At 71.8% G+C, this 57,671-nt stretch carries 45 protein-coding genes (2 of these 45 running past the window's edge); 27 read left to right on the top strand and 18 right to left on the bottom strand.

The features are described from left to right. Both def and NYF13_RS25695 read right to left on the bottom strand, forming a co-directional pair. Positions 1 to 293, bottom strand: partial view of a peptide deformylase gene (gene def / locus NYF13_RS25700; RefSeq protein ID WP_315660202.1) — the 5' portion only. It extends 208 nt beyond the left edge of the window; only the first 293 of its 501 coding nucleotides appear in the window; the start codon lies at positions 291 to 293; the stop codon falls past the left edge of the window. A gap of 56 nt (positions 294 to 349) precedes the next feature. Further along, on the bottom strand, positions 350 to 5,005 hold the full coding sequence (locus tag NYF13_RS25695) for an ATP-dependent helicase (protein ID WP_315660434.1): 4,656 nt from the start codon (positions 5,003 to 5,005) through the stop codon (positions 350 to 352). A gap of 316 nt (positions 5,006 to 5,321) precedes the next feature. Between NYF13_RS25695 and NYF13_RS25690 the strand changes: the two genes are divergently transcribed. The 4 genes from NYF13_RS25690 to NYF13_RS25675 all read left to right on the top strand — a co-directional run bounded on the left by NYF13_RS25690 (position 5,322) and on the right by NYF13_RS25675 (position 9,686). Further along, the gene (locus tag NYF13_RS25690; protein WP_315660201.1) at positions 5,322 to 7,154 is read left to right on the top strand and encodes an Hsp70 family protein; all 1,833 of its coding nucleotides are present in this window, start codon (positions 5,322 to 5,324) and stop codon (positions 7,152 to 7,154) included. A gap of 74 nt (positions 7,155 to 7,228) precedes the next feature. Beyond that, positions 7,229 to 7,423, top strand: coding sequence for a DUF3046 domain-containing protein (locus NYF13_RS25685; protein ID WP_315660200.1), 195 nt, complete (start codon positions 7,229 to 7,231; stop codon positions 7,421 to 7,423). Between the two features lie 246 nt (positions 7,424 to 7,669). After that, on the top strand, positions 7,670 to 8,725 hold the full coding sequence (recA, locus tag NYF13_RS25680; protein WP_315660199.1) for a recombinase RecA: 1,056 nt from the start codon (positions 7,670 to 7,672) through the stop codon (positions 8,723 to 8,725). Between the two features lie 433 nt (positions 8,726 to 9,158). Next, the gene (locus NYF13_RS25675) at positions 9,159 to 9,686 is read left to right on the top strand and encodes a regulatory protein RecX (protein WP_315660433.1); all 528 of its coding nucleotides are present in this window, start codon (positions 9,159 to 9,161) and stop codon (positions 9,684 to 9,686) included. A 110-nt stretch (positions 9,687 to 9,796) separates the two neighbouring features. Here the strand turns inward: NYF13_RS25675 and eda are convergent, their stop codons facing one another. Both eda and edd read right to left on the bottom strand, forming a co-directional pair. Next, positions 9,797 to 10,423, bottom strand: coding sequence for a bifunctional 4-hydroxy-2-oxoglutarate aldolase/2-dehydro-3-deoxy-phosphogluconate aldolase (eda, locus tag NYF13_RS25670; protein WP_315660198.1), 627 nt, complete (start codon positions 10,421 to 10,423; stop codon positions 9,797 to 9,799). Next, on the bottom strand, positions 10,420 to 12,348 hold the full coding sequence (gene edd / locus NYF13_RS25665) for a phosphogluconate dehydratase (RefSeq protein ID WP_315660197.1): 1,929 nt from the start codon (positions 12,346 to 12,348) through the stop codon (positions 10,420 to 10,422). The genes eda and edd overlap by 4 nt, the downstream gene beginning before the upstream one ends. A 292-nt stretch (positions 12,349 to 12,640) precedes the next feature. Here edd and NYF13_RS25660 point away from each other — a divergent pair, with 292 nt between their 5' ends. From NYF13_RS25660 to NYF13_RS25645, 4 genes are all read left to right on the top strand, one after another. Beyond that, positions 12,641 to 12,931 (top strand): hypothetical protein, encoded by a 291-nt coding sequence (locus NYF13_RS25660; RefSeq protein ID WP_315660196.1) that lies wholly within the window; start codon positions 12,641 to 12,643, stop codon positions 12,929 to 12,931. Then, the gene (locus tag NYF13_RS25655; RefSeq protein WP_315660195.1) at positions 12,928 to 13,758 is read left to right on the top strand and encodes a hypothetical protein; all 831 of its coding nucleotides are present in this window, start codon (positions 12,928 to 12,930) and stop codon (positions 13,756 to 13,758) included. The genes NYF13_RS25660 and NYF13_RS25655 overlap by 4 nt, the downstream gene beginning before the upstream one ends. 81 nt (positions 13,759 to 13,839) lie before the next feature. After that, entirely contained in the window at positions 13,840 to 15,759 is a 1,920-nt protein-coding gene (locus tag NYF13_RS25650) for a fumarate reductase/succinate dehydrogenase flavoprotein subunit (RefSeq protein ID WP_315660194.1), read from the top strand. Continuing rightward, positions 15,756 to 16,508 (top strand): succinate dehydrogenase/fumarate reductase iron-sulfur subunit, encoded by a 753-nt coding sequence (locus NYF13_RS25645; RefSeq protein WP_315660193.1) that lies wholly within the window; start codon positions 15,756 to 15,758, stop codon positions 16,506 to 16,508. Before NYF13_RS25650 ends, NYF13_RS25645 begins: the two co-directional genes overlap by 4 nt. A 177-nt stretch (positions 16,509 to 16,685) precedes the next feature. On the opposite strand, the gene NYF13_RS25640 is transcribed toward NYF13_RS25645, so the two are convergent. The 4 genes from NYF13_RS25640 to NYF13_RS25625 form a co-directional block, all read right to left on the bottom strand. Then, positions 16,686 to 17,591 carry an amino acid ABC transporter permease gene (locus NYF13_RS25640; RefSeq protein WP_315660192.1) on the bottom strand — a complete coding sequence of 302 codons (906 nt, stop codon included), beginning with the start codon at positions 17,589 to 17,591 and terminating at the stop codon, positions 16,686 to 16,688. Next, a complete protein-coding gene (locus NYF13_RS25635; RefSeq protein WP_315660191.1) occupies positions 17,588 to 18,235 on the bottom strand; it encodes an amino acid ABC transporter permease in 648 nt (215 codons plus the stop codon). The genes NYF13_RS25640 and NYF13_RS25635 overlap by 4 nt, the downstream gene beginning before the upstream one ends. Positions 18,236 to 18,318: 83 nt before the next feature. After that, the gene (locus NYF13_RS25630; RefSeq protein ID WP_315660190.1) at positions 18,319 to 19,230 is read right to left on the bottom strand and encodes a glutamate ABC transporter substrate-binding protein; all 912 of its coding nucleotides are present in this window, start codon (positions 19,228 to 19,230) and stop codon (positions 18,319 to 18,321) included. A gap of 198 nt (positions 19,231 to 19,428) precedes the next feature. Further along, positions 19,429 to 20,157, bottom strand: a complete 729-nt coding sequence (locus tag NYF13_RS25625; RefSeq protein WP_315660432.1) for an amino acid ABC transporter ATP-binding protein — start codon at positions 20,155 to 20,157, stop codon at positions 19,429 to 19,431. A 343-nt stretch (positions 20,158 to 20,500) separates the two neighbouring features. On the opposite strand from NYF13_RS25625, the gene NYF13_RS25620 reads away from it, so the two are divergent. Then, positions 20,501 to 21,169 carry a response regulator transcription factor gene (locus tag NYF13_RS25620; RefSeq protein WP_315660189.1) on the top strand — a complete coding sequence of 223 codons (669 nt, stop codon included), beginning with the start codon at positions 20,501 to 20,503 and terminating at the stop codon, positions 21,167 to 21,169. 3 nt (positions 21,170 to 21,172) lie between these two features. Then, on the top strand, positions 21,173 to 22,576 hold the full coding sequence (locus NYF13_RS25615; RefSeq protein ID WP_315660188.1) for a HAMP domain-containing sensor histidine kinase: 1,404 nt from the start codon (positions 21,173 to 21,175) through the stop codon (positions 22,574 to 22,576). 240 nt (positions 22,577 to 22,816) lie between these two features. Here NYF13_RS25615 and NYF13_RS25610 read toward each other — a convergent pair whose 3' ends face one another. Further along, positions 22,817 to 23,743, bottom strand: coding sequence for a TAXI family TRAP transporter solute-binding subunit (locus NYF13_RS25610; RefSeq protein WP_315660187.1), 927 nt, complete (start codon positions 23,741 to 23,743; stop codon positions 22,817 to 22,819). Positions 23,744 to 23,997: 254 nt separating this feature from the next. Between NYF13_RS25610 and NYF13_RS25605 the strand changes: the two genes are divergently transcribed. The 3 genes from NYF13_RS25605 (at position 23,998) to NYF13_RS25595 (ending at position 28,307) form a co-directional block, all read left to right on the top strand. Beyond that, entirely contained in the window at positions 23,998 to 25,260 is a 1,263-nt protein-coding gene (locus NYF13_RS25605; RefSeq protein ID WP_315660186.1) for a hypothetical protein, read from the top strand. A gap of 1,080 nt (positions 25,261 to 26,340) precedes the next feature. Continuing rightward, complete coding sequence (gene miaB, locus NYF13_RS25600; RefSeq protein WP_315660185.1) at positions 26,341 to 27,834, top strand: tRNA (N6-isopentenyl adenosine(37)-C2)-methylthiotransferase MiaB; 1,494 nt, start codon at positions 26,341 to 26,343, stop codon at positions 27,832 to 27,834. Beyond that, positions 27,831 to 28,307 (top strand): hypothetical protein, encoded by a 477-nt coding sequence (locus NYF13_RS25595; protein WP_315660184.1) that lies wholly within the window; start codon positions 27,831 to 27,833, stop codon positions 28,305 to 28,307. The genes miaB and NYF13_RS25595 overlap by 4 nt, the downstream gene beginning before the upstream one ends. A gap of 88 nt (positions 28,308 to 28,395) precedes the next feature. On the opposite strand, the gene NYF13_RS25590 is transcribed toward NYF13_RS25595, so the two are convergent. Continuing rightward, positions 28,396 to 29,709, bottom strand: coding sequence for a DUF349 domain-containing protein (locus NYF13_RS25590; RefSeq protein ID WP_315660183.1), 1,314 nt, complete (start codon positions 29,707 to 29,709; stop codon positions 28,396 to 28,398). A gap of 222 nt (positions 29,710 to 29,931) precedes the next feature. Here NYF13_RS25590 and miaA point away from each other — a divergent pair, with 222 nt between their 5' ends. Both miaA and dapF read left to right on the top strand, forming a co-directional pair. Then, entirely contained in the window at positions 29,932 to 30,852 is a 921-nt protein-coding gene (gene miaA / locus NYF13_RS25585; RefSeq protein WP_315660182.1) for a tRNA (adenosine(37)-N6)-dimethylallyltransferase MiaA, read from the top strand. 9 nt (positions 30,853 to 30,861) lie between these two features. Further along, positions 30,862 to 31,689: a diaminopimelate epimerase gene (gene dapF / locus NYF13_RS25580; protein WP_315660181.1), complete on the top strand. Its 828-nt coding sequence runs from the start codon at positions 30,862 to 30,864 to the stop codon at positions 31,687 to 31,689. A 19-nt stretch (positions 31,690 to 31,708) separates the two neighbouring features. Here the strand turns inward: dapF and valS are convergent, their stop codons facing one another. Together valS and NYF13_RS25570 are read right to left on the bottom strand one after the other, a co-directional pair. Further along, the gene (gene valS, locus NYF13_RS25575; protein ID WP_315660180.1) at positions 31,709 to 34,243 is read right to left on the bottom strand and encodes a valine--tRNA ligase; all 2,535 of its coding nucleotides are present in this window, start codon (positions 34,241 to 34,243) and stop codon (positions 31,709 to 31,711) included. A 10-nt stretch (positions 34,244 to 34,253) separates the two neighbouring features. Further along, positions 34,254 to 35,516 carry an MFS transporter gene (locus NYF13_RS25570; protein ID WP_315660179.1) on the bottom strand — a complete coding sequence of 421 codons (1,263 nt, stop codon included), beginning with the start codon at positions 35,514 to 35,516 and terminating at the stop codon, positions 34,254 to 34,256. A 61-nt stretch (positions 35,517 to 35,577) separates the two neighbouring features. On the opposite strand from NYF13_RS25570, the gene NYF13_RS25565 reads away from it, so the two are divergent. Genes NYF13_RS25565 through NYF13_RS25555 form a run of 3 tightly spaced genes read left to right on the top strand, consistent with a single transcriptional unit; the run spans position 35,578 to position 38,635 of the window. After that, the gene (locus NYF13_RS25565; protein WP_315660178.1) at positions 35,578 to 36,081 is read left to right on the top strand and encodes a helix-turn-helix domain-containing protein; all 504 of its coding nucleotides are present in this window, start codon (positions 35,578 to 35,580) and stop codon (positions 36,079 to 36,081) included. 43 nt (positions 36,082 to 36,124) lie between these two features. Then, positions 36,125 to 37,558, top strand: a complete 1,434-nt coding sequence (gene hflX, locus NYF13_RS25560) for a GTPase HflX (RefSeq protein WP_315660177.1) — start codon at positions 36,125 to 36,127, stop codon at positions 37,556 to 37,558. A gap of 54 nt (positions 37,559 to 37,612) precedes the next feature. Next, a complete protein-coding gene (locus NYF13_RS25555) occupies positions 37,613 to 38,635 on the top strand; it encodes a hypothetical protein (protein ID WP_396287667.1) in 1,023 nt (340 codons plus the stop codon). 333 nt (positions 38,636 to 38,968) lie between these two features. Here NYF13_RS25555 and lexA read toward each other — a convergent pair whose 3' ends face one another. Continuing rightward, entirely contained in the window at positions 38,969 to 39,685 is a 717-nt protein-coding gene (lexA, locus tag NYF13_RS25550; protein ID WP_396287666.1) for a transcriptional repressor LexA, read from the bottom strand. 328 nt (positions 39,686 to 40,013) lie between these two features. On the opposite strand from lexA, the gene NYF13_RS25545 reads away from it, so the two are divergent. From NYF13_RS25545 to NYF13_RS25530, 4 genes are all read left to right on the top strand, one after another. Then, positions 40,014 to 40,760 (top strand): LysM peptidoglycan-binding domain-containing protein, encoded by a 747-nt coding sequence (locus NYF13_RS25545; protein WP_315660176.1) that lies wholly within the window; start codon positions 40,014 to 40,016, stop codon positions 40,758 to 40,760. 928 nt (positions 40,761 to 41,688) lie between these two features. Beyond that, the gene (gene nrdR, locus NYF13_RS25540; RefSeq protein ID WP_315660175.1) at positions 41,689 to 42,180 is read left to right on the top strand and encodes a transcriptional regulator NrdR; all 492 of its coding nucleotides are present in this window, start codon (positions 41,689 to 41,691) and stop codon (positions 42,178 to 42,180) included. A gap of 43 nt (positions 42,181 to 42,223) precedes the next feature. Next, entirely contained in the window at positions 42,224 to 45,046 is a 2,823-nt protein-coding gene (locus NYF13_RS25535; protein WP_315660174.1) for a vitamin B12-dependent ribonucleotide reductase, read from the top strand. Positions 45,047 to 45,317: 271 nt separating this feature from the next. Further along, complete coding sequence (locus NYF13_RS25530) at positions 45,318 to 46,043, top strand: ferritin-like domain-containing protein (protein ID WP_315660173.1); 726 nt, start codon at positions 45,318 to 45,320, stop codon at positions 46,041 to 46,043. Positions 46,044 to 46,174: 131 nt separating this feature from the next. On the opposite strand, the gene NYF13_RS25525 is transcribed toward NYF13_RS25530, so the two are convergent. Continuing rightward, a complete protein-coding gene (locus NYF13_RS25525; RefSeq protein ID WP_315660172.1) occupies positions 46,175 to 46,996 on the bottom strand; it encodes a phosphoribosyltransferase in 822 nt (273 codons plus the stop codon). Positions 46,997 to 47,162: 166 nt separating this feature from the next. On the opposite strand from NYF13_RS25525, the gene NYF13_RS25520 reads away from it, so the two are divergent. Further along, positions 47,163 to 48,050 carry a DNA-processing protein DprA gene (locus NYF13_RS25520; RefSeq protein WP_315660171.1) on the top strand — a complete coding sequence of 296 codons (888 nt, stop codon included), beginning with the start codon at positions 47,163 to 47,165 and terminating at the stop codon, positions 48,048 to 48,050. A gap of 53 nt (positions 48,051 to 48,103) precedes the next feature. Here NYF13_RS25520 and NYF13_RS25515 read toward each other — a convergent pair whose 3' ends face one another. Then, positions 48,104 to 50,116, bottom strand: a complete 2,013-nt coding sequence (locus tag NYF13_RS25515; protein WP_315660170.1) for a prolyl oligopeptidase family serine peptidase — start codon at positions 50,114 to 50,116, stop codon at positions 48,104 to 48,106. A gap of 118 nt (positions 50,117 to 50,234) precedes the next feature. On the opposite strand from NYF13_RS25515, the gene NYF13_RS25510 reads away from it, so the two are divergent. The 3 genes from NYF13_RS25510 to NYF13_RS25500 all read left to right on the top strand — a co-directional run bounded on the left by NYF13_RS25510 (position 50,235) and on the right by NYF13_RS25500 (position 52,400). Further along, entirely contained in the window at positions 50,235 to 51,206 is a 972-nt protein-coding gene (locus NYF13_RS25510) for a neutral zinc metallopeptidase (protein WP_315660169.1), read from the top strand. 214 nt (positions 51,207 to 51,420) lie between these two features. Beyond that, positions 51,421 to 51,867 (top strand): hypothetical protein, encoded by a 447-nt coding sequence (locus tag NYF13_RS25505; RefSeq protein ID WP_315660168.1) that lies wholly within the window; start codon positions 51,421 to 51,423, stop codon positions 51,865 to 51,867. A gap of 101 nt (positions 51,868 to 51,968) precedes the next feature. After that, a complete protein-coding gene (locus NYF13_RS25500) occupies positions 51,969 to 52,400 on the top strand; it encodes a CBS domain-containing protein (RefSeq protein ID WP_315660167.1) in 432 nt (143 codons plus the stop codon). A gap of 133 nt (positions 52,401 to 52,533) precedes the next feature. Here the strand turns inward: NYF13_RS25500 and NYF13_RS25495 are convergent, their stop codons facing one another. Further along, complete coding sequence (locus NYF13_RS25495) at positions 52,534 to 54,090, bottom strand: DUF4139 domain-containing protein (RefSeq protein WP_315660166.1); 1,557 nt, start codon at positions 54,088 to 54,090, stop codon at positions 52,534 to 52,536. Positions 54,091 to 54,177: 87 nt separating this feature from the next. Between NYF13_RS25495 and NYF13_RS25490 the strand changes: the two genes are divergently transcribed. Then, complete coding sequence (locus tag NYF13_RS25490; protein ID WP_315660165.1) at positions 54,178 to 55,974, top strand: Xaa-Pro dipeptidyl-peptidase; 1,797 nt, start codon at positions 54,178 to 54,180, stop codon at positions 55,972 to 55,974. Positions 55,975 to 55,987: 13 nt separating this feature from the next. On the opposite strand, the gene NYF13_RS25485 is transcribed toward NYF13_RS25490, so the two are convergent. Both NYF13_RS25485 and NYF13_RS25480 read right to left on the bottom strand, forming a co-directional pair. Beyond that, positions 55,988 to 56,629: a response regulator transcription factor gene (locus tag NYF13_RS25485; RefSeq protein ID WP_315660429.1), complete on the bottom strand. Its 642-nt coding sequence runs from the start codon at positions 56,627 to 56,629 to the stop codon at positions 55,988 to 55,990. Continuing rightward, a protein-coding gene (locus tag NYF13_RS25480) for a sensor histidine kinase (protein WP_315660164.1) crosses the window boundary here: on the bottom strand, positions 56,626 to 57,671 show its 3' portion. It continues 85 nt past the right edge of the window; only the last 1,046 of its 1,131 coding nucleotides appear in the window; its start codon lies beyond the right edge, outside the window; the stop codon is at positions 56,626 to 56,628. The genes NYF13_RS25485 and NYF13_RS25480 overlap by 4 nt, the downstream gene beginning before the upstream one ends.

The following is a 57,671-nucleotide window of genomic DNA, read 5'->3' as shown; positions in this document are numbered from 1 at the left end:
GGGAACCACAGCTCGGGCACGGACAGGCAGCCCTCGCCGATCTCGTGCGTCTCCTCCGACAGCGAGACGATCTCGGGGTTGATCACGTACCCCGTGAGCCCGCCGACGTCGTAGCTGAACACCCGCAGGCTCACGCCGATCTGCGGTGCCGCGAGCCCGGCCCGGCCTTCCGGCTCGACCGAGTCCAGCAGGTCCTTGACCAGCGCTTCGATCTTCTTGTCGAAGGTGGTTACGGGATCGCAGACCGTCTTCAGCACCGGGTCACCGAAGTAGCGCAGTTCGCGCATCGCCATGATCACAACGTCCTTATGTCACCGAGTGTCCGCGGAAAGTCTAGTGACCGCTGTGCTCACGCCCGTAGCCGCAGGCCCTTCGGCGTCGCGCGGAACCCGGCCTCCTGCAGGATCTCCGCCAGTTCGGAGGTCAGCGCGTGCTCGCCGTCGGCCCGCTGCACGGCGAGCTGCCCGAGCCAGCCCTCCCGCACGGCCGTGGACAACGCCGCCGCGGCCTGCTGCAGAGCCGGACGCTCCTCGGTGAAGCTCAGCAGCGACTTCCCGCCCCGCTCGACGTACAGCGCCGGCACCCCGTCGACCAGCACCGCCAACGCCCCGGACTTCCGCGCGGGCCGGTGCTTCGGGTCACCGGTCGCGGCCGGCCAGGACAGCGCCGCCCCGTACGGCTGCGCCGGGTCCGCCGCGGCCAGCACCACCGCGGTGCCGGACCGGCCCCCGGAGAGGCCGGCCTGGGGACCGGACACCGCGCGAAGCCGGTCTACCGCACCCTTCGCCGCGAACTGGGCCGCCCCGAGCCCCTCGACCACGTAACCCCGCACAACCTGGCCGGCGTCCTCCATCCCGCGCAGTACCTTGTAGATCCCGGAAAACCCACCGGTGACGCGTTCGGTGTCGAGGGCGCCACGGGTGAGCACGCCGTGGCGCTCCAGGAACGCTTCGGTGCGCGCGTGCGCCCGCCGCGTCGGGTCCGTCTCACGCGGCGGGGTGAGGGCCCAGCGCCCGGCGACAGTCGGCGGCCCGCTCCGGGACGGCATCTGCGGACGGCCCGCCCGCATCCGCGCGTACCGCCCGCGGGGCGCCTGCCGGCGGGGCTTGTGCGCGCCGTGCCCCGCGACCTGCGCGCGCAGCGGGACCAAGGTGTCACCGGTGACCAGCCCGGCCCAGACCAGATCCCACAACGCGGCGACCACCGCGCCGTCGTCCGGTGGCGCCTCCAATTGCGGTGTGGCCCGGTCCACCAGCTGGCGGAAGAACAGCGCCCCACCGTCCAAAGCGGACACGATCGCCTCGTGCAGCGGGCTCGACGGCGGATCCTCCTCCACCTCCGGCAGCAGCAGGTCCGCCACGTCGGACGGGGCCAGCGCCAGCCAGCCGTCCCCGCCCGCCAGCGCCCCGCAGCCGGCCCAGGTGACCTCGCCCGCGGTGGTCAGCTCGTCGAGCAACGCGGGGGAGTACCCCGGCAGCCGGCTCGGCAGGATCAGCGACTCGACCGCGCTGGCCGGCAACGGCGCCCCCGCCAGTTGCTCCACCACCGACAGCACGTCGTCGGCCGTGGGCGCCGACCGCAGCCGCCCGCCGATCCCGTGCCAGGACGGCAGGAACCGGCCCAGCGCGGCCGGCTCCACCGGCTCGACCTCGGCCCGCAGCCGGGCCAGCGACGCCCGCCGCAACCTCCGCAGCACCGCCGAATCGCAGTACTCGACGCCGGCCCCCTGCGTCTCCGGGTGCCCGACCGGGCTCAGCTCCCCGCGCACCATCCGGCCTTGACCGGTCAGCCGGTCGAGCACCCCGATGACCACCGCCGAGCCCAGCCCGAACCGCGCCGCCGCCGCCGAAGCCGGGAACGGCCCGCGCACCCGTGCGTACCGCGACAGCAGGTCGCCCAGCGGGTCTTCGACCGGCTCCGTGAACGCTTCCGGCACGCCCACCGGCAGCGCCGCGCCCAGCGCGTCACGCACCCGGCCCGCATCCTCGATCGCGAGGTACCGCTCCTCGCCGGCGATCCGCACCCGGATGGCCCGCCGCGCGGATTCCAGCTCCACCAGCCACTCCGGCCGGATCCCCCGCTCACCCGCCTCCTCTGTGGACAGATCGCCGAGGAACCGCAGCAGGTCGGCCGCGTCCTCGGCCGACCGCGCCTGCCGCTCGGGATCCAGCCGCTGCAGCGTCTGCTCCACCTCCCGCACCGCGTCCGGGTCGAGCAGCTCACGGATCGCCTCTGTGCCCAGGAGCTCGGCGAGCAGGGTGGAATCCAGCGACAGCGCCGCCGCCCGCCGCTCGGCCAGCGGCGCGTCGGTCTCGTACAGGAACATCCCGACGTAACCGAACAGCAGACTCCGCGCGAACGGTGAGGCCGAAGGCGTCTCGACCTCCACCAAGCGCACCCGGCGCGCCCGGACGTCCGCCATCAGCTCCCGCAGCCCGCCCACGTCGTAGACGTCCTGCAAGACCTCCCGCATCGCCTCCAGCACCACGGGGAACCGCTCGTACTTCGCCGCCACCGACAGCAACTGCGACGCCCGCTGCCGCTGCTGCCACAGCGGCGTCCGGCGCTTCGGATCTCGCCGCGGCAGCAACAGCGACCGCGCCGCGCACTCCCGGAAGCGGGCTGCGAACACCGCCGAGCCCCCGACCTCCGCGACGATCAGCTGCTCGACCTCCTCCGGGTCCAGCAGCACGTCGTCGGCCGCGATGGTCACCTCGGCGCCGTCGGAGTCGAGCGCGTCGGGCAGCCGCAGCACGATGCCGTCGTCGGAGTGCGCCACCTGTGCGTCGACCCCGCGGTTCTCCCTCAGCCGGGCCGCGATGGCCAGCGCCCACGGCGCGTTCACCTGCGCCCCGAACGGCGAGTGCACCACGATCCGCCAGTCGCCCAGCTCGTCGCGGTAGCGCTCGAGCAGGATCGTCCGGTCGTTCGGCACGTGCCGGGTCGCCGACTTCTGCTCCTCCAGGTACGCCAGCAGGTTGTCGCACGCCCGCTGGTCGAGACCGGCCGCCGCGGCCCGCGCCCCGGCCGTCTCGGAGTCCGATGTGGACAGCTCGCGGACGAACGCGCCCAGCGCCCGGCCCAGCTCCAGCGGCCGGCCGGCCGCGTCGCCCTTCCAAAACGGCATCCGCGCGGGCTGCCCCGGCGCGGGCACCACGATCACGCGGTCGTGGGTGATCTCGGTGATCTGCCACGAGGACGTGCCCAGCAGGATGGTGTCGCCGACCCGCGACTCGTACACCATCTCTTCGTCGAACTCGCCCACGCGGGAGCCGGGCTTGTCGTCCGCGCCCGGGGTCATCACGGTGAACATCCCGCGATCGGGGATCGTGCCACCCGAGGTGACCGCCAGCCGCTGCGAGCCCGGCCGGCCGCGCAGCTCGCCGGCCACCCGGTCCCAGGTGATCCGGGCGCGCAGCTCGCCGAACTCTTCGCTCGGGTACCGGCCGGCGAGCATGTCGAGCACCGCGTGCAGCGCGTCGTCGGGCAGCGCGGCGAACGGCGCTGCCCGCCGCACCAGCGCCGCGACCCCGGGCACCGTCCACGGTTCCAGCGCCACCATCGCGACCACGTGCTGGGCCAGCACGTCGAGCGGGTTGCGCGGGTACCGCACGGCCTCGATCGCCCCGGCGGCCATCCGCTCCGCGACCACCGCGCACGAGACCAGGTCGCCCCGGAACTTCGGGAACATCACCCCGGACGACACCGCACCCACCTGGTGCCCGGCCCGGCCGACCCGCTGCAGGCCGGACGCGACCGTCGGCGGGGCTTCGATCTGCACGACCAGGTCGACCGCGCCCATGTCGATGCCCAGCTCCAGCGACGAGGTCGCCACCACGCAGGGCAGCTGACCGGACTTCAGCGCCTCCTCGACGTGGGTGCGCTGCTCCCGGGACATCGACCCGTGGTGGGCCCGCGCGACCACCGGCTCCGCGCCCGTGGTGAGCCCGGACTGTCCGATCGCTTCGGCCGGGAACGCGGCTTCCTCGCGCAGCTCGGTCTGCTCGGCCGCCAGTTCGTTGAGCCGGGCGGTGAGCCGCTCGGTCAGCCGCCGGGAGTTGGCGAACACGATGGTCGAGCGGTGCGCCTGGACCAGCTCCAGCACCCGCTCCTCCACCGCGGGCCAGATCGACGGCCGCTTCACCGCCGCGCCGCCGCCGTCTCCCTGGGTGCCGCTGCCGTCCTCGGACGGCAACTGGGACAGCGAGGTCAGGTCGTCCAGCCGCTCCATCGGCGACCGGGCCGGACCGTCGAGGTTCGACATGTCCTCGACCGGCACCTCCACCCGCACCTCGATCGTCTTGGCCAGCTTCGGCTGCACCACCGTGACCGGTCGGCCGCCCGCGAGGAACGCGCTCACCTCGTCGACCGGGCGGACGGTGGCGGACAGCCCGATCCGCTGCGCCGGGGTGGGCAGCAGCGCGTCGAGCCGCTCCAGCGACAGCGCCAGGTGCGCGCCGCGTTTGCTGCCCGCGACCGCGTGCACCTCGTCGACGATCACCGTCTCGACCCCGGCCAGCGACTCGCGCGCCGCGGAGGTGAGGATCAGGAACAGCGACTCCGGCGTGGTGACCAGCACGTCCGGCGGGGTCTTCCCGAACGACCGCCGCTCGGCCGCGGTGGTGTCGCCGGTGCGCATGCCGACCTCGATCCCCGGCACCGGCAGCCCCAGCCGCCGCGACGCCTGCGAGATCCCGGCGAGCGGAGCGCGCAGGTTTCGCTGGACGTCGACCGCCAGCGCCTTGAGCGGCGAGACGTACAGGACCCGGCAGCGCTTGCGCGGCTCGGCCGGCGGCGGCTCCACCGACAGCCGGTCGAGGGCCCAGAGGAACGCGGACAGCGTCTTTCCGGACCCGGTGGGGGCGACGACCAGGGCGTGCTCCCCGGCGTGCGCGGCCCGCCAGGCCCCCTCCTGCGCCGCGGTGGGCGCAGCGAAGGCCCCGGCGAACCAGGTCCGGGTCGCGGGGGAGAAGAGGTCCAACACGTCTGCTGCCACGTTCACCATGATGCGCGGCACCCCCGACAGTTTCGGCCGCGGCCGGTCCGCTCGGCGGGAGTGGTCGGGGAGAACGCCTGGTCAGCGACGGTTCACCGGGTCTGTCCTCACCCGTGTGAGCGATCCTCGTGCTCGGCGGGCGACGGAGACCCGGATCCACGAGCCCTGTTCCACTGTGGACGCCGAGCCCTCGGCGGAGCCGCCGGGACGGTGGGTCCCGTCACGTTCGCACGGCAGGCGGGAGCGAGTTTCCCGGGTCCGCCCGCGCGGTGGTGCCCCTCGTGGGAGCATCACCGCCAGCACCGCTACGTCAAGGGGGAGTGCTGTGCGGATCCTGTCGGTGGACCTCGGGACGTCCAACACCGTCGCCGTCCTTTCGGCCCACGGCATGCCGCCCCGGGTCGTCGAGGTGGACGGCTCGGCCACCATGCCCTCCGCGGTCTTCGCCGGCGAGGACGGCACGATCATGGTCGGCCGGGACGCCGAGCGCCGCGCCCGCCTGGACCCGACCCGCTTCGAGCCCAACCCCAAGCGCCGCATCGACGAGCAGACCCTGCTGCTGGGCACCGACGTCGTGCCCGTGAACGAGGCGCTGGCCGCCATCCTGCGCCGCGTGCTCGAGGAGACGAACCGCCAGCTCGGCGGCGAGCCGCCCGACGAGGTCCGGCTGACGCACCCCGCCCAGTGGGGGCCGGTGCGCCGCAACGTCCTGCTCTCCGCGGCCCGGCTGGCCGGCATCGGCTCGCCCGTGCTGCTGGTGCCCGAGCCCGTGGCGGCGGCCGCGCACTTCGCGTCGTTCCCGGGCAAGGCGCTGGGGCCCGGGCAGGCGCTCGCGGTCTACGACCTCGGCGCGGGCACCTTCGACGTCGCCGTCGTCGGCGCCACCCAGAACGGCTTCGTGGTGCTGGCCGAGGACGGGCTGCCCGACCTCGGCGGACTCGACGTCGACCAGGCGCTGATGGTGCACGTCGGCCGCGAGGTCTCGCATTCGGACCCGCAGCGCTGGCAACGGCTCCTGCGCCCGGAGTCCACCGCGGACCGCCGCACGCGGCGCGCGCTGCAGGAGGACGTGAAGGCGGCCAAGGAGGCGCTGTCCCGGCACCCGCAGACCGAGGTACCGATGCCGGAGCCGTTCCGGGACGTGCTGGTCACCCGCGGCGAGCTGGAGGGCCTGGTGCGGCCGTCGATGCTGCGCAGCGTCGAACTGCTCTCGCGCACGCTCCGCTCGTCCGGGCTGACGCCGGACCGGCTCGCGGGCATCTACCTGGTCGGCGGTTCGAGCCGGCTGCCGCTGGTCGGCTCGATGATCGCGGAGAAGCTCGGCGTGGTGCCGGGCAGCCTCGACCAGCCGGAGACGGCCGTGGCGCTCGGCGCGCAGCACGTGGCGCGTGACGGGCTCTCGATGCGGACGCAGAACGTCGAGGGGCCGGTCGCGGCCGGCGCGCCCGCCGCGCCGTCCGGGTACCCGGCGCAGCCCGTCCACCAGCGACAACCGCCGTCGTTCCCGCTTCCGCAGCAGGCCCCGGCACCGTCGAACTTCCCGGTGTATCCACCGGCCGGCCCGGCCGTGACGCCGAAGAAGGGCGGCCGGGCGAAGGTGTGGATCGGGATCGCCGCGGCGGTGGTGGTGCTCGCCGCCGGGCTGATCTTCTTCCTGACCTCGAACTCCTCGTCGAAGACCTACACCGCCGACGAGTGCCGGACCCCCGGCCCGGCCGACGCCCGGGGGCTCACCGGCTGCCTGCGCCAGCTCGCCGGTTCGATCGCCGACACCGGCGACTGCAAGCCCGGCATGGGCAACGGCCCCGCCGCGCCCGCGCAGAGCCTCGGCGCGACGTCGACCTGCTCGGCGCCCGGCCGCGCGGGCACCCAGGTGACCTACGTCCAGGGCGCTTCGGCGGACGCGCTGAAGCAGTACACCGACGGGCTGCTCGGCTCCGCGGGCGGCGACCGCACCGAGGCCGACTGGGCGGGCAACGGGCTCAAGGGCCGGTACTCGTCCGCGGCCGGGCAGGCTTCGGCGGTGCTGGTGTTCACCGTGTCCGACCGGCCGCTCGTCGGCTTCATCTACCAGCTGAACTCGAGCGACCAGGCGGCCGCGACCACTCCCGGCACGCTGGCCGACTACTTCGAGAAGAGCGTGCAGCCGGGGGAGTGAGCGGAACCGGTCCCGGCCCCGCCGCGAACGGGCCGTTCGCGGCGCCGGGGCGGGTGCGGGCTAGCATTCGCTCGATGCGTATCACGGTTTTCCGACGGCTGATGGCCGATGAGTTCGGGGCCGGCCGGGCCGAGGTGCTGGCCAGCGACCACGTGTTCAGCGGGCTCGGCGGCCGGACCGTCGAACAGGCCCTGGGCTCCGGGATCTCGCCCAAACAGATCTGGCGCGAGGTCTGCGAGGCCTTCGACATCCCGCCGGAGCGACGCTGACCTGCGGGTACCGCGCCGAAGCCGACCCGGTCGGGCGAAAAATCCTAGCGCAAGGGCGTGTCGGCTCCAGTCTCGAACAGGTGTTCGTCTAGGGTGTTGTGCACACCGGGGCCAGCGATCCACAGATCGGTCGCCGCGCCGGGAATTGTCGGTCCCTCCCCGTAGCGTCGGACCGGACAGAGCTTCAGAGCTTGATCTGGACAACCGAACAAGGCCTGCAGGCCCGATCAGCGAGGTGGACTTCCCATGGCACCAGCAGCACCCGACAAGGACAAGGCGCTCGAGCTCGCCCTGGCCCAGATCGACAAGCAGTACGGCAAGGGCTCCGTGATGCGCCTCGGCGAAGAGGGCCGCGCCCCCATCGCCGTGATCCCGACCGGGGCGATCGCGCTCGACGTCGCGCTCGGCATCGGCGGGCTGCCGCGGGGCCGGGTCGTCGAGATCTACGGCCCGGAGTCCTCCGGCAAGACGACCGTCGCGCTGCACGCGGTGGCCAACGCGCAGAAGAACGGCGGCATCGCGGCGTTCATCGACGCGGAGCACGCGCTGGACCCGGAGTACGCGAAGAAGCTCGGCGTGGACACCGACGCGCTGCTGGTCTCCCAGCCGGACACCGGTGAGCAGGCGCTGGAGATCGCGGACATGCTGATCCGCTCGGGCGCGCTCGACATCCTGGTCATCGACTCGGTCGCCGCGCTCGTGCCGCGCGCCGAGATCGAGGGCGAGATGGGTGACAACCACGTCGGCCTGCAGGCCCGGCTGATGAGCCAGGCCCTGCGGAAGATGACCGGTGCGATGAACAACTCGGGCACCACCGCGATCTTCATCAACCAGCTGCGCGAGAAGATCGGCGTCATGTTCGGCTCCCCGGAGACGACGACCGGTGGCAAGGCGCTCAAGTTCTACGCCTCGGTCCGCCTCGACGTGCGCCGCATCGAGACCCTGAAGGACGGGGGCGAGCCGGTCGGCAACCGCACCCGCGTGAAGGTGGTCAAGAACAAGGTCGCGCCGCCCTTCAAGCAGGCCGAGTTCGACATCCTGTACGGCCAGGGGGTCTCCCGCGAGGGCTCGCTCATCGACATGGGTGTCGACCAGGGCATCCTGCGCAAGTCCGGGGCCTGGTACACCTACGAGGGCGACCAGCTCGGCCAGGGCAAGGAGAACGCGCGCAAGTTCCTGCGCGACAACCCGGACATCGCCAACGAGGTCGAGAAGCGGATCAAGGAGAAGCTGGGCATCGGCGCACAGCTCGACGCCGAGGCCGCGGCCGTCGACGCGGTGCCCGCCCCCGTCGACTTCTGAGCGGGAAGAGGTGGTCGGGTAGCGGGCAGGGTGTGTTCGCGGAACACGTTCGCCTGGGCTGCCCGGCCGGTGTCTTTCGCCAGGGTCGGGCCCTGAACCCCCGTTGAGGGGCGAACTTCCTGGACTCCGGTGGTGGTTGCAGGGAGCGGTGTGGATGGGGGCGTGACTGCTCTCCGGAGCGTGCGGAGGGGGCTTGCCCGCGGGTTCACCTGCGGCATGTGGTGACGCCGCGAAGTGCGGGTGGTCGGTCGCGGTCCGGGCGGTGCGGCGGATGCGGGTGGCTTTGCGAGTGCGGTGGATCGTGATTCGTCGTGCGGTCTCACCGGGCGGTCTCGTGGTGCTGCCTGGTCTGCCTGGTCACAGGGGAGGGGCGCGGGGAAGTGACGTCACCTGAGTTCTAGTGAGGGGAGCGGTTGTGGCGAGGGCGCCGAAGCTGGACCCGGCGGAGCTGCCGCCGGAAGAACGGGCCAAGAAGGCCAAGGAGATCTGCTTCGATCTGCTGGCCATGCGGCCCCGGACGGCCGGCGAACTCCGTCAGGCCTTGCAGCGCAAGGGCTTCGACGAGGAGACGAGCGAGACGCTGCTCGGCAAGCTGGACCGGGCGGGGCTGGTCAACGACGCGGAGTTCGCCGAGGTCTGGGTTCGCTCCCGGCACGCCAACCAAGGGCTCTCGCGGACCGCGCTCGTCGCCGAACTGCGGCGTAAGGGCGTCGACGACGAGATAGCCGTTCAGGCGGCCGGCGAGGTCGACCGTGAGGCTGAGGAACAGCGGGCCCGTGAGCTGGTCCGCAAGCGCCTGGGCTCGCTGGGGAACGTCGACGAGCAGACGGCGATCCGGCGGCTGCTCGGGTTCCTCGGCCGCAAGGGTTACCCGCAGGGGCTGGCCTACACCGTGATCCGCGACGAACTGCGGGAGTACGGTGCGGAATCCACCATTCTGGACGACGCGGTCATCGAATGACCGGGGCCGAGTGATCGGCATCGTCTGAGTCCCGGCTTCCCGTTGCGCTCCAGGGAAAACCGCCGCCCCCCGGAACTGGTGGCGGGGAGCGGCGGCGTGGGAGCCCGGAGTCAGTCCCCGAGCTTCGCGGCTTCCGCGGCGAGGGACTCGATCGCGGCGAAGTCCTTGGCGGACAGGGCCTTCTTCGGGGTCAGCCAGGAGCCGCCGATGCAGCCGACGTTCGGCAGGGCCAGGTAGGACGGGGCGGTGGCCGGGGTGATCCCGCCGGTCGGGCAGAAGCGCAGGTCCGGCAGGGGACCGGCGATGGACTTCAGGTAGTCCACGCCGCCGCTGGCCGCCGCGGGGAAGAACTTCAGCGCCGTCAGGCCGCGTTCGGACAGGCGCATCGCTTCCGAGACCGTGCCGGCGCCCGGCAGGAACGGCAGGCCGGTGGCGAAGGCGGCGTCGAGCACGGCGTCGGTGCAGCCCGGGGTCACGAGGAACTTCGCGCCCGCGTCGGCGGCCTGCTTGGCCTGGCCGGGGCTGGTCACCGTGCCGGCGCCGATGACGATGTCCGGCACCTGCGTGGCCACGCGCTCGATCGCGGCCAGCGCCGCGGGGGTGCGCAGGGTCAGCTCGATCACCCCGATGCCGCCGGCGAGCAGGGCGCGCGCGGCGGGCACCGCGTCGGCGACGTCGTCGATCACCACGACGGGCATCACGGGGGACAGTTCGAGCAGATCCGTGCCGGTGGTCACTGACCGACCTCCTGGGTCTCCAAGACGGTTTCCGAAGTGGCTTCCGCAGCAGTCTCCAAGACGGGCCGGCCGAGCGGCCCCCGGACCCCGCGGAGCAGGTCCAGTTCCGGCGTGAGCGCCCCGAAGACGCTCGCGCCCTGGTCGGCCGGACCGACCGCACGGCGCAGCGCCCCGAACAGCTCCCGCCCGGTGCCGGTCCAGGATGCCTCGGACGGGGGTGCGTCCACCAGGTCGCGGCGGGCGAGTTCTTCGTCACCGACCAGCACGTCCAAGGTGCCGGCGCGGGCGTCGAGGCGGATCACGTCCCCGTCGGCGACGCGGCCGATCGGGCCGCCCACGGCGGCTTCCGGGGTCAGCTGGATCGCCGCCGGGACCTTGCCCGAGGCACCCGACATGCGGCCGTCGGTGAGCAACGCCACCTGGTGGCCGCGGTCCATCAGCACGCCGAGGGCGGGGGTGAGGCCGTGCAGCTCCGGCATCCCGTTGGCCTGCGGGCCCTGCCGGCGCACCACGACCACCACGTCGCGGTCCAGCTCGCCGGCCTCGAACGCCGCCGTGAACCCCTCCTGCGACGTGAACACCCGAGCCGGCGCCTGCACCACGCGGTGCTCCGGCGCCACGGCCGACACCTTGGTCACCGCCCGGCCGAGGTTGCCCGAGACCATCCGCAGACCGCCGTCCGGGGCGAACGGCCGCTCCGCCGGGCGCAGCACGTCCTCGTCGAGACTGTGCGCCGGCCCGTCGCGCCATTCCAGTTCGCCCTCGGTCAGGATCGGCTCCCGGGTGTAGCGGCGCAGCCCGAACCCGGCGACGGTGTGCACGTCCTCGTGCAGCAGCCCCGCGTCGAGCAGGGTGCCCACCAGGAACTGGATGCCGCCGGCGGCGTGGAAGTGGTTGATGTCCGCGCTGCCGTTCGGGTACACCCGCGCCAGCAGGGGCACCACCGCGGACAGGTCCGAGAAGTCGTCCCAGCTCATCTGGATGCCCGCCGCGGCGGCGATCGAGACCAGGTGCATCGTGTGGTTGGTCGAGCCGCCCGTGGCCAGCAGCGCGATCACGCCGTTGATCAGCGCCTTTTCGTCCAAAACCCGGGAGATCGGCGTGTAGGACCCGCCGCGCGACAGCGAGACCACGCGCCGCCCGGCTTCCTCGGTCAGTGCCCGGCGCAGCGGCGAGTTCGGCTGGACGAAGCTGGCGCCCGGCAGGTGCAGGCCCATCACCTCGACCACCATCTGGTTCGAGTTGGCTGTGCCGTAGAACGTGCAGGTCCCCGCTGAATGGTACGAAGCCGCTTCGGCGTCGAGGAGGTCTTCGCGCGTTGCGAGACCTTCGGCGTACAGCTGCCGTACGCGAGCCTTCTCCTTGTTCGGCAGGCCGGAATTCATCGGTCCCGCAGGAACCAGGATCGCCGGCAGGTGCCCGAAGGACAGCGCCCCGGCCAGCAAGCCCGGCACGATCTTGTCGCACACGCCCAGCAGCAGCGCGGCGTCGAACAGGTCGTGGGACAACGCGATCGCCGTCGCCATCGCGATCACCTCGCGGCTGAACAGCGACAGCTCCATGCCCGGCCGCCCCTGCGTGATCCCGTCGCACATGGCGGGCACGCCGCCGGCGAACTGGGCGACACCGCCGGCTTCGCGCACCGACTTCTTCAGCCACGCCGGGTACTCCTGCATCGGCTGGTGGGCGGAAAGCAGGTCGTTGTAAGAGGAAACGATGGCGACGCCCGGCGCGCGGGCCTCGCGCAGCGCGGCTCGGTCGACGCCGTCCATCGCGGCGAAACCGTGCGCGAGGTTGCTGCAGGCCAGGCCCCGGCGGACCGGGCCTTCCCGGTGGGCCGCCTCGGTGCGTTCGAGGTAGGCCCCGCGGGTCGCCGCACTGCGCTCGACGACCCGGGCGGTGACCTCGGCGACGACGGGGTGCATTCGGGTGTTCTCGGCGGGCTGGTTCGGGCGGCAACGCATGTCCGGCTCCCGGCTCACTGGTGGTGGGGGTCCGCAGGACGGCAGCTCTGGCGTCGCAGGAACGTGACGTCAGCCACGGTAGCCGGTCGAGGGCGCCGAATCAAAATCGATTCAGACAACCCTTAGAGGTGAGCTCGGTCACTCCGATTCGGGTGGGTGTGCTACTTGTCACAGTGCACAGAGCGCGGCAGAGTCGTAGGCGGCGGCGTGATCGTCACCCCGGTCCTGCCGGAGCAGGAGAAGGAGGTTCCCGATGTCCACCACCACCGAACTCGCCGAACTGCGGCGCACCATCGGCCAGCTGCGGCAGTGCGTGGGCACGCTGCGCTCGCGGTACGGCGACGCGGCGGCCGTGCGCCGGCTGGCCAACGACGTCGAACGGCTCGACATCGACATCGCCGACCTCGACGGGCACCCGCCCGCCGTGCCGGCCCAGGCGAAACCGCTCGACCGCGTCCCCGTCCCCGACACCCCGTACGACCCGGCGCTGTGGCACGGCGCCGATGACGAGGGTGTCGGCGGCTACCAGCGCGACCAGCGGTGAGCGCTCCCGCTGACAACGACGTCAGCCGGGAGGGCACCGGTGTCCGCGCACCGGGCCGGGCCCGGATCACCGACCGGACCCTGCGGACCGACCGATGGTGGCTGCAGCCCCTGCTCACCGTGCTGGGGCTGGCCACCTTCATCGGCTACGCGACGGTCCGGGCGTTCGTCCGCACGGCGTACTGGGTGCCCGACTACCACTACCTGACGCCGTTCTACTCGCCCTGCGTCTCCACGTCCTGCGTCGCCGGTTCGAGCCACTTCGGGCACTGGTTCGGCGCCTTCCCGGGCTGGCTCCCACTCGGGGCGCTGGTGCTGCCGTTCCTGCTCGGCTTCCGGCTGACCTGCTACTACTACCGCAAGGCCTACTACCGCTCGGTCTGGTTCTCCCCGCCGGCGTGCGCGGTGGCGGAGCCGCACGCGCGCTATTCGGGTGAGACGCGGCTGCCGCTGATCATCCAGAACGTGCACCGCTACTTCTTCTACGTGGCGACGATCGTCTCGCTGGTCAACACCTACGACGCGGTGATGGCCTTCCGCAGCCCGAGCGGTTTCGGCTTCGGGCTCGGCAACGTCATCATCGTCGCGAACGTGGTGCTGCTGTGGGCGTACACCCTGTCCTGCCATTCGTGCCGGCACGTGACCGGTGGCCGGCTCAAGCACTTCTCGAAGCACCCGGTGCGGTACTGGGTGTGGACCAAGGTCTCGAAGCTCAACTCCCGGCACATGACCCTGGCGTGGACGACGCTCGGCACCCTGGTGCTGACCGACCTCTACGTGCTGCTCGTGTCCAGCGGGGCCATCGCGGACCTGCGGTTCGTGGGTTAGCCGGGCGCCCGCACCGGCGGCCGGGGAAGAACCGGTAATGACGAACAACAACGGCGTCCAGCTCTCGAGGTGGCTCTCTTCATGACCGAGGTCGAACGGCACAGCTACGACGTGGTGGTGATCGGGGCCGGCGGCGCCGGTCTGCGCGCGGTGATCGAAGCGCGAGAACAGGGTTACAGCGTCGCGGTGGTGTGCAAGTCCCTGTTCGGCAAGGCCCACACCGTGATGGCCGAAGGCGGCTGCGCGGCGTCGATGGGCAACGCGAACTCCAACGACAACTGGCAGGTGCACTTCCGCGACACCATGCGCGGCGGGAAGTTCCTGAACAACTGGCGGATGGCCGAGCTGCACGCCAAGGAGGCCCCGGACCGCGTCTGGGAGCTGGAGACCTACGGCGCGCTGTTCGACCGCACCGCGGACGGGCGGATCAGCCAGCGCAACTTCGGCGGGCACACCTACCCGCGGCTGGCGCACGTCGGCGACCGGACCGGGCTCGAGCTGATCCGCACGATGCAGCAGAAGATCGTTTCGCTGCAACAGGAGGACTTCGCGGAGTTCGGGGACTACGAGGCGCGGATCAAGGTCTTCGCCGAGTGCACGGTGACCGAACTGCTGCTCGACGGCGGCGCGGTGGCCGGGGCGTTCGGTTACTGGCGGGAGAGCGGCCGGTTCGTGCGGTTCGACGCGCCCGCCGTGGTGCTCGCGACCGGCGGCATCGGCAAGTCGTTCAAGGTCACGTCGAACTCGTGGGAGTACACCGGGGACGGCCACGCGCTGGCCCTGCGCGCGGGCGCGAAGCTGATCAACATGGAGTTCGTCCAGTTCCACCCCACCGGCATGGTCTGGCCGCCGAGCGTGAAGGGCATCCTCGTGACCGAGGGCGTCCGCGGGGACGGCGGCGTGCTGAAGAACTCCGAAGACGAGCGGTTCATGTTCGGCTACGTGCCGGACGTGTTCAAGGGCCAGTACGCGGACAGCGTCGAGGAGGCCGACCGCTGGTACGCCGACGCGGACAACAACCGCCGCACGCCGGACCTGCTGCCCCGGGACGAGGTGGCGCGCGCGATCAACTCGGAGGTCAAGGAGGGCCGCGGCTCGCCGCACGGCGGGGTGTTCCTCGACATCGCGAGCCGGCTCCCGGCCGAGGAGATCCAGCGCCGGCTGCCCTCGATGTACCACCAGTTCAAGGAGCTGGCCGACGTCGACATCACCAAGGAGGCCATGGAGGTCGGCCCCACCTGCCACTACGTGATGGGCGGGGTCGAGGTCGACCCGGACACCGGCGCGGCCAGCGTGCCCGGGCTGTTCGCGGCGGGCGAGTGCTCCGGCGGCATGCACGGCTCCAACCGGCTCGGCGGCAACTCGCTGTCCGACCTGCTGGTGTTCGGCCGCCGGGCCGGGCTCGGCGCGGCGGCCTACGTGGGCGGCCTCGGCGAGGGCCGGCCGAAGGTGGCGGAGTCCGATGTGGACGCCGCGGCGAGGATGGCGCTGGCGCCGTTCGACCCGCCGGCCGACGGCGAGGCCGAGAACCCCTACACCCTGCACACCGAGCTGCAGCAGTCGATGAACGACCTGGTCGGCATCATCCGCAAGGCCGGGGAGATCCAGCAGGCGCTGGCCAAGCTCGGCGAGATCCGGCAGCGGATCCGGCGCGTGACGGTGGAGGGGCACCGGCAGTTCAACCCGGGCTGGCACCTCGCCGTCGACCTGCGCAACATGCTGCTGGTCAGCGAGTGCGTGGCCCGGGCGGCGCTCACCCGCACCGAGAGCCGGGGCGGCCACACGCGCGACGACCACCCCGGCATGGACGCCCAGTGGCGGCACAAGCTGCTGGTCTGCTCGGCCGTGGCCGGGGACAACCCGGTGGTACCGGACGTCGAGGTGGTGGTGGCCGAACAGCTCCCGCTGCGCCAGGACCTGCTGGAGCTGTTCAAACTCGACGAGCTGGGCAAGTACTACACCGACGGCGAGCTCGAGAGCCACCCCGGGAGGGACTCATGAGTTACCAGGCCAGCTTCCGGGTGTGGCGCGGCGACGACGCCGCCGGCGGACTGCAGGACTTCGCGGTCGAGGTGAACGAGGGCGAGGTGGTGCTCGACATCATCCACCGCCTGCAGGCCACCCAGGCCTCGGACCTGGCCGTGCGCTGGAACTGCAAGGCGGGCAAGTGCGGCTCGTGCTCGGCCGAGATCAACGGCCGGCCGCGGCTGCTGTGCATGACGCGGATGTCCACCTTCACCGAGGACGAGGTCGTCACCGTCACGCCGCTGCGCACCTTCCCGGTGATCCGCGACCTGGTCACCGACGTCTCCTTCAACTACACCAAGGCGCGGGAGATCCCGTCGTTCACCCCGCCGAAGGACCTGCGGCCGGGGGAGTACCGGATGCAGCAGGTGGACGTCGAGCGCTCGCAGGAGTTCCGCAAGTGCATCGAGTGCTTCCTGTGCCAGAACACCTGTCACGTGGTGCGCGACCACGAAGAGAACAAGGAGACCTTCGCCGGGCCGCGGTACCTGATGCGGATCGCCGAGCTGGAGATGCACCCGCTCGACGTGGCCGACCGGCGGGACGCCGCGCAGGAGGAGCACGGTCTCGGGCTGTGCAACATCACCAAGTGCTGCAGCGAGGTCTGCCCGGAGGGCATCCACATCACCGACAACGCGCTGATCCCGATGAAGGAGCGGGTCGCCGACCGCAGGTACGACCCGATCGTCTGGCTGGGCAACAAGCTGTTCCGCCGCGATCGGTGACGCCCCGGCTCGCGTGAGCTGCTGATCGTCGGGCCGGAGGACGGTTCGGCCCCGCGAAAGGCCGGGTTCCCCCGCGGCGGCCGGAACTCCTCGTCGCCGGCGCCACCCCGGGCCGAAACGGAAGAAGCCCCCGGTGGGCGAACCACCGGGGGCTTTCTCGGGAACGGGAAGCGGACTCTAGTTCGCGCCGCCGCCGAGACCGCCGAAGGTCTGGCCGCCCGCGGCGTGGCCGAGCATGACCTGCTCGGCCTTCCGGTCGGTGGGCTCGATGTGCTTCTTGCTCCGCCGGTTGCGCCGCTCCAGGTACGTCGCGAGCGCGGTCAGCAGCAGGCACATGGCGATGTAGAGGGCGGCCGCCACGATGGTCGAGGGCACGATCGGCCGGCTGAACACCCCCTGCGAGCCGATGTAACGCGCGTAGTACAGCAGCTCCGGGTAGGTCACCAGGAAGCCGAGCGCGGTGTCCTTGAGCAGCACCACGAGCTGGCTGATGATCGTCGGCAGCATGGCGCGGATCGCCTGCGGGAGCAGGACCGTGAACATCACCTGGGTCTTGCGCATGCCCAGCGCGTACGCGGCTTCGGCCTGCCCCTTCGGCAGCGAGTTGATGCCCGCGCGGAAGATCTCCGCGAGCACCGAACCGTTGTACAGCGTCAGGCCGAGCACCACGGCGAACAGCGGCGAGGTGTCGAAGCCCAGCGTCGGCAGGCCGTAGTAGAACACGAACATCAGGATCAGCAGCGGGATCGCGCGGAAGAACTCGACGATCGCCGTGGAGACGCCGCGCAGCCAGGCGTGCTCCGAGAGCCGCCCGGCCGCGAAGATCGCGCCGAAGATCAGCGCGAACACCGCGCCCAGCGCGAACGCCTTGAGGGTGGCCACCACCGCGCTCGCGAGGTCCGACTGGACCTGCGCGTACTCGAGCCACTCCCACTTCTGCGAATCGAACTGCCCGCTTTCGCCGAAGCTGTAGAGGACGAGCGCGATCAGCGCCAGCACCACGAGGATGCCGAGCACCGCGTACAGCCGGTGCCGCACCCGCGCCTTCGGCCCCGGGACGTCGAAGAGCACGTTGTTGTTCATCGGGCCACGCTCCAGCGCTTCTCGAGACTGCGCTGCACGAACGACAGCACGGAGACCAGGATGATGAAGCCGAGGGCCACCCACAGCAGGGCGACCATCTGGCTGTCACCGCGCTCGGAGATGTACTGCCGGATCGCGCCGGCCTCGGCGACCGAGAACCCGCCGGCGATGGTGCTGTTCTTCAGCAGCGCGATGAGCGTGCTGATCAGTGGCGGCACGACCGAGCGCAGGGCCTGCGGCAGCACGATCTGGCCGAGGATCTGGCCGAACTGCAGGCCGAGCGCGCGGCCCGCCTCGGCCTGGCCGACCGGCACCGTGTTGATGCCCGAGCGCACGACCTCGCAGATGAACGCCGAGGTGTACACCGTCAGCGAGACCACGGCCGCCGTGAAGTAGCTGATCTTGACGATGTCCAGCAGCGGGTAGGCGAAGACGAAGAAGGCGAACACGAGGGTCAGCGGCGTGTTGCGGACGATCGTCACGTAGGTGGCGCCGATCGCGCGGAACACCGGGACCGGGCTGACCCGCAGCATGGCCAGGATCGTGCCGAAGACCAGGCTGCCGACCGCCGCCAGCGCGAACAGTTCGATCGTGGTGAGGAAGAACGGACCGAACAGGTCCAGATTGTCGAGCAGGACGTCCATCGAGCCTTCCCCGCGTCCGTGGGCTGGTGGTGGATGTGGAGCGGCCGGTGGACGGGAACCCCGTCCACCGGCCGGCTACCGGGTCAGTACCGGACGATCGTCGGCTTGGTCGCGGTCGAGCCGGACTTGCCGAGGGTGGCGTCGTAGATCTTCTGCCAGGTGCCGTCGTCCAGGCCGGCCTGCAGCAGGTCGTCGATCTTGTTCCGCAGCACCTTGTCGTCCTTGTTCAGGCCGATGCCGTAGGGCTCCTTCGAGAACGGCTGGCCGACGACCTTCAGGGTCTTCTCCTGCGACGCGTAGCCCTTGAGGATCGCGTCGTCGGTGGTGACGGCGTCGACCTCCTTGCTCTGCAGCTTGTCGATGCACTGCGAGTACTTCTGGAACTCGACGATGTTGCCCGGCTCGGTCAGGCCCTGCTCGCGGACCCGCTGGATCGGGGTCGACCCGGTGACCGAGCAGACCTTCTTGCCCTTCAGCGTCTGCGGTCCGGTGATCGAGTCGTCGTCGGCGCGCACCAGCAGGCCCTGGCCGGCCTGGAAGTACGGTCCGGCGAAGGAGACCAGCGCCTTGCGCTTGTCGGTGATCGTGTAGGTGCCGACGTAGAGGTCGACCTGGCCGTTCGCGATCGCCTGCTCCCGCGCGGCCGAGTCGACCGTGGTGTACTTGATCTTGTCCTCGCCGAAGCCGAGGCCCGCGGACACCATCCGGGCGATCTCGATGTCGAAGCCGCCGAACTTGCCGGTGGTCGGGTCCTTCTGGCCGAGGCCGGGCTGGTCGTCCTTGACCCCGATGGTGATGGAGCCGGCCGACTTCAGCTTGGTGAACACCGGCGAGCCGGCCAGGTCGACGTTCTGCGCGACGGTGTAGGTCGGCAGGGCGGCGGAGTTGTCACCGGAGGCGTCGCCACCGGGGCTCGCGGGGGTGCCCTCCTTGCCGCAGGCCGTGAGCAGCAGTCCGCCGGCGAGCAGGCCTGCCGCGAGGGTGCGGATCCTCATCTGAATGTCTCCTGTATCTGTCGTCGGCACGGCCGTGCTGCCGCTGTCGTGGCCGGGGCCCGGGGAAGGCACCGGTGGGGCCGGTCGGTGGGGTCGGTGGACTGTCGGGCCGGTGGCCCGGTGGCCCGGTGGCCCGGTGGCCCGGTGGCCCGGTGGCACCAGAGGCCCGGTGGCTCAGAGGTGCCGTGGCCCGGTGGCTCAGTGGGTGAGGATCTTGCCCAGGAAGTCCTTCGCCCGGTCGCTCCTGGGCTTGGTGAAGAACTCCTCCGGCGTGGTGTCCTCGACGATCTCGCCGTCCGCCATGAAGATGACGCGATCGGCGGCCCGGCGCGCGAAGCCCATTTCGTGGGTGACCACGAGCATGGTCATGCCGTCCTTGGCCAGCCCGGTCATCACGTCGAGCACCTCCTGGACCATCTCCGGGTCCAGGGCCGAGGTCGGCTCGTCGAACAGCATCACCTTCGGGCGCATCGCGAGCGCGCGGGCGATCGCCACGCGCTGCTGCTGCCCGCCGGACAGCTGAGCCGGGTACTTGTCGGCCTGGTTGGCGATGCCGACGCGCTCCAGCAGCTCCATCGCGGTCTTGCGCGCCTCGGCGGCGGCGGTCTTGCGCACCTTCACCGGCGCCAGCATGACGTTCTCGAGGATCGTCTTGTGCGCGAACAGGTTGAACGACTGGAACACCATGCCGACGTCGGCGCGCAGCGCGGCCAGCGCCTTGCCCTCGGCCGGCAGCGCGACGCCGTCCACCGCGATCTCGCCCGAGTTGATCGGCTCCAGGCGGTTGATCGCGCGGCACAGCGTCGACTTGCCCGACCCGGACGGCCCGAGCACCACCACGACCTGGCCGCGCGGGACCTCGAGGGTGATCTCCTTGAGCACGTGCAGGTCGCCGAAGTACTTGTTCACGGCGGCCGCCTTGATCATCGGCGCCGCCACCTCCGCGGTCATCTGGCCTCCAGAGCTCGTCGTACTTGCTGCTGCGGGACCCGGATCCCGCGTTGATGGCGGAAACCTACCCTCGCCCGTCCTTTTGTAAAGGCCGCTTGAGCAATACTTAGGGTTTCAAGTAGGTATCGGCTCACCACCGCGCGCGGCCGGGCCCGAATCGGTCTCGTGCTGCTCAGCCTAGCCAAACGGGACGGGTTCGCCCGCCGTCCCCGCCACCGGCGTGTCACCCAGGGTAGTTCCCGGTGCCCTTTCGGGCTCGCGCGCGGTGGGCCCCTAGAGTTCCCGGCTACCGTGGGCTGGATCACCGGGGAGGCGAGCGGTGCGGGTGCTGCTGGTGGAGGACGACGACCGGGTCGCGGGCGCCCTGGTGCCCGCGCTGACCCGGCGTGGACTGGTCATGCAGCGGCTGGCTTCGGGGGCCGGGGTGCTCGACCGGGTGCACGAGGTGGACGTCGTGCTGCTCGACCTGGGCCTGCCCGACGTCGACGGCGTGGTGCTGTGCCGCCAGATCCGCGCGGTCAGCGACGTCGCGGTGATCGTGGTGTCGGCCCGCGGCGAGGTGGACGACCGGGTCCAGGGCCTGCGCGCGGGCGCCGACGACTACCTGGTCAAGCCCTACGACGTGGAAGAGCTGCTGGCCCGCGTGGAGGCGGTGCGGCGGCGCCGCACCGAGCGCGGCGGCCGGGAGCCGGCGCCGGTGATCGAGGCCGGTGACGTGCGGATCGACCTGGCCCGGCACGAGGTGCTGGTGGACGGCCGGCCGATCGCCCTGTCCCGCAAGGAGTTCCAGGTGCTCGCGCTGGTGGCCGGGGCGCGCGGCACCGTCTGTTCGCGCGAGCACGTGCTCACCGAGGTCTGGGGCCACCGGGGGCCGGCGGAGAGCCGGTCCCTCGACGTGCACGTGGCCACCCTGCGCACGAAGCTGGGCCGCCCGGCGCTGATCGAGACCGTCCGCGGGGTCGGCTACCGCCTCGGCGGACGGGGCTGAGCCGTGCGCGTCCGCCTCCAGGGAATCGTGGTCACGCTGGTCGCCCTGCTGGTGTTCGGCCTGGGCATCCCGCTCGCGCTGAGCATCGCCGGCAGTGTGCAGCAGGACCTCTTCCTCGACCGGCTGACCGACACCGCGCGGTTCGCCTCGCTCGCCCAGCGCCCGCTGCTGGACAACCGGCCCGCGCTGCTGGAGCCGGAGCTGCGCCGCTACACCGAGGTGTACGGCGTGCGGGTCGTGGTGGTGAACCAGGACGACGTCGCCGTGCTCAGCTCGCTCGGTGGCACGGACGCCGAGCGCATCGACTCGGCCGCGATCGCGGACCCGGCGAACGAGGCGCTCGCCGGGCGGCACCCGGTGCCCGGTCCGCTGCTGATGCCGTGGCACGCCGAGCCGCTGGTGCTGGCCGAGCCGATCCTGATCGACGGGGAGGTGCGCGGCGCCGTGGTCACAGAGTCGTCCACCGAGCACGTGCGCACGGAGCTGCTGTGGCAGTGGCTGGTGCTCGCGGCGGGCGCGGTGGTCGCGTTCGGGCTGGCGCTGCTGGTCGCGCTGCCGGTGGTGCGCTGGACGCTGCGACCGGTGCGGCGGCTCGACGAGGCGACCGGCGCGCTGGTGGCCTCGGTGGTCAGCGGGCGGACGGCGGAGCCGGTGGGGGAGAGCGGCGGGCCGCCGGAGCTGCGCCAGCTCGGCCGGTCGTTCGACCGGATGGCGGCGAGTGTGTCGGAAGCCCTGGCCGCGCAACGCGCTTTCGTGGCCGACGCCTCGCACCAGTTACGGAATCCTTTGACGGCGTTGAAGATCCGCCTCGGCAACCTCGAAGACCAGGTCGGCGGCGAAGCAGCCGCGGCCGACCTGGAGGCCGCCCGGGTCGACGCCGGGCGGCTGCACCGGATCCTCGACGAGCTGCTCTCGATGGCCCGCGCGGAGGCCGCCGGCGGTGAGCTGGTGGCCACGGACCTCGGCGCGGTGGTGGCCGACCGCGTCGCGGACTGGACGGTGGTCGGCGCGGCCCGCGAAGTCACGCTGGAGACCGTCGGAGACGTGGCCGGGGTGCGGGTGCTCGTCCCGCCGCGCGGTTTCGAGGTGATCCTGGACGCCCTGCTGGACAACGCGTTCAAGTTCACCTCTCCCGGGACTTCGGTGCTCGTCTCGGCCGAGCGCGCCGGGGATCGCGTCACCCTGACCGTGCGCGACCACGGCCCCGGGCTGCGCGCCGAGGAGCTGGAACGCGCGGCCGACCGGTTCTGGCGCAGCGGGGCCCACCAGAACGTGCCCGGTTCGGGCCTCGGCCTGGCCATCGTGCGCGAGATCGTCCGCCACTCCGGCGGCGAGCTGCGGCTGGACCGGCCGGACGGCGGTGGGCTGCGGATCACGATGGACTTCCCGGTCGCGCCGCCCGCCTGAGCGGGGCGGTGGGCGCACAGGCCGATGGGCCGTGCGGAGGGCGACCCGGCCGGAAAGCACCGCAGGACGGGGAAGGGCTCGCCGGGCACCGGAGGAAACATCCGCCGTGTCGATCGTGGTCGTCAGGTTGCTGCGGTGGGGCACGCGCGGGGAGGACGGTCCCGGCCGCTGCGGGCCGCGGTGGCCGTCGCTTCGACGGGGCCCGGCGCCCGGGGTGACCGCCTCCACCCGGCCGCGGCGCTAGGTCTTCACGCTCCGGTAGTAGCTGAGCGCGCCCGGGTGCAGCGGCAGCGGCTCGGTCTCGATACCCGGGTGCACGTCGATGGAAAGCGCCGCGTGGTTGGCCCGGACCAGGGCCGGGCGCGCGTCGAAGAGGCCGCGGGTGAGGGCTTCGGCGACGTCGGCCGGCATCGAGGTGGGCACCACCAGGAAGTTGGGCACGACCAGGGTGACCACCGGACCGGGCTGGTTGTAGGTGCTGCCCGGGATCGTCGCGGTGCCGTAGACCGGGCTGAACTCCTGCATGCGCGGCATCAGGCTGGACATGTCGAGCAGCCGCAGCCCGATCTTCGCCGAGTACGTCGTGATCAGCGGCGTGGGCAGCCCGCCGGACCAGAACAGGGCATCGATGGTGTGGTTCTCCAGGGCGTCGAGCGAGTCCTTCAGGCCGAGGGGTGCCGGGAACCCGTCCTGGAGACCGGCCACCTGCAGCACGCGGTCGGCGATGTACTCCACGCCCGACTCCGGCGAGCCGGTGGCGATGCGGTGGCCGCGCAGCATCGCCACCGAGGTGTAGGGCGAGTCCGAGCGCACCACGATGTGCAGGTAGTCGTCGTGGATGCGGGCCAGCGCGGCCAGCTTGCCGTGCGTCTCGGCGGCTTCCTCCGCGGCGAGGTCGGCGGCCACGAACGCGACGTCGGCCCGGCCCGACTCCACCTGCCTGAGGTTGTCGAGCGAGCCCTGCGTCGAGAGCACGGCAGGCCGCTCGATCCCCAGGTCGGCGGCCCAGGCGTCGGCCAGGGGCTGCGCGAGGTCGCTGTACACCCCGCCGGGCGAGCCGGCCGCGATGCGCACCCGCAGCCCGGAGAAACTCGGCCCGCAGCCGGCCAGCACCGCGACGGCCGCCAGCACCGCGACCGCGAACGCCGTACTCCGCCTCCACCGCATGGGGGGATCGTGCCAGACCCGGGGCCGGAAGTCGCCGGGATGGCCACCGCGACCGGGCGCCCACCCGCGACCGGTCCGGTGACGACCGGCCGGGCCCGCGCGAACGGCGAGGCGGGCGCCGGTTTTCCCGAGCCGGGTGCGGGTTACGCTGGCTGGTGATGAACGCGCGCACCTATCAGATCCGCACCTAGGTCTGTACAGCTTCGGCTGGAACGACAAGACGACTGGCTTCGGGTACGACGCGGCCAACGAGCGTGACGAACACCTTCGACCCGGCCGGGGACCTGTCGGCGCTCAAGGTGGCGTCCGGATCGGTGACGCTGGCGTCGACGGCCTACACCCGCGACGGGGCGGGGCAGCCGCTGACCATGGCTCCCACCGGCTTGCCTGGCGGCGCGCAGACCTACACCTACACCACGCGTGAGCAGCTCAAGTCGTCGACGACCGGAGCGACGACGGCGGCCTACGGGTATGACGCCGCCGCTCACCCGACCACGACGGCCGGGTCGAACCAGGCGTTCGACGCGGCCGGGCAGATCTGCTGGGCGCTGCCGGGCGGGACCAGCACGGCGGGATGTTCGGCCGCGCCGACCGGCGCGACCTCCTACCAGTACGACGTGCAGGGAAACCGGACGTCCATGACGCCGTCGGGCGCCGCGGCGACGACGTATGGCTACGACCAGGCCGACCGCCTGACGTCGGTCTCCGGGCCGGGCGGCGGCGCGACCTACGCCTACGACGGTTCGGGCCTGCGTACCGCCAAGAAATCGGAATCGGTCACCAACTCGTTCACCTGGGACGCCGGCGAGGTGCCCGACCTGCTCAGCGGCGGCGGGACCCAGTGGTTCTTCCACGACGGGCAGGGGTCGACGCGAGCGCTGCTCGGGGCGAACGGCGCGATCGCCGGTACTTACGCCTACGACCCGTACGGCCGGGTGATCGCCGCCTCGACTGGGGTGAAGACGCCGATCCAGGCCTACAAGCGGGCACAGCAGAAGATCAAGCAGGCCGAGAAGTACCAGGGCGACCGGAATGCGAAGAAGCGGTCGAACAACAACAACTTTGTCAATGACGTGGTGACCGGGCTGGTGGTCGTGGCGGCTTTCGTCTCAGGAGTAGGGAGGCGCTCACCGCGATCGCTGCGGGCTTTGCGGCGTTGTTCGCCTGGTGAGAGTGGAGTGACGACAGGTATGACTGACGAAGCGGACGAGTGGTACGCGGTGCGCTGCGTCTTCCGGTGGACTGACGCAGACGATCGGCCGTACGAGGAGCGGATCACGTTGTGGCGCGCGACCGATCTTGACACGGCCATCGCCCGCGCCGAGTCGGAAGCCCGGGAGTACGCGGAGAACACTGGTGTCACCTACCTCGGGCTCGCCCAGGGGTACGAGACCGGGGAGAAGGACCTAACGGAAGGCTGCGAGGTGTTCTCGCTGCTTCGGGAAAGCGCCTTGTCGCCGGAGGAGTACCTGGACCGTCACTTCGACACCGGCGGGGAGCACGAGCGCACCACCTGACCGGAGGTGGTGCGCCGGCGAGCCGCGGGTGACCGGCGAATGGGAGTCAGTGCCGACAGCTGACGTGCTCGTGAGGAGGCCACCTTGGAGCGCCCGCAAGCTTTTGGCGGCCGCGAGCTTGTGGTCGTTGGACAACCATGCCTCCATCAAGTCGTCGGTGCGTGTCTTCCCGCACTACGCGTTGGCGACTCGGCCACCCTCGCGTGCGGTCAGGAGATCACGGACATACGGATCGAAGTCGACGCCGTCTACGGCGATGGTGATGCCGGCTGATCGAGCCCGGGTGGCTAGGTCGCGCTGTCTGCTCGTCGTTGGTTTCCTCGTCCGTGGCCCCGGTCTGGAAAGAGGTGTGGCGGGACGGCGGTGCAGGACCAGACGGGCGAACGCCGGGGGTAGCAGCGCCTCGGCTATGCCCTCGACCAGGACGACGGGTGGGCCGAACAACACGGCGCTGCGGGTCGCGTCGAGGTAGCGCTCGAGCTTGGCGTGATGCCCGCCTGAGGGAAGGCTCCGCCAGCGGGATCGCTTTGATCTCGAAGAGACTCAGGTGATGAGGCGGACGCGGAGTGCCGGTGGCCAGCGGGCCCTGCCCGACACCCGACAGCAACTGGGGGTGAAGGTGCGCCTCGGGTTCCTCGACCAGGAACACCGTCAGGTCCTGATCGCGGGCTGCGCGCAGTTCCGCGACAACGGTGGCGACGAACAGCAGGTTCGCCTAGCAGAGGCCGGATCCGACGATGTCCTGCGGGACAGGCCGTGGTCGTTCATCCTGATGAGAAGGCTCGGGATCGCAGTCGGTAGACCGGCTGTCCGGCCGCCGCGGACTGCTGGGTGACGGGGCCGCGGACGGTCGCGGCGAGGGTGAACGACGCCGACGATGACTGGCCGGCCACCCGGTATGTCCGGCGGATCGTCGGTCGTTCCTGGAGGGGCGCCGGCTGGGTTGCTTCAGACCGTGGGCACCCGTCGGTCATCTCACCGGAACGCGCCGTGCCCCTTCGCCCAGCTGAGACCGTGGATGCTCATGAGCTGGGAGGGGACGCCAAGACGCAGGTGGGGGCAGGTCTACCCTGGATCACGATGAGCGAGAACCAGCAGTCCAGGACGTACTCCATCCGGACCTTCGGCTGCCAGATGAACGTGCACGATTCCGAACGGCTCGCCGGCCAGCTCGAAGAGGCCGGTTACGTCGCCGCGGACGGCACGGCGAAGCCGGACCTGGTCGTGTTCAACACCTGCGCGGTCCGGGAGAACGCGGACAACAAGCTGTACGGCACGCTCGGTCACATGCGCCCGGACAAGACCGCGAACCCGGACATGCAGATCGCCGTCGGGGGCTGCCTGGCGCAGAAGGACCGCGGCGAGATCGTCAAGCGGGCGCCGTGGGTCGACGTCGTGTTCGGCACGCACAACCTCGGCTCGCTGCCGGCGCTGCTGGAGCGCGCGCGGCACAACGCCGAGGCCGAGGTCGAAATCCTCGAGTCGCTGGAGACGTTCCCCTCGACGTTGCCCGCCCGCCGCGAATCGTCGTACGCGAGCTGGGTGTCGGTTTCGGTCGGCTGCAACAACACCTGCACGTTCTGCATCGTGCCGTCGCTGCGCGGCCGGGAGCGCGACCGGCGCCCGGGCGAGATCCTGGCCGAGGTCGAGGCCCTGGTGGCCGAGGGCGTGCTCGAAGTGACCCTGCTCGGGCAGAACGTGAACTCCTACGGCGTCGAGTTCGGCGACCGGCTCGCGTTCGGCAAGCTGCTGCGCGCCTGCGGCGGGATCGGCGGACTGGAGCGCGTGCGGTTCACCTCACCGCACCCGGCCGCGTTCACCTCCGACGTGATCGACGCCATGGCCGAGACGCCGAACGTCTGCCCCCAGCTGCACATGCCGTTGCAGTCCGGCTCCGACCGGGTGCTGCGCGAGATGCGCCGCTCCTACCGCTCCGGCCGCTACCTCAAGATCCTCGAAGAGGTCCGCGCCGCGATGCCGGACGCGGCCATCACCACCGACATCATCGTCGGCTTCCCCGGCGAGACAGAGGAGGACTTCCAGGCCACGCTGGACGTGGTGCGCGAAGCGCGGTTCTCCAGCGCGTTCACCTTCCAGTACTCGCAGCGCCCCGGCACCCCGGCCGCCACGATGGCCGGCCAGCTGCCGAAGGCGGTGGTGCAGGAGCGCTACGAGCGCCTGGTCGAACTGCAGGACGAGATCGCCTGGGCGGAGAACCGGAACCTGGTCGGCCGCCGGGTCGAGCTGCTGGTCGCCGCGGGCGAGGGCCGCAAGGACGCCGCCACGCACCGGATGAGCGGCCGCGCGCGCGACGGGCGGCTGGTGCACTTCACCCCGGACGGTCCGGCCGTGGACGGTTCCGTGCGCCCGGGCGACGTGGTGGAGACCGTGATCAGCTACGGCGCCCCGCACCACCTGGTCGCCGACGGTGAGCTGCTGACCCACCGCCGCACCCGGGCGGGGGACAACGCCGAAGCCGGTCTTCGGCCCAAGACGAATGGGGTCACGCTGGGACTGCCGGGCTTCGGAGCCCCGGCGGCGCAGCCCGCCCCGGTGAGTGGGTGTGCACTGTGACCGAACCCGGAACCTCAGCCGAGGTGGGCTCGCGGCTGGCCGAGGAGATCGACGAAGCGGGCCAGCGGGCTTCGCGCACGGTCGAACTGGGCCGTCGCGGCTTCACCATCGCCGTGTTCATCTTCGTGCTGCTGGTCGCGCAGCTCCTGCCGTGGGTGGGTGAGCACCGCGGGTTCGAGGTGCTGGCCGGCCAGGGCGGCGGCATCCCGCAGCTGTTCGCCGCGACGTCCACCGTGATCGGCGTGCTGGCCGGGGCGCTGGGCCTGGTGACGCGCCGCTGGTGGGTCTCCTGGTGCTGCGCCGCGGGCGGCTGGTTCGCCTCGGTCGACGGCCTGCTCGCGGTCTGGTCCCAGCAGTCCGCCCACGCCTCGGGCGCGGCCGGCGGCGGCCCGGGCCTCGGCCTGATCATCGCCTGGGTGGCCACGATCGTGCTGGCCACCCTGTGGATGCGCACCGCCTTCTCGCGCGCCTGAATTCCGCGGTCGGCCCCGGCACCGTCGGCCCTCCAACGCGGAAAAGGGCCCCGTCACCACGGTGACGGGGCCCTCTTCCGCGTGACGGTCAGCGGTCGGCGATCGCGGCCTCCGCCGCCTCCATCCACTCGCGCCACTGCGCGGCCTGCTCGTCGGCCTTCTTCGCCCGGCGCTCGTCCCCGGCCGCGCGGGCCTTGGCCGCCTGCGACTCGAACTGCTCCACCCGCTCGCGGAACTGCGCGGCCCGCGCCTGCGCCTCCGGGTCGGTGCGGCGCCAGCGGCTGTCCTCGGCCGACTTCACCGCGTCCTGCACCGCCTTGAGCCGGCCGTCCAGCTCGCGGATGCGCTCGCGCGGCACCTTGCCGATCTCGTCCCACTGCTCCTGGACCTTGCGCAGCGCGTTCTTCGCCGCTTCGAGGTTGGCCGCCACGTCGATCTTCTCCGCCTCGACCAGCAGCTCCTCCTTGCGGGCGGCGTTGCCGGAGAACTCGGCGTCGCGCTCGGAGAACACCGACGAACGGCGGGCGAAGAACGCGTCCTGGGCCGCGCGGAAACGCTGCCAGAGCGCCTCGTCGCTGTCCTTCGGCGCGCGTCCGGCGGCCTTCCACTCGGTCATCAGGTCCTTGTACCGGCCCGCGGTGGCGCCCCAGTCGTCCGACTCGGCCATCGACTCGGCCTCCGCGATCAGCTCCTCCTTGCGCTGCTTGGCCGTGGCCCGCTGCTTGTCCAGCTCGGCGAAGTGCGAGCCGCGGCGGCGGTTGAACGCCTCGCGCGCCTTGGAGAACCGCTTCCACAGCTCGTCGTCGGTCTTGCGGTCGACGCCCTTGACCGTCTTCCACTCGTCCAGGATCGTGCGCAGCCGGTCGCCCGCGGCCTTCCACTGCGTCGACTCGGCGGCGATCCGCTCGGCTTCTTCGGCCAGCTCCTGCTTGCGCGTGACGGCGGCCGCGCGGGCTTCCTCGCGCTCCTGCTTGACGTGGGCCAGCGCCTTCTCGGCCACGCCGATCACGTACTCGAGGCGGGCGCCCAGCGCGGTCAGGTCGCCGACCACGGCCGATTCGGCCAGGCCCTCGCGCAGCTGCGTGGCGGTGGACAGCGCGTGCTTCGGGTCGCCGGCGCCGGAGTGCAGCCGGGTCTCCAGCAGCTCGACCTCGGTGCGGACGTCGTCGAACCGGCGGGCGTAGTGGACCAGTCCCTCTTCCGGGCTGCCCGCCTGCCAGACCCCCACCGATCGCTCGCCGTCGGCGGTGAAGACGAAGACAGTGCCCTCGGCGTCGACCCGGCCCCAGGTGGACGGGGACGGCTCGGCGGGCGGAACCGGCGGGGCGGTGTGCCCGCCGCCGTGCGCGTGCGGCACCGGGTGCGGTGCCGGGGTGCCGGTGGACGTGTTCTCCTGGGCCATCGCAGGCTCCTTATCGCCTGTACGCCCGCTGGTGCGGGCGCCCCGCCGGTGCGGCGGGGCCGGGTTACGCGGTGGTGCTACGGGGACATGGGGTCCCACTCGGCATTCAAGCAGCTCCGGGGCCCACCGTGGTACCGGATGAGCCGCCCGAAGCCAGTGATCCTACTTCTCCGGGACGCTCCGTGTCCGCAGGCGCTACCCGTCCAGGTAGCGTCAACCGGCGTGATCAGCCCTGCTCAGCCGCTGCCCCCGGTGGCCGTCGTCGGACCCACGGCCACCGGGAAGACGGCGCTGGCCGTCGAGCTGGCCCTGGCGCTGGGCGGCGAGGTCGTCAACGCCGACGCGCTCCAGCTCTACCGCGGCATGGACCTCGGCACCGCGAAGGCCACCGAGGCCGAGCGCCGCGGGGTACCGCACCACCTGCTCGACGTCCTCGACGTCACCGAGACCGCCTCGGTCGCCGCCTACCAGCGCGACGCCCGGCGGCGGATCGAGGAAGTGCTGGCCGCGGGCGGCGTCCCGGTGCTGACCGGCGGTTCGGGCCTGTACGTCCAGGCCGTGCTGGACGACCTGCGGTTCCCCGGCACCGACCCGGCCGTGCGCGCGAAGCTCGACGAGGAGGCGGCGCGACTCGGCCCGGCCTCGCTGCACACCCGGCTGGCACAGCGCGACCCGGCCGCGGCCGCCGCGATCCTGCCGACCAACACCCGCCGGATCGTGCGGGCGCTGGAGGTCATCGAGATCACCGGCGAGCCCTTCTCGGCCAACCTGCCCAAGCCCGGGCCGGCGCGCTACGGGACCGTGCTGGTCGGCGTCGACCGTGCGCCCGCCGAGCTGGACGCGCGCGTGGACCTGCGGGTCGAGCGGATGTTCGAGGGCGGCCTCGTCGACGAAGTCCGGATGCTGATCGAGCGCGGGCTGCGCGAGGGGAAGACGGCTTCGCGCGCTCTGGGCTACCAGCAGGTGCTCGCGGAGCTGGACGGCGAAGCGGACTTCGCGGCGGCGGCCGCGGCGACCGCACAGGCCACCCGGCGCTTCGTGCGGCGCCAGCGCTCCTGGTTCCGGCGGGACCGGCGGATCCAGTGGTTCGACGGCGCCGGCGAGGGTCTGGCCGGACGCGTACTCGCCGTTCTCGGCCGGTAACCTGGAGCCATGGGCGGCATCGAATTCCTCAAGGGCCACGGCACGCAGAACGACTTCGTGCTGCTGCCCGACGCCGCCGGCCGCCTGGACCTGACGCCGGCGCGGGTGGCGGCGCTGTGCGACCGGCAGCGAGGGCTGGGCGCGGACGGCGTGCTGCGCGTCGTGCGGTCGGGCGTGGCGGGCCTGGAGTCGCGGGGCGAGTGGTTCATGGACTACCGCAACGCCGACGGCTCGATCGCCGAGATGTGCGGCAACGGCGTGCGGGTGTTCGCGCGCTACCTGGTCGAGGCGGGCCTGGCCGGGGTGGGCGGGTTCGTCGTCGGCACCCGCGCGGGCGACCGGCCGGTGGAGGTCCACCCGGACCGCTCGGTGACCGTCCACATGGGACCAGCGGCGATCACCGGCACCTCGGTGACGGTGGTGGCGGGCCGCCCGTTCTCCGGCGTGGCCGTGGACGTGGGCAACCCGCACCTGGTCTCCGTGCTCGACGACGACGTGGCCGGGCTGAACCTGGAGCACCAGCCCGACTTCGACCACGACTTCTTCCCCGCCGGGGTGAACCTCGAGTTCATCAACCGGCTGGGTGAAGGCGCGCTCCGGATGCGCGTGCACGAGCGCGGCGTGGGGGAGACGCGCGCCTGCGGCACCGGTACGGTCGCCGCCGTGGCCGCCGCCCTGCACCTCGCGGGCACCGACACGGGCTCCTCCGCGGTCGACGTCCCGGGCGGTCGCGTGCAGGTCACCGTGGCCCGCGGCGCCTCCACCCTGACCGGGCCCGCGCAGCTCGTGGCCCGCGGCGAACTCGACGAAGACTGGTGGGCCGCCGCCGGCGGGTGAGCACCGGCGGCGGCTCCGGTCAGGCGCCGATCGTCACCTCGACCGCCAGCTCGCCCGCACCGGCCCGGGTCTCCACCGCGGCCACCGTGCCCGCGGTCCGGATGTCGGCCTCGACCGCGCCGAATCCGGCCAGCACCTCGGGCGTGGCGGTCACGGTCAGGGCTTCCACGCTCGCGCGCATGGACACCTTCGCGTCCGTCTTCGCCCGCCGCACCGCCGCGATCACCGTGCCCGCCAGCGTCAGCAGGGCCGGGTCGCCCTCGGTCTCCAGAGTCCCGGGCCACGGCGCGCGGTGCACCGAGCCCGCCTGCCACCACGACCAGACCTCTTCGGTCGCGTAAGGCAGGAACGGCGCGAACAGCCGCACCACCGCGGAAAGCGCCGTGGCCAGCGCCGCCCGCGCGGACTGCGCCGCCGCCTCGCCGCGGTCGCCGTAGGCGCGGCCCTTCACCAGCTCCACGTAGTCGTCGCAGAACGTCCAGAAGAACGTCTCGCTCAGCTGGAGCGCCCGCGCGTAGTCGAGTGCTTCGAACGCCGCCGTCGCCTCCGCGACCACCGAGGACAACGCCGCCAGCACCGAACGGTCCAACGGCTCCGAAGCCACCGCGTCCGCCGAGGGCAGCCCGAGGCCGAGCACGAACCGGCTCACGTTGAGCAGCTTCGTCGCCAGCCGGCGGCCCACCTTCATCTGGCCCTCGTCCACGGCCGTGTCGACGCCGGGCCGCGCGCTCGCCGCCCAGTACCGCACCGCGTCCGAGCCGTACTTCTCCAGCAGGTCGGCCGGGGTCACGACGTTGCCCACCGACTTCGACATCTTCTTGCGGTCCGGGTCGAGCACCCAGCCGGAGATCGCCGCGCGGCGCCACGGCAGCACGCCCTCCTCCAGCTCCGCGCGCACGACCGTGGAGAACAGCCAGGTGCGGATGATCTCGTGCGCCTGCGGCCGCAGGTCGTACGGGAACACGCGGCGGAACAGGTCGTCGTCCAGGCTCCAGCGGCCGGCGATCTGCGGGGTGAGCGAGGACGTGGCCCAGGTGTCCATCACGTCGGCCTCGGCGGTGAAACCACCCGGCACGTCACGCTGGTCCGCGGTGTACCCCGGCGGCACGTCGGTGCTGGGGTCGACCGGCAGGCTCGCGTCCCCGGGCACCAGCACGGCGCCGTGGTCCGGCTCGCCGCCGGCGTCCAGCGGGTACCAGAGCGGGATCGGCACGCCGAAGAACCGCTGGCGGCTGATCAGCCAGTCGCTGGTCAGGCCCTCGACCCAGCTGCGGTAGCGGACCTGCATGTGCGGCGGCACCCAGTCCAGCTCGGCGCCGCGGTCGAGCAGCCGCCCGCGCAGCCGCTCGTCCCGCCCGCCGCCCGTGACGTACCACTGGCGGCTGGTGACGATCTCCAGCGGCTTGTCACCCTTTTCGTAGAACTTCACCGGGTGCGTGATCGGCCGCGGCTCACCGCGCAGCGCGCCGTTGTCGCGCAACAGGTCCACCAGGATCTGGCGTCCCGTGTGGACGGTCTTGCCGGCCAGCGGCGCGTACGCCTCGGCCGGCACGCCGTGCGGCGCTTCGGCCAGGAAGCGCCCGTCGCGGCCCAGCACCGGACGCGTCTCCAGTTGCAGCGAGCGCCACCAGGTCACGTCCGTGGTGTCGCCGAAGGTGCACACCATCGCGATGCCGGTGCCCTTCCCGGGATCGGCGAGGTGGTGCGCGCGCACCGGCACCTCGACCCCGAACACGGGCGTCCGCACGGTCTCGCCGAACAGCGCCTGGTACCGCTCGTCGTCCGGGTGCGCCACGAGCGCGACGCACGCGGGCAGCAGCTCCGGGCGCGTGGTGGAGATCAGCACCTCGGCGTGGCCGGCCGTGCGGAACACCAGGTCGTGGTACGCCCCGGGCCGCTCGCGGTCCTCCAGCTCGGCCTGGGCGACGGCGGTGCGGAAGGTGACGTCCCACAGCGTCGGCGCCTCGCGCTGGTACGCCTCGCCGCGCGCGAGGTTGCGCAGGAAGGCGCGCTGCGAGATCTGCGTCGTGGCCGGGTCGACCGTCTGGTACGCCGTGCTCCAGTCGACGGAAAGCCCGATGCGGCGCCAGACGTCCTCGAAGACCTTCTCATCGGTCTGCGAAAGCTCCTGGCACAGCTCGACGAAGTTGCGGCGCGACACCGGGACCGCGTTCTTGCCCGGCTTCTCCGGCGGCCGGAAGCCCGGCTCGTACGGCAGCGAGGGCTCACAGCGCACGCCGAAGTGGTTCTGCACCCGGCGTTCGGTCGGCAGGCCGTTGTCGTCCCAGCCGATCGGGTAGAACACCTCGCGCCCGCGCATCCGCTGGTACCGCGCGACGAGATCGGTGTGGGTGTAGGAGAAGACGTGCCCGATGTGCAGCGAGCCGCTCGCCGTCAGCGGAGGGGTGTCGACCGAGTAGACGTCTTCACGCTGCTTCGCGCGGTCGAACCGGTAGACGCCTTCGTTCTCCCATACCGGTACCCACTTCGCCTCCAGACCGTCGACACCGACCTTGTCCGGGACTTGGGGGCTGGGGTTGGGAGCACCGTTCATGCCCCGAACTCTAGGCCGACGCCCGGACGCCCTCCGCCGTGGCCGGGAGGTCCCGCATCCGCCGCAGCGGGGAGCAGACCACCCACAGCGCCCCGGCGAGCTGGCCGGTCATCGCGATCCACAGCGCGCCGGTCAGCCCGAGGGATTCCCCGAGCACCCCGCCCAGCAGCCCGCCCAGCGGCATCGCGCCCCAGACGACGAACCGCACGCTGGCGTTCATCCGGCCCAGCAGCCGGTCCGGGGTGATGGCCTGGCGGTAGGAGACCTGCGCGACGTTGTACAGGATCACGCCGAACCCGGCCGCGGCCAGCCCGAACCCGGCGAGCGCGGTCCGCCAGCCGGGACCGGCCAGCGGCACCAGCAGGTTGCCCGGCCAGACCAGCAGCGGGAGCAGCCAGATCGACCGCGCCTGGCCGACCCGGCGGATGATCGCGCCCGAGCACACCGCGGCGAGGACGCCGCCGACCCCGCCGGCCGCCAGCAGCCCGCCGACCGCCGCCGGGGACAACCCGGCCGTGCGGGTCAGGAACAGCACCTCCACCGCCTGCGCGGCGGCGCCGAACAGGTTGGCCGTGGCGGTGCAGGCGACGATCGCGCGCAGCGGCCGGTCGGCGAAGACGAACCGCAGGCCCTCGGCGATCTGCGGCCGCAGCCGTTCACTCCCGGTGCGCTCCGGCCCGGGCTCGGCGCTGGGTCTGGCGCGGATCCGCCCCAGGCACAGCGCCGAGGTGAGGTAGCCGAGCCCGGTGCCGAACACCGTGCCGGCCGCGCCGATGAGCTGGACCAGCGCCCCGGCCGCGCTCGGCCCGGCGATCTGCGCGGTGGACTGGACCGCCTGCAGCTTCGCGTTGCCCTCCAGCAGACGCGCGCGGCCGACCAGCGCGGGCAGGTAGGCCTGGTAGGCGACGTCGAAGAACACCGTGGCCAGCCCGGTCAGCAGCACCACGACGAGCAGGTGCGCCATGGTCAGCACGCCCGTCCACCCGGCCACCGGGATGCTCAGCACCAGCCCCGCGCGCACCAGGTCGGCGGTCAGCATCACCGGGCGGCGCGGCCACCGGTCCACCCACACCCCGGCGGGCAGCCCGATCAGCAGGAAGCCCAGCGTCTCGGCCGTGGTCAGCAGGCCCATCTCGAACGGCGAGGCGGCCAGCGTCGCCGCCGCCAGCAGCGGCACGGCGGTGGCGCCGACGAACATCCCGAACTGGCTCGCGGTGTCCGCGGCCCACAGCCGGCGGAAGTCCGCGTGGAAGAACAGCGAATCCCTACTCACCTGATCGAGTGTCTTTCAGTGATTGGAAACTGTCAATCACTCGACGTCCTAGGCTGGGGTGGTGCCGACGAAACGACGTCCCCCGACGGAGGCCGAGGCCGCCGCGCTCGCGTCCGGGCTGCGCCTGCGCGTGATCCGGCTGACCTCCTTCGAGGCCATGACCAACAAGGAGCTGGCCGAGCGGCTGGGACGCGATCCGGCGACGATGCTGCACCACGTGCGCAAGCTGGTGGAGAACGGTTTCCTGGCCCCCCAGGAGCCACGGCGGGGCGCCCGCGGTGCGAAGGAGATCCCGTACCTCTCGACCGGGCTTTCGTGGCTGCTCGACCACGACACCGGCCGGGAGCCGGTCGGTGAGGCGATGCTGGAGGCGTACCTGGCCGAGCTGGCCGAGGCCGGGCCCGGGGAGGTGGACTCCGCCCGAGCGGTCTTCCAGGTCCCGCCGGAGGACGTCGCGGAGTTCAAGGAGCGGCTCGCCGGGCTGCTCGACGAGTTCATCCACCGGCCCGCCGCGCCCGGCCGGGACCGCACCGCGGTCTACTTCGCGATTTATCCGAGCAGGTAATCCACTCGGCTCCCGCGCGGAATCGTGGGAGCATGGAGGCACGATGACAGAACTGACACACAAGGACCACAACGAGGAAGATCCGTCCACCGGCGAGATGGAGCTCGAGGACCGCGCCTCGCTCCGCCGGGTGGCGGGCCTGTCCACCGAGCTCGCGGACGTCACCGAGGTCGAGTACCGGCAGCTGCGGCTGGAACGGGTCGTCCTGGTCGGCGTGTGGGCCGGCGGCACGGCCGAGCAGAACGACGCCTCGCTCGCGGAGCTGGCCCGGCTGGCCGAGACCGCGGGCTCCGAGGTGCTCGAAGGACTGGTCCAGCGGCGCGTGCAGCCGGACCCGGCCACCTACATCGGCTCCGGCAAGGTGCGGGAGCTGCGGGACGTGGTCGTCGCGACCGGCGCCGACACGGTGATCTGCGACGGCGAGCTCTCGCCCGGGCAGCTGCGCCAGCTCGAGCAGAAGGTCAAGGTCAAGGTGATCGACCGGACCGCCCTGATCCTCGACATCTTCGCCCAGCACGCCTCCTCCAAGGAGGGCAAGGCGCAGGTCGAGCTGGCCCAGCTGCAGTACCTCATCCCGCGGCTGCGCGGCTGGGGTGAATCGCTGTCCCGGCAGGCCGGTGGCCGCGCCGGCGGCGCGAACGGCGGCGTGGGCCTGCGCGGTCCCGGTGAGACCAAGCTCGAGACCGACCGGCGGCGGATCAACAAGCGGGTGTCCAAGCTGCGGCGCGAGATCGCCGCGATGGACACCATCCGCGAGACCAAGCGCGGCCGGCGCGTGGCCAACGAAGTGCCCAGCGTGGCCATCGTCGGCTACACCAACGCCGGCAAGTCCAGCCTGCTCAACGCGCTGACCGGCGCGGGAGTGCTGGTCGAGGACGCGCTGTTCGCCACCCTGGACCCGACCACCCGGCGGGCGCAGACGGCGGACGGGCGCACCTTCACCCTCACCGACACCGTCGGCTTCGTGCGGCACCTGCCGCACCAGCTCGTGGACGCGTTCCGCTCGACGCTGGAGGAGGCGGCCGACGCCGATCTCCTGCTGCACGTCGTGGACGGCGCCGACCCGGCGCCCGAGGAGCAGGTGAACGCGGTGCGCGAGGTGCTCGGCGAGATCACCCGCACCCGCCAGGAGCCGCTCCCGCCGGAGCTGCTGGTGATCAACAAGGCCGACGCGGCCGACCAGGTCACCTTGGCCCGGCTGCGGCACCAGCTGGCCGGCTCGGTGCTGGTCTCCGCGCGCACCGGCGCGGGCATCCCGGAGCTGGCCGAGGTGCTGGCCGAACGGCTCCCGCGCCCGGAGGTGGTGGTCGACGCGCTGGTCCCGTACACGCGGGGTGAGCTCGTGGCCCGTGCCCACAAGGACGGCGAAGTGCTGGAAGAGGAGCACGTCGAGGACGGCACCCGGCTGCTCGTGCGGGTCCACCCGGACCTCGCGGCCGCGCTGCACCAGTTCGAGACCAACTCCACCCCCCGTTAGCGCGTCTTCCGTAGTGTGCGGCTGATCCCGGTCGCACACTACGGAGGTGAGCCGGTGCGCTTCGTCCTCGCGGCGTTCTTCCTGCTGCTCGGTGCCCAGCCCGCCGGGGCTGTGTCTTCTGTGACCCCAGCGCCCACTGTGGCCTCTGGGCTCTGCCAGGTGACGGATCCGCGGGTGACCGAGCTTTCCGGACTGGTCTCCGACGGCGCACGGTGGTACGCGGTCAACGACGGCGGGACCGAGGTCGAGGTGTTCGTGCTGGACCGCTCGTGCACCGTGCAGGACGTGCTCACCGCGAACACCGACCCGTACGACGTCGAGGACCTCGCCCGCGCGCCCGACGGCACGCTCTGGCTCGCCGACACCGGGGACAACGGCAAGAAGCGGGCCACGGTGGCGTTGCTGGAGCTGAAGCCCTCCGGCGGCGGGGCGAAGCTGCACCGGCTGACCTACCCGGACGGCCCGCACGACACCGAGGCCCTGCTGCTCGACCGGTCCGGCACGCCGTACCTGGTCACCAAGGACATCCTGGGCGACGCGAAGGTGTACCGTCCGACCGGCCCGCTCGCGACCCCGGGCCCGACCCCGCTGGAGCAGACCGGCTCGGTCCGCATCCGGTCCACCGACACCCAGGGCGGCCCGGTGGGCGCTTTCGGCTCGGTGTTGGTGACGGGCGGCGCGACCAGCGCGGACGGCACCGTGGTCGCATTGCGCACGTACACCGACGCCTACCTGTACGCCGCGCCAGACGGCGACGTCGCCGCAGCGCTCGAGCGCACGCCCGTGCGTATCCCCCTGGCGGGGGAAAAACAGGGCGAGGCGGTGGCGTTCGAACCCGACGGCACGCTGCTGTCGGCCGGAGAGGGAATCGGCCAGCCGGTGCGCGCGGCGAAGGGTGCCGCTTCGCTGGTTGCCGCTCCGTTGAGTGCTGCCGCAGGGAACCAGGCGGCCGATGCCTCCGCGGGGGAATCCCGCTCCCCGTCCGGCGGGGGACTACCCCCGCTGCCGGCGGCGGCGTTCGCGGTGCTGGTGGTCTTCGGTGGCTGGTTCCTGGTGCGGAAGCTTCGGCGCCGCTGATACCGGTCTCGTCCGTCCTGCGCGGACTCCGGTGGCGGAGGTGCTCCGAACGGCCCGGCTACCAGGCGAGCCCGTCCGACGAAACGGTCCGTCGGCCGCGGTGGAGTCGGCCGTCCGGCGGGGTCGGCTGACCGAGGGGATTCGACGACCGAGGGGATTCGGCTAACCGAGCGAGTCGGCGGCCGAAGGGTTCGGTTGCTGAACCGGTCCTCTCAGACGGCGGTTCCGGCCCCGCCCCCGGAGACGGGCGCCGGAACAAGAGTGCGGCCAGGCCCTCGCCGCCCCCGTGGGCCCGGCCGGGCCGGGCGCCCGTCCTCACCCGCGCGGCCGGGTTCAGAGGCGGCGCAGGACCGCGACGACCTTGCCCAGGATCGTGGCGTCGTCGCCGGCGATCGGTTCGTAGGCGTCGTTGTGCGGCATCAGCCAGATGTGGCCGTCCTTGCGCTTGAACGTCTTCACCGTGGCCTCGCCGTCGATCATCGCCGCGACGATCTCGCCGTTGTCGGCCGTCGGCTGCTGGCGGACGACCACCCAGTCGCCGTTGGTGATGGCCGCGTCGACCATCGAATCGCCGGTGACGCTGAGCAGGAACAGCTCGCCCTCGCCGACGATCTCGCGCGGCAGCGGGAAAACGTCCTCGATGGCCTGCTCCGCGAGCACCGGCCCACCCGCGGCGATCCGGCCCACCAGCGGCACGTAGGCCGCCTTCGGCATGGACGGCTGCTGGTCGATCTCGATGCCCATCGGGTTGTCGTCGGTGGTCGACAGCACGCCGACCGCGCGCGGGCGGTTCGCGTCCCGGCGCAGATAACCCTTGCGCTGCAGCGAGCGAAGCTGGTGCGACACCGAAGAGGTCGAGGTCAGCCCGACCGCTTCGCCGATCTCCCGGACGCTCGGCGGATAGCCGAACCGGCTCACCCAGGACCGGATCACGTCCAGCACCTGCTGCTGACGCACGGTGAGCGTTTCGTCCACGTCGTAGATCTCGGGCAGGGCGCTCACCTTGCCCGGGCCGCCGGGCGTGGTGCCCGCCTTGCTCTCCTTGGCCACTGCGTATCCTCCAGCCGTCCCGCGGTCGCCGCTCACGGCGTCCCGCGCGTTCCCGCGTCCGCCGGCCGGCACCCGCTGCTGCGGGCGCGCTCGCCGGCGACATCTGCCCGGCAGATGTCCTGGTTGCCGACGTTAGCCGCCGGTAACGACGATTTCAAACATCTGTTCGATCGACACGCCGTGTCCTCTCGATTTTGTCGGTGCGGGATGGTAGACCTTCGCACGGGCGTTCGATAGAACGCCTGTTCGACCTCGACCACATCGTCGCCGGTGAGGGCGTCGCACGGAGCGGGATCGAACCGAACAGCAGGTCATGAGGAGGTTCGCCATGTCGATCCTGGCCGACCGCGGGCTGGTCCGCCCGCTTCGCCCCGTCCGGCAGTCCGCGCCCACCCGGCGGGAGGTGGCCCGCCGGGCCGCCCTGGTGCGCGGGCAGGCGGTTCGCGAGGTCGCTCCGCCCCGGGAGGAGGCCGATTGCGAGGCCGCTCCTACGCGCGGAGAGACCGGTCGCGAGGCCGTCCCGGTTCGTGCCGAGGCTGGTCGCCGGGCTGCCCCACTGCGGGGGGAAGCCGATCGTCGGGTCGCACCGCTCCGGCGGAAAGCCGAGGCCGCCCTCGCCCGTCGCCGTCCGGCGGCGCTGAGCCTGGCCGAGCCCGGTCCCGCCGTCCCGGCCCGGGTAGCCCGCGAACGCCGTGGGGAATCCCTACGCCCGCCGACCCGTGCGCGTGTCGTCGCGGGCCGCACGGGCACTCCCGCCGCGTGCGCCGAGGCTCGCCGCCCGGCCGTCCGCTGGCCCTGGCTGCTGGCCATCGCCGCGGCCGCCTGCCTGGTGGTCACCGCCCTCGGTGTCTTCGGCGCGGGCGCCCCCGGCGGCGCCGTCCCGTCCGGCACCGCCTCGATCTCGGTCGAACCGGGCGACACCCTGTCCGCGATCGCCGCCCGCTTCGCCCCCAATAGCGACCAAGCGGCGGTGGTCACCCGCATCGAGCAGCTCAACAACCTGGACGGCGCCGTGCTGACCCCGGGCCTGCCCCTGACCGTCCCGGTCGCCGCGGGCACCGGGCTGGGTTCGTGACCCCGCCACGCCGGACCGGGGAGAAAGGGGGCACGGCGGCCACCGGGCATGGTCGCCGCGATCGGCGCGGCCGGTGAGCCTTTACCCGGTTGAGTCCTCGGTGGACAGTCTCCGCGATGGTCCGGGGGTTCCAGGAGAACGCCAGCGGAGCGATTCGCCGGGCAGCGTCCGGAGTACTGCCTTTTGTCCGGGCAATGTCTAGAGCGCTGTCTATTCGCCGGGCAGTTCCCAGAGTGCCGCCGTTTCGCCGGGCTGTGTCCAGAGTGCTGCCGATTCGCCGGGTAAAGCCGTAAGGGCTGCCGTCTCGCCAAGCTGGGTCGACAGTGCTGATGACTCCGGATGCGTCCGTGACCGCCGATGCCCGCCGTCCCTGTAGCTCTTGCCCGCCTGGTGGCCTCGGATGCGCGCCGTCTCCATGGATCTGGACCAGCCGCAGCCGACGATGCCCGCCGTCTTCGAAGCTTCAGATCGCTTCCCGGCCACTGATACCCGCCGTTTCCGTGGCTTCGGACCGCCCCGCGCCCGTCGATGCTCGCCGTCGCGTACCTGCCGAGTGCCTCCGTTCACCGACCGCCCATCCGGCGCCAGCCTGACCGCCGACCATCCTCTGAAAACCCCCGCCGCCCGCGGGCTGGACCAGCGCCCGTCACCCTCTGGGGTCTTTCTCCCTCCACCGCTTGCCCCCACCCCCAACGCGTCCTAGGGTCTACCCCTATATCTAGTAGTTGCACCGCTGTAGTTGGTCCACAGGTTGGGGTAGACTCGAAGTCGGTTGTCCACAGCCGACCGGCGTTCATCCACCGGCTGTCCACAGATCGAGCACCAGGCGCGGGGTCGTGCGGGGGGCTCGTGACCCAGGCCGTAGCGTGGCGGCAGGGGCCGGACGGTGGCGGAGTCGGCCGGTGTGTGAGGGGAAGGTGATCGGCGGATGAGGTGCCCGTTCTGCCGGCATGCGGACTCTCGGGTCGTCGACTCCCGAGAGGTGGACGAGGGTCAGGCGATCCGGCGGCGGCGCTCGTGCGCGCAGTGCGGTCGGCGCTTCACCACGTCGGAGACGATGGTGCTCGCCGTCGTCAAGCGTTCCGGCGTCACCGAGCAGTTCAGCCGGGACAAGGTGGTGAACGGCGTCCGCCGGGCGTGCCAGGGCCGGCCGGTCGACGACGACGCGTTGCAGAAGCTCGCGCAGCGCGTGGAGGAGTCGATCCGCTCCGCCGGGCTGGCGGAGATCCCGAGTCACGAGGTCGGCCTGGCGATCCTGGGCCCGCTGCGTGAGCTCGACGGAGTGGCGTACCTGCGGTTCGCCAGCGTCTACCGCTCGTTCTCCTCGGTCGAGGACTTCGAGAAGGAGATCTCGGACCTGCGTCAGGCCATGGCGGGTGCGGCTGCGGAAGAAGGAAGCAAGCGCGCCGAAGGCGATTGAGCCAGTCGCCGGCCGCGCGCGGGAGTTGAGGGGAAGAGACCCGATGACCGAAACCGTGGGAACCGGCGCAGCGGCGGCCGGGCGCAGCAAGAAGAAGCCCGGTGGCGGCGGCTTGACCGTCGAGCGGGTCTTCACCACCGAGGGCGTGCACCCGTACGACGAGGTCGCCTGGGAGCAGCGCGACGTGGTGATGACCAACTGGCGCGACGGCAGCGTGAACTTCGAGCAGCGCGGGGTCGAGTTCCCCGGGTCCTGGTCGGTCAACGCCACGAACATCGTCACCAGCAAGTACTTCCGCGGCGCGATCGGCACGCCGCAGCGCGAGAGCAGCCTCAAGCAGCTCATCGACCGCGTGGTGAAGTCCTACGTCGAGGCCGCGGCCGAGCACTCCTACTTCGCCGGGCCGTCCGACCTCGAGGTCTTCGAGCACGAGCTCACCTGGATGCTGCTGCACCAGGTCTTCAGCTTCAACTCGCCGGTCTGGTTCAACGTCGGCACGGCGTCGAAGCAGCAGGTTTCGGCCTGCTTCATCCTGGCCGTCGACGACACGATGGAGTCGATCCTCAACTGGTACCGCGAGGAGGGCCTGATCTTCAAGGGCGGCTCCGGCGCGGGCCTCAACCTCTCCCGCATCCGCTCCTCGAAGGAACTGCTGACCTCCGGCGGCACCGCGTCGGGCCCGGTGTCGTTCATGCGCGGCGCCGACGCGTCCGCGGGCACGATCAAGTCCGGCGGCGCCACCCGGCGCGCGGCGAAGATGGTCGTGCTCGACGTCGACCACCCGGACATCGAGGAGTTCATCCAGACCAAGGCCCGGGAAGAGACCAAGATCAAGGTCCTGCGCGACGCCGGGTTCGACATGGACCTCTCCGGCGCCGACATCTCCTCGGTGCAGTACCAGAACGCCAACAACTCGGTCCGCGTCTCCGACGAGTTCATGCAGGCGGTCGAGACCGGCGGGCCGTTCGCGCTGCGCGCCCGGCTCGGCGGCGAGGAGGTCGAGCGCGTCGACGCCAAGAAGCTGTTCCGCACCATGGCGCAGGCGGCGTGGGAGTGCGCCGACCCCGGCGTGCAGTACGACGGCACGATCAACGACTGGCACACCTGCCCCGAGTCCGGCCGGATCACCGCGTCCAACCCGTGCAGCGAGTACATGCACCTGGACAACTCCAGCTGCAACCTGGCGTCGCTGAACCTGCTGAAGTTCGTCTCGGCCGAAGGCACCTTCGACGCGCCGCTGTTCGCGAAGGCGGTCGAGTTCGTCATCACCGCGATGGACGTCTCGATCTGCTTCGCCGACTTCCCGACCGATCCGATCGGCGAGACCACCCGAAAGTTCCGCCAGCTCGGCATCGGTTACGCCAACCTCGGCGCCCTGCTGATGGCGCTGGGCCACGCGTACGACTCCGAGGGCGGCCGAGCGCTCGCCGCTTCGATCACCTCGCTGATGACCGGGGTCTCCTACCGTCGTTCGGCCGAGCTGGCCAAGGCCGTCGGCGCGTACGAGGGCTACGCGCGCAACGCCGAAGCGCACCAGCGCGTGATGCGCAAGCACGCGGCGGCGAACGAACTGGTCCGCACGCACCATTCGAACGACGCGGCGGTCCGCGCGCTGGCCGGCGAGGAATGGCGGCGTGGCAACGAATTGGGCGAGCGGCACGGCTGGCGCAACGCCCAGGCCTCGGTGCTCGCGCCCACCGGGACCATCGGCTTCATGATGGACTGCGACACCACCGGCATCGAGCCGGACTTCTCGCTGGTGAAGTTCAAGAAGCTGGTCGGCGGCGGCTCGATGCAGATCGTCAACCAGACCGTGCCGCGCGCGCTCGAGGTGCTGGGCTACCCCGGCGAGCAGGTCGAGGCGATCGTCGAGTACGTGGCGCAGCACGGCCACGTGGTCGACGCGCCGGGCCTGCGCCCCGAGCACTACGAGGTGTTCGACTGCGCGGTCGGCGAGCGCTCGATCGCGCCGATGGGCCACGTCCGGATGATGGCCGCGGTGCAGCCGTTCCTGTCCGGGGCCATCTCCAAGACGGTGAACATGCCGGAGACGGCCACCGTCGAAGAGGTCGAGGAGATCTACTACCAGGGCTGGAAGCTGGGCCTCAAGGCGCTGGCGATCTACCGGGACAACTGCAAGGTCGGCCAGCCGCTGTCCACCGGGAAGAAGAAGGGGGAGACAGCCGAGGCCGAGCCGGAGAAGGCGGTGGAGTACCGCCCCGTGCGCCGCCGGCTGCCGAAGAAGCGCCCGAGCCAGACGGTTTCCTTCACCGTCGGCGGGGCCGAGGGCTACCTGCACGCCGGCTCGTACCCGGACGACGGCCTCGGCGAGATCTTCGTGAAGCTCGGCAAGCAGGGCTCCACGCTGTCGGGGGTGATGGACGCCTTCTCCATGTCGATCTCGGTGGGGCTGCAGTACGGGATCCCGCTGGAGTTCTACGTCTCGAAGTTCTCCAACCTGCGCTTCGAACCGGCGGGCCTGACCGACGACCCGGACATCCGGATCGCCACCAGCGTGATGGACTACCTGTTCCGCCGCCTGGCCCTGGACTACCTGCCCTACGAGAAGCGCTCGCAGCTCGGCATCTTCACCGCCGACGAGCGCTCGGCCGAGGTCGAGGCGAGCTACGGCGGGCCGAACGCCGACCTGGAGGGGCTGCGCACCGGCGTCGACGCGTCGGCCCCGGTGGCACCGTCCATTTCGGACCCGGCCGCGCTCGACGTGCGGAGCACGACCGAGCTGATGGAACTGCACCTGGGCAAGGCCGCGGACGCGCCGCTGTGCATGACCTGCGGGACCAAGATGCGTCCCGCGGGCGCCTGCTACGCCTGCGAAGGCTGCGGCGCCACCTCCGGCTGTAGCTGAGCCGACGTCACCGGGGGCCGGCCGAACCCGTCGGCCTCCGGTGACGTCGTGACCCGGCCGGGGTCGGCCCTGGCCGCAGAAAGCGTGCTGGCCCCGACGCCCGCGGATCGGCCCTGATCGTCCGGCAACGCCATCGCCCGGACCCGGACCGCTCGCCGTTCAGCCGGGACGGCGGCCTCGCGAGCGTGGTGCGGAGCCGTCCGCCGGTTCCCCACCGGATCTCCCCATTTCCTCCGCCCCGCCCCCGTATCGGCCGGGCAGGGTCGGTGCCGTGGACTGGTTGGAAGAATTCACGGTGGAAGCACAGCGGCGCCAGGTGCGGCCGGAGCCCGAGTGGGACCGGGGCGCACGGCTGGATCCGGCGGTGGCGCGGAGCGTGCAGCGGTTTCAAGTCGGGGAATCCGGGGACGGGGCGAACCTGCTGGCCAAGGCGGACGGGCGGTACCAGGAGGCGGTCGCGCTCTTCGTGGCCGAGGAGCAGAACCACGCGCGGCTGCTCGCCCGGCTGCTGGAGGCGTCCGGCACCACTACGATCGACGCGCACTGGTCCGACGCCGTGTTCGTCCAGCTTCGGCGCGCGCTCGGGCTCCGGCTGGAGCTGATGGTGCTGCTCATCGCCGAAGTCGTGGCCCTGCGTTACTACCGGGCCCTGCGCGACGGCGTCGACGATCCGCTGACCCGGGAGGTCGCGGCGCGCATCCTGGCCGACGAGGAACGGCACGTGCCGTTCCACTGCGACCGGCTGCACGGCGAATTCGGCGGGCCGACCGGCAAGGCCGTCGCGTTCGGCTGGCGGGTGCTGCTCGCCGGTGCGCTCGCGGTGGTGCTGCTCGACCACGGGTCCGCGCTGCGGAAGCTGGGCCTCACGCGGATCGCGTTCGCCGCCGGGGTGCTGGAACGGTTCGAGCGAGTTCTGGTGGACGTCCACTGCGGACGGAATGGCCCGGCGCGGGTACGGCCGTGGCCGCGCCGGGCCCGGCCTCGGGGACTGGTCTGAGGGCTCCGGGCAGGCCCGAGGAACTCCGGCGTTCACTTCAACAAGAGCTGCTCCTGTTCCCCGTCTGACTGGCTTGTGTTCGGTTGGCCCAGGTCGAAGGGGCCTTCGTCCTGGGTGCGTCTCATCGTCCGTCAGAGCCGGACGTTGCGAGCGGCCACCAGGCCGAGAACGGTCTTCGCGCCCACCCGCTTGGCTGCCCTGGCGAGCCCGGTCAACGTGCTCCCAGTGTGGTAGATGTCGTCGATGATCAGCACCGTCCGGTCGGTCAGATCTTCGAAGATGCGGAACTCCCCGGTCAAGCTCCCGCGTTCGTGGGGAGACATGTCCTTGGTGGCGGGCCGGTACTGGTGCCGTGTTCTCACCTCGACGAGTGGCTTGTCGAAATGGCTGCTCAGGGCTTCGGCAAGGCGCGTGCTCGTCCCGGCCTCCGGTGTGTGTCCCGGGGCAGCAACGATCCGGGTGGCTGTTTGGTACCAGGGATGGCGGCGAATTGCGTCGATCATGCGGTTCGCCAGGAACTGCTCTGCCTCCGAGGCGGCCTCGTCGCTCGCCCACTGGTATCGCTTCGCGACGCGGATCGCTCTGGCCACCTGGGTGTATTCCCGTCGCTGCGGGTCGTCGGCCGTGGATTTGCTGTAGAAGTCCAGCGCCAATGCCCCGTCGGGGCTGGCGGGGATCTTGACTCTGAGGGCGAGAGCTTCAGTCATGAATTCAAGGAAGGCCCTCAGGTCTTCGTTGGGCTCGAAGTCCATGCGAAGCAGACCTGACCATCGGTTCTTGTCGTCGCCGGCCGCCGGCCGGGCCACGAGTCGAGGCCAGGCTCCCACGACGTGATCGATTACGTCCTGGGAGCCTTGAATCTTCAAGGTGTGGACGTCGTTGGACTTCACGAGCTGGTAGGCGGTCAATCGATTGGCCCGCCGATCGGGCTGATAAGGCTGCGTCGTTGTCAAGGGACTCTTCCTTTCCCTGGCCATCGCAGGCGGGCGGGGACGGGTCGGCGTTGGCGGCGGTGGTGATAATCTCACTTAGCTGGCCACTGAGTGCGGGTTTTTCAAATCTGCTGTGAGATGGTCGAAGAGCTGCTGAAAAACTGACTTAACGACGCTGGGGGTGCGAATGACGAAGAATCAGCCAGTTGACAGTCTCGAGGCTGCCGCAACGGAAATCGAGCTGGCGCTTCTCGCACCCAGGGCTGCCGGTGGCCCCCGCAGCGCTGTCAAGTACTTGTCGCAGCATGGCCGAACTCAAATGCACGCCCTGATCGGGCAGCTGCCGAGCTCTGAGCGGGAGAACGCCCGGGCCGAGGCCGAGCGGCTGCTCGGCTCAGGGGTGCGAGCCCTGATGTGCGATGCCCCGCGGTTTCCGGCGGGACTTCGAAGCTTCGCCGGTTCCCCCCCGGCGTTGTTCTACCGAGGCTTGCTCGACTGCCTCGACCAGTACTCAATCGGTCTCAGCGGATCGAGGAACGCGAGTGAGGAGGGGCTGCGCGCGGCCCGCGCTTGCGGCGAAGAGGTTGCCAGTCTCTCCGGAGTTCTGGTTTCGGGTTACGCCAAGGGAGTGGACACCGAAGGCCACCTGTCGGCATTGAGCGCGGGTGCAGGCACGGTCGCGGTTCTCGCTGAGGGCATCGACCAGTTCAAGCTGAGGGCCGAGTATCGAAGTGTGGGCGAGGCCATCGATCGGGGGTTCCTGGTGGTGTCACAGTTTCCGCCGTCGCAGAGGTGGACAGCGGGTGCTGCTATGGCAAGGAACCAGGTGGTCATCGGGCTGAGTCGTGCGCTGGTCGTCGTCGAGGCCCGCGGTTCCGGCGGCACAGTGAAAGCGGGTCAAGCCGCACTTCGCGGAGGCCGGCCCGTTTTTGTGCTGGCGGGGGCCGGCAGCGTCCACGACGGTAATGAGCAGTTGTTGGCCGCGGGCGCACAGCCAGTCGCCGATCGGGCAGCGCTGGCCGAGAGCCTCCACCGAGTGCGGTCCGACGAGGCTCCGCAGTTGCCTTTGCTCTGAGCACGATCTGGCCTGGGCAATCGTGAGCATCCCGACCGCCCAGGCCAAGCCGCTCAACCGGTCAGCCGGGACCAGAGGAATTCGAACACCAGCGCCCACTTGAACGCCAGTTGCTTGTTGTCCGCCGCGCCCCCGTGGCCGCCCTCGATGTTCTCGTAGTACGAGACGTCGTGGCCCTGTTCGGTCATCAGCGCCACCATCTTGCGCGCGTGCCCGGGGTGCACGCGGTCGTCGCGGGTGGAGGTGGCGAACAGGACCGGCGGGTACGTCCGTCCCTTGTGGACGTTGTGGTACGGGGAGTACGCCGCGATGTACCGCCAGTCCGCCGGGTCGTCCGGGTCGCCCCATTCGGCCATCCAGGACGCGCCCGCGAGCAGCCGGTGGTAGCGCTTCATGTCGAGCAGCGGGACCTGGCTGACGACCGCGCCGAACAGCTCCGGGTACTGCGTGAGCATCACGCCCATGAGCAGGCCGCCGTTGCTGCCGCCCTGGATGCCCAGGCGGCCGGGGGTGGTGATGCCGCGCGCGGTGAGGTCGGCGGCCACCGCCGCGAAGTCCTCGTACACCTTGTGCCGGTTGGCTTTGATCGCGGTCGAATGCCACTCCGGCCCGTACTCGCCGCCGCCGCGGATGTTCGCCACGACGTACGTGCCGCCACGCGATAGCCAGCCGCGCCCGATCACGCCGCTGTACGAGGGCGTCAGCGAGACCTCGAAGCCGCCGTAGCCGGTCAGCAGCGTCGGTCCGTCTTCAGCGCCCGAAGGCCGCACCACGAAGTACGGGATCTTCGTGCCGTCCTCCGACGTCGCGAAGTGCTGGTCGACCTCGATCCCCTCGGTGTCGAAGAAGGCGGGTGCCTGCTTCAGCACCTCCACCTCTTCACCGACGACGCCACGGCTCAGCGTCGAGGGTTGCAGATAGCTGGAGGAGTCGATGAAATAAGCGTCGTCGACGTCCGGCTCGGTGTCCACGATGGCGGCGCTGCCGAACTCGGGCGCCCCGCCCAGCGGCGCCTCCGCCCAGCCGTCCGGGCCCGGGGTGAGCGCGCGCAGCTCGGACTTGACGTAGCGCAGCGTCGCGAGCAGCAGGTGGTGGCGGGTCCAGGCCCAGTAGTCCAGCGAGGTGTGCGCGTCCGGGGTGAACAGCGCGGTGAAGTCGCGGGAGCCGGCCATGAAGGCGTCGTAGCCGATCGCCAGCAGCGAGCCACCGGGGTGCTCGACGCCGCCCGCGGTCCACGGGGTGCGCGGGTGCACCAGCAGCCATTCGCGGTGCACGGAGGCGCGCGCGTCGTCCGGCACGTCCACCTTGACCAGGCCGGACGCCGTCCGCTGGTGCAGCTCCGAGCGGTAGAACTCGATGGACCGGAGGACGAAGTCGCGCTCGAACCCCTCGTCCGGGTCGTGGTAGGCGGTCACCGCGACGTCGTCCGGCTTGCCCTCGTACACCAGGGTCGCCTGCTCGACCGGCGTGCCGCGGCGCCACTCCTTGGTCAGTCGCGGGTACCCCGAGCTGGTCAGCGAACCCGGGCCGAAGTCCGTGCCGAGGTACAGCCGGTCCCGGTCGATCCAGCCGACGCGGTTCTTCGCCTCGGGCAGGAAGAAACCGTCTTCGACGAAGGTGTGCGCGTCGAGGTCGAACTCGCGGACCACCGTCGCGTCCGCCCCGCCGCGGGACAGCTCCACCAGGCCCAGCCGGTGGTCCGGACGCAGCACCGCCGCGCCCTTCCACACCCAGTTCTCGCCCTCGGCCTCGGCCAGCGCGTCGAGGTCGAGCAGCACCTCCCAGTCGGGTTCGGCCCGGCGGTAGCCCTCCAGGGTGGTGCGCCGCCAGAGGCCCCGCTGGTGCGCGGCGTCCTGCCAGAAGTTGTAGAGGTGCGCGCCGCGGCGTACGACGTACGGGATGCGGCCGTCGGCGTCGAGCACCTCCCGGATTCCGTCCCGCAGCGCGGTGAAGCGCTCCCCGGTCGTCAACGACTCCAGCGTCCCGGCGTTGCGGGCGCGGACCCAGTCCAGCGCCGCTTCGCCGGTCACGTCTTCCAGCCACAGGTACGGATCTTCGACACTCATGACCACAGTCTCGCCGCACGGGCGGGTTCCCGGCCACCGGATCGGCGTTCCCGTTTCGTGATCCCGGGGTCAGGGCGCGACCGTATGCTGTAGCGCGGGTCGTACAGGGGGAGTGAGCGTGACCGGACAGGCCGAGGGGGACGGGCCATCGAGGTGGGCCGGGCCGCCGCCGGCCGCCGCTCCACCGGCCCCTTACCGGCCCGAGTCCGGCTCGGTCCCGTCGCCCCGGCCACGCCGTCGTGGGCTGACCGGCGGGGTGGTCGCGGTGGTGATCGTCCTGGCCGCGGTCGCGCTGATGGGAGTGGTCCCGCGCGAGCGGTCCGGCTACGCCACCGCCGTCCCCGGCACCGTGGAGCGCTCCGACGTGGGCCGTTCGCCCGGGGCCGGCTCTCCGGTGGGGCCCCGGCTGGAGACTAACCCCTTGCTCGCGGACGGCATCCGGCTTGCGCGCGTCTCCTGCGAACTGCCCGAGCTCGGCCGGCAGGACGCCCAGCTTCAGGGGTTCTACCGCGCGCTCGCCGGCTGCCTGGAGCAGGCCTGGCGCCCCGCGCTGGACCGGGCCGGCGACCCGACGCTGCCGGCCACGGTGTCGGTCACGCTGCCGAAGGTCAGCACCTGCGGGGCCGCGCCGTCCAAAGAGGAGGCCGTCGCCTACTACTGTGGCGGCGACACCACGATCTATGCCCCCACCGCCTGGATGCTCTCGGACGCCGGGCTCAACCGCTCGCGCCACCTCGCCACCATCGCCCACGAGTACGGCCACCACGTGCAGCGCGAGAGCGGCATCCTGGCCGCGGCGGCCGACCGGATGACCACCCCGGACCAGCGCAGCCCGGCCGACCGGGCGGTCGTGCGGCGGATCGAGCTGCAGGCCAACTGCTTCGGCGCGCTGTTCATCGCGAGCGCGATCGGCCAGGGCTCGGTCGGCCGGTCGGTCGGCAACGCCGCCGTGGCCGACTACGGCCGGGCCGACGACAGCGAGGACCACGGCAGCCGCGCGCACCAGCTGTCCTGGGCCGAGGCCGGGTTCTCCGGCGGGACCACGGCCGCCTGCAACACCTGGTCCGCGCCGGCCGATCGGGTCGGCTGAGCCGTCCGGCCGGCGGCTCGAAACTGCCGTTCTCCGTCCGCTCGCCGGGATCATTCGGGTGAACTGCCGCGCCGCGGTCACCGCCTCCGGCCAGAGCCCGTCGAGGGCGCGGGCCGGGTCCCGGCCGCGCGTGACTGAGCGGCACGGATCGCTCTTCGGCTACGGTGCGATCTCGGCCGGGCGCATCGTGCCGGGGCCTGGACGAGGGAGACCGATGACCGATGACGTGATGGTGGCCATCGACGCAGGACTGCGCCGGCACCTCGGCGGCGACCGGGCCGGTGCGCGCGAGGCGTTCGCGAAGCTGTGGGCCGAGATCGGCGCGGACGGTGACCCGTTGCACCGCTGCGCGCTGGCGCACCACATGGCCGACGCCTGCGAGGACCCGGCCGAGGAGCTGGAGTGGGATCTGCGCGCGCTCGCGGCCGCGGACTCCCTGACCGACGAACGCGTGCAGGAGTACCAATCGGCGCTGGCCGTGCGCGGCTTCTACCCCTCGCTGCACCTGAACCTGGGCGAGGACTACCGCAGACTGGGTGACCTCGAAGCCGCCCGTCGTCACCTGGCGTCGGCCCGGGAGCGGCTCGACGCGCTCGGCGACGACGACTACGCCGCCGGCATCCGCGCGGCGCTGGACGGGCTGGCCGAGCGCCTGGCCTGAGCCGCGCCGCACCCCGGGTGAACGCCGCCCGCCGGGCTTCCGCGCGCGGCACCCGGGCCCTAACCTGGGGTGGCCCAGCTCGATGCGGAGAAGGGATCGCCATGCGGATCGAGGACTTGCTGCGCGGTAAGGGCTCAGCGGTCGCGACGGTCGCCCCGGGGACCACCGTGACCGAACTGCTCGCCGGCCTCGCCCGGCACAACGTCGGCGCCATGGTGGTGACCACCGAGGACGGCGGCATCGCCGGGATCGTGTCCGAACGGGACGTGGTCCGGCGGCTCGACGACCACGGCCCGGGCATCCTCGACGGGCCGGTCGCGGACATCATGACCAAGCTCGTCGCCAGCTGCGGCCCGGAGGACTCGGTCGACCAGCTCAGCGTGCTGATGACCGAGCGGCGGATCCGGCACGTGCCGGTGCTGGCCGAGGGTCGGCTCGCCGGGATCGTCAGCATCGGTGACGTGGTGAAGAGCCGGATGGAGCAGCTCGAACAGACCCAGGAACAGCTCGAGGCCTACATCGCCCAGGGCTAGGCGCTCGTACCGGCTGGTGGCGGCGGACGGGTTCACCCCCCGGCCGCGCCAGTTCCTCCCGGCCGGTGCGGCCAAACTCGGTGATCACGATCGAGCCGGCCACGCTGCTCCTCCGGCGCCCCAGGGCGGGCCCCTATTCGCGCCAGCCGCTCAGCTCGACGCCCTTGGCGACGTCGACCCGGTAGGCGAGCGTGACCGTCCCGGTCGCGCCCGGGGCCAGGGTGAGCTGCCAGGTCAGCTCGCCCAGTTCGGTGTGCTCGGCCGGATCGGGGGCGGGGCGCACGTCCCGGACCGTGATGGCGTCGTCGCGGGAGACGGGGGCCTGGTCGAGCACGGTGACCGACGCCTCGCGGGGACCGTGGTTGGTCACGGTGGTGCGGTACTCGGCCTCGCGGCGGCGCTGCCCGGACAGCGCCGCCTTGCTCGCCGTGCGCTTGACCAGCTCGCGCTCGACCCGGATGCGGTCGTCGACGCCCAGCGCCAATTCCAGCTCCTCGCCCGGGGCCCACACGTCGAGCTGCGTGGTGCCGACGAACTCGGTCTCGTGGAACACCGACGCGCGACCCGGGCGCAGGGTGTGTTCGGAGGTGTTGACCACGGTCGCGCGCAGGTACGCCTCGGCGGCCTGGACCGGCGCGGTCACGTAACCGAGCTTCGCCTCCAGCTCCAGTTGCGCCAGGGTAGTGCGGTGGCCCTGGGCACCGGACGGGATCGCGACCGGGCGGGCCGGCCGGTAGGTCACCGCGGTGGCGCCCTGCTCGACGGCGGCGACCTTCGGCGCCATCCGGCCGAATGACGCGGCGCTGTCGCGCGCCATGCCGCGACCGGGCGCGGCGGCGGCGTAGGCCACCGGCGGGGCCGGGGGAGGGGGCTGCCGGCGGTCGAGGTACCAGGGCTGAAGCTCCGGCACGGTCACGGTGCTCGCCGGGCGCGCGGTGGACAGGGCCAGCTCGCACTCCGGCCAGTCCTCGCCGGTGTGCTGGCTGACCAGTCCGTGGGAGGTCACCGTGACCCGGGTCCCGCGGACCCGGACGTCGTAACCGGGCTCCCAGCCCGCCCCGGGGACCACATAGGACAGTTCCAGGTCGACCTCGTCGGAGTTCCTTTCCGCCAGCGGTTCCAGCTCGACGACGACCGTGGAACTGTCCTGTTCGGACTGTGCGCCGTGCGTCTCGATCCGCCGGTCCAGTGCGGCGAGGTCTTCGCGCAGCCGGTCCAGCCGGTCGGTGAGCGCGCGGCGGTTCTTGAGCGCCGTGGCCAGTTGGGTGCCGAGCGCGTCGCTGACCTCCGCGACACGCTGGGGCTCCGCTTCGCCTGCGGCCAGAGCTTTCGCGAAGCTGTTTCCGCTACGTCGAGCGACGCCCGTCAGCATGTCCACCTTCGCGGCTTCGGCTGCTTCGTCGTCCGCGACGGCGTCGAGCGTCCTCTGGTCTTCTCGACGCTGCTCGACGAGCGCGCGCAACGTCGCGTCAGCCGGCTCCGCATGCTGCTCGAACGATACGTCGACACCAGTGACGAGCGCGGCGCCGGTTCCGGTGACGCGTACGGACTCCGCGTCGAGTGCCAGCGGCAACCCGGTGATGCGCAGCCGCCCCCCGCCGGCCAGGTTCGCGCGGCCGCGGCGGGTGATCCGCGCCTGCTGCGGGTAGACGGTGACGGCGACGATCGGGGCTTCGACGGTGGTGGCCATACCGGCGACGTTAGTCGGTTGACGCGGGTCGCGGTTGCCGGAAGGCTCAGGAGGGCTCGCCCGCTTCGTCCCGCTTGGGGGTTCTTGGTGAAGGCTTCTCGGGTCGCCCTCGTGCTCGGCGTGGTGCTGACGCTGCCGTTCGGTCCGGCGGTGGCGCAAGCGGACGCGCCACCCGCGCCGGTGTTCACCGGCGGGCAGGCACAGCCGGTGTTCGACCCGGCCGACGTGGTGCGTGAGGACGTCTGGGTGACCGCGCCGGTGGACAGCGACCACGACGGCCGGGACGACCTCGTGCACGCCCAGGTGGTCCGGCCCCGCGCGACGGTGAAGGGCATGAAAGTCCCCGTCGTGTACCAGGCGAGCCCGTACTTCTCCGGGGGCAACGACGTCGCCAACCACAACGTGGACACCGAGCTGAACGCCCCTGCGGAGGGACCGCGGGTGCCGGTGGACCGGGTCGGCCCGCACGCCGCGCCGCCGATCGGCTGGAGCTACCAGGACTACTTCACCGCCCGCGGGTTCGCCGTGGTGTACGGGGAATCGCTGGGCACCGGGCTGTCCACCGGCTGCCCGACCACGGGCGACGTCAACGAGACGGTCGGCGCCCGCTCGGTGGTCGACTGGCTGAACGGCCGCACCTCGGCGCACGACGCGGCGGGAGAGCCCGTCACGGCGGCCTGGAGCACCGGCCGGACCGGCATGATGGGCGTGTCGTACAACGGGACGCTGCCCAACGCGGTGGCGAGCACCGGCGTCGAGGGCCTGGAGACGATCGTGCCGATCGCCGCCATCTCCAGCTGGTACGGCTACTACCGCAACGCCGGCGCGGTCGTCGCCGCGGGCGGCTACCAGGGCGAGGACGCCGACGTGCTGGCCGACTACGTCTACACCCGCGCCGACCGGCAGGTCTGCCGCCCGGAGATCGACGGGCTGACCGCGGGGCAGGACCGGGTGACCGGTGACTACAGCCCGTTCTGGGACGCGCGGAACTACCGCAACGACGTGGGCAAGGTGCACGCCTCGGTGCTCGCGGTGCACGGACTCAACGACTGGAACGTGAAGACCGAGCAGGTCGCGACCTGGTACGAGGCGCTGAAGGCCCACGGCGTCGAGCACAAGATCTGGCTGCACCAGTTCGGTCACAACGACCCGATCTCGCTGCGCCGCGACGTCTGGCTGCAGACGCTGAACCGGTGGATGTCGCACTACCTCTACGGCGTGGACAACGGCATCCAGAACGAGCCGAAGGCGACCATCCAGCGCGAGGACAAGTCGTGGACCGACGAGGCCGATTGGCCCGCGCCGGGCACCAGCGGCGTCAAGGTCTACCCGTGGCCCGGTGGCAAGGCGAAGGGCACGCTGGACCCGCACAACCCGGTGCCGGGCCGCGCCACGGTCGAGACCCTGTCGGACGACGCGAGCAAGACCGTGGAGCAGCTCGTCGATGCCGCGTCCTCAGGCAACCGGCTGCTGTACGCGACTTCGGCGGCGAAGCAGCCGTTACGTCTGTCGGGCACCGCGCGGGCGGACCTGGAGCTGTCCTTCGACCGGCCCGCCGCGAACGTCACCGTGGTCCTCGCCGACCGCGCGCCGGACGGGAAGTCGCACGTGATCAGCCGCGGCTGGACCGACCCGCAGAACCGCACGGGCCCGGCCGTCACCACACCCGTGACGCCGGGCACGCCGTACCGGATCGGCGTCGACCTGATGCCGAAGGACTACGTGCTGGCCGCCGGGCACCGCCTGGAGTTCCTGCTGGCCTCCAGCGACCACGACTACACCCTGCGGCCCGCACCGGGGGCCGGGCTGGCCCTGGACCTGACGCGGACCTCGGTCACGCTCCCGGTCACCGGCGGACCGGCCGCGCTGGCGGCGGCGTTCTGAGGCCACCGGGGGTTCAGTCCGCGATCCCGGACCGATAGGCGAAGGCCACGGCCTGGGCGCGGTCGCGGAGGCCGGCCTTGGCGAACAGGTGGTTCACGTGGGTCTTGACCGTGGCCTCGCTGACCACCAGCGTCCGGGCGATTTCGGTGTTCGACAGGCCCGCCGCGATCAGCCGCAGCACCTCGACCTCGCGCGTCGTGAGCCCCTCGACCTCCTGGGCCGGCACGGGCGCTCGCCGCGTGGCCGCTTCCACCAGTCGCCGCTGCAGCTCGCCATCCACAGTGGACTGCCCGGCGGCGGCCGAGCGCAGGGCCCGGGCGATGGCCTCGGCGTCGGCGTCCTTGGTCAGGAACCCGCGGGCGCCGGCCTTGAACGCGGCCAGCAGGGAGTCGTCGTCGGCGTAGGTGGTGAGCACGACGACCTCGGTGCCCGGGTGCCGCGCCCGCACCAGCCCGGTCGTCTCGACCCCGTCCTGGCGGGGCATCCGCAGGTCGACCAGCAGCACGTCCGGCCGGTGCTCGGCGACCAGCTCCAGCGCGGCGGCCCCGTCCGCGGCCGAGCCGACCACCTCGACCCCCGGCAGCAGCCCGAGCAACGTGGCCAGCCCCTCCCGGACCACGGCCTGGTCGTCGGCGATCACCACCCGCAGGCTCACGCCGGCACCGTCAGCTGAATCCGCCATCCGTCCTCCCCCGGCCCGCTGACCAGTTTCCCGTCGAGCAGCGCCACCCGTTCGCCCATGCCCCGCAAACCGTATCCCGCGGCCGGCGCCTCCGGCGGGCGCCTGCCCTGCCGGTCGGCGACGGTCAGCTCCACCTGCTCGGGGGAAAAGGCGAGCGTGACGTCGACGTCGGCCCTCCGCGCGTGCTTGCGTGTGTTGGCGAGCGCCTCCTGCACCGCGCGGACCAGCGTGGTCCCGACGCGCGCGTCGAGCTCCCGCGGCTCGCCCTCCACGACGAGGTCCGCCCGCGCCCCGGTGTCCAGCCGGTAGCCGGCGAGCAGGTCGGCGACCGCGCGCGGCACGAGCACGGCGTCCTCGCGCAGCGCGGCGACGGCTTTGCGCGCCTCGGCCAGCCCGTCCGTGGCGAGCTTCTGCGCGCGTTCGATCTGGGCGACGGCGTCGGGGCTGGCGTCGTCACGGACCAGCATCAACCGCGCGCCCTGCAGGTTGAGCGCGAGCCCGGCGAGCGAATGCGCGAGCACGTCGTGCACCTCCCGGGCGATCCGCGTGCGCTCGGCCAGCGCGGCGGCGCGCGCGTGCTCCTCGGTCGCCGTCTGCGCGCGGGCGAGGGCGAGCTCGGTCTGCTCCAGCCGCGCCGCCCGGCCCCGCCGGTTGGCGGCCAGCAGCAGCAGGACCACGGGCAGCACGAGCTGCGAGACGGTGGTCAGCCAGCCGAAGTCGTGCACCAGGGCCAGTACGACGATCGCCGCCGCGCTGAGCAGGGCGGCGACGGCGTTGAGGACCTTCCCGTACGCCAGCATCACGGAGAACGCCGCACTGAACATCGCGACCGACGTCCACCCGTTCGGCTGTAGCACCCCCAGCGCCCCCGCCGCGAGGATGACCACGATCAGCACGGCCGGCTTCAGCCAGGCGGGCCGAGTCGGCGACATCAGGACCAGCCCGGAACAGACCAGCGTGACCCCGATCAGCGGCCAGGACCACCCCTGCGCGTCCGGCACCGAGACGATCATCG

Source organism: Amycolatopsis sp. PS_44_ISF1 (assembly GCF_032335455.1).
In the GTDB taxonomy this organism is placed as follows: domain Bacteria; phylum Actinomycetota; class Actinomycetes; order Mycobacteriales; family Pseudonocardiaceae; genus Amycolatopsis.
This window is presented reverse-complemented; position numbering and strand designations above follow the sequence as displayed.

Bases quoted from the DNA above. Each gene is read 5' to 3' on its own strand.
- NYF13_RS25695 (WP_315660434.1), bottom strand. From the start codon at position 5,005: ATGGTGAACGTGGCAGCAGACGTGTTGGACCTCTTCTCCCCCGCGACC.
- NYF13_RS25685 (WP_315660200.1), top strand. From the start codon at position 7,229: ATGCGTATCACGGTTTTCCGACGGCTGATGGCCGATGAGTTCGGGGCC.
- recA (WP_315660199.1), top strand. From the start codon at position 7,670: ATGGCACCAGCAGCACCCGACAAGGACAAGGCGCTCGAGCTCGCCCTG.
- edd (WP_315660197.1), bottom strand. From the start codon at position 12,348: ATGCACCCCGTCGTCGCCGAGGTCACCGCCCGGGTCGTCGAGCGCAGT.
- NYF13_RS25660 (WP_315660196.1), top strand. From the start codon at position 12,641: ATGTCCACCACCACCGAACTCGCCGAACTGCGGCGCACCATCGGCCAG.
- NYF13_RS25650 (WP_315660194.1), top strand. From the start codon at position 13,840: ATGACCGAGGTCGAACGGCACAGCTACGACGTGGTGGTGATCGGGGCC.
- NYF13_RS25645 (WP_315660193.1), top strand. From the start codon at position 15,756: ATGAGTTACCAGGCCAGCTTCCGGGTGTGGCGCGGCGACGACGCCGCC.
- NYF13_RS25640 (WP_315660192.1), bottom strand. From the start codon at position 17,591: ATGAACAACAACGTGCTCTTCGACGTCCCGGGGCCGAAGGCGCGGGTG.
- NYF13_RS25635 (WP_315660191.1), bottom strand. From the start codon at position 18,235: ATGGACGTCCTGCTCGACAATCTGGACCTGTTCGGTCCGTTCTTCCTC.
- NYF13_RS25630 (WP_315660190.1), bottom strand. From the start codon at position 19,230: ATGAGGATCCGCACCCTCGCGGCAGGCCTGCTCGCCGGCGGACTGCTG.
- NYF13_RS25625 (WP_315660432.1), bottom strand. From the start codon at position 20,157: ATGATCAAGGCGGCCGCCGTGAACAAGTACTTCGGCGACCTGCACGTG.
- NYF13_RS25610 (WP_315660187.1), bottom strand. From the start codon at position 23,743: ATGCGGTGGAGGCGGAGTACGGCGTTCGCGGTCGCGGTGCTGGCGGCC.
- miaB (WP_315660185.1), top strand. From the start codon at position 26,341: ATGAGCGAGAACCAGCAGTCCAGGACGTACTCCATCCGGACCTTCGGC.
- NYF13_RS25590 (WP_315660183.1), bottom strand. From the start codon at position 29,709: ATGGCCCAGGAGAACACGTCCACCGGCACCCCGGCACCGCACCCGGTG.
- dapF (WP_315660181.1), top strand. From the start codon at position 30,862: ATGGGCGGCATCGAATTCCTCAAGGGCCACGGCACGCAGAACGACTTC.
- valS (WP_315660180.1), bottom strand. From the start codon at position 34,243: ATGAACGGTGCTCCCAACCCCAGCCCCCAAGTCCCGGACAAGGTCGGT.
- hflX (WP_315660177.1), top strand. From the start codon at position 36,125: ATGACAGAACTGACACACAAGGACCACAACGAGGAAGATCCGTCCACC.
- NYF13_RS25545 (WP_315660176.1), top strand. From the start codon at position 40,014: ATGTCGATCCTGGCCGACCGCGGGCTGGTCCGCCCGCTTCGCCCCGTC.
- nrdR (WP_315660175.1), top strand. From the start codon at position 41,689: ATGAGGTGCCCGTTCTGCCGGCATGCGGACTCTCGGGTCGTCGACTCC.
- NYF13_RS25535 (WP_315660174.1), top strand. From the start codon at position 42,224: ATGACCGAAACCGTGGGAACCGGCGCAGCGGCGGCCGGGCGCAGCAAG.
- NYF13_RS25520 (WP_315660171.1), top strand. From the start codon at position 47,163: ATGACGAAGAATCAGCCAGTTGACAGTCTCGAGGCTGCCGCAACGGAA.
- NYF13_RS25515 (WP_315660170.1), bottom strand. From the start codon at position 50,116: ATGAGTGTCGAAGATCCGTACCTGTGGCTGGAAGACGTGACCGGCGAA.
- NYF13_RS25505 (WP_315660168.1), top strand. From the start codon at position 51,421: ATGACCGATGACGTGATGGTGGCCATCGACGCAGGACTGCGCCGGCAC.
- NYF13_RS25500 (WP_315660167.1), top strand. From the start codon at position 51,969: ATGCGGATCGAGGACTTGCTGCGCGGTAAGGGCTCAGCGGTCGCGACG.
- NYF13_RS25495 (WP_315660166.1), bottom strand. From the start codon at position 54,090: ATGGCCACCACCGTCGAAGCCCCGATCGTCGCCGTCACCGTCTACCCG.